Raw genomic sequence first — 57671 nt, forward strand, 5'->3', positions numbered from 1 at the left:
ACCGCCGATGCTGCCAAAGTCCCCATCAGCCATCGCATCAAGAAATGCGCCTGGAACGACGACTATCTCATCAATGCCATCACTCATATGCGATAGCCCTGCCGTGAACGGGGAGAAGGAAGACCCGCCTACTTCGCCGAGCAGAGCTTGTCGCGGCTCGTCGACATTGCCGCCGCCGCCGAGAAGCCGTAAGGCTCGATGATCTTGGCGAACTCGCCGGACTTCTTCAGTTTCGCCAGCTCGACATCATAGGCGTCGCGCAGCGCTTCGTCGCCCTTCTTGAAGGCTGCGCCGTCGCAATAGACCGGCGCACCGACCACCGGCGCGATGACTTCGAGGTTCGGATCATTGGCTTTCTTGACCAGGTCGTTGATCGACAGCACGGGCAGTGAATAAGCATCGATGCGGCCGTCCTGCAGCATCTTCAGGCCGCTCTGGCCGTCCGGCACGACGATGACGCGCTCGCGCGGCACACCTGCGGTGAGCGCCAGCTTTTCCTCGGTGCCGCCACCCGGTGCGCCGATCGTCGCGCTGGTGTCCTTGGCGACGTCCTCGTAGCTCTTGAAGCCCTTCGGGTTGCCCTTCTTCACCAGCATCGCCTCGGCATCGCACAGCACCGGTTCCGAATAGGCGACCGCAGCACAACGTTCCGGCTTCATGAACAGGCCGGCGGTGACGACGTCGAAACGGCCGGCCTGCAGACCCGGGATCATGGCGCCATATTCCGAGATCGAGGCGACGATATCGTTGACGCCAAGACGCTTGAAGATTTCACGGGCAACGTCAGGCGCCGCACCCGAAACCTTGCCGTCGGCAGCGACCGCCGTATAGGGCGGCTCGTTGGCAATGGCGACGCGGGCAAAGCCTTGCGCCTTGAGCTCTTCGAGCTTGCTGTCATCGGCCGAGCCGGCCGTCGAGGCGGCCAGCACCGCCGCCAGCGCAATACCGGCGACGCCGGCCAAAATGGCAAATTTCTTCATTGTTCCCAACTCCTTGTTTGTCTGTCTTCTTGGCTTGCTTGAGGCGTCGCCGCCTCGCATGGCAGTCAGACCCGATGTCCGGCCGCAATGATCTTCTTCAGGAAACCTTGCGTACGCTCCTGTTTGGGATGGCGGAAAATCTCGTCGGGCTTGCCTTCCTCGACTATTCTGCCGCGATCGAAGAACAGCACCCGGTCGGCGAAGTCATGGGCGAAACCCATCTCGTGGGTGACCAGCAGCATGGTCATGTCGGTCTCGGCGGCGAGCTTGCGCATGACGTTGAGGACCTCGTCGACGAGCTCCGGGTCGAGCGCCGAGGTGACCTCGTCGAACAGCATGATCTTCGGCGACAGCGCCAACGCCCGGGCAATCGCGACGCGCTGCTTCTGTCCGCCGGAAAGCTGCGCCGGCATCGCTTTGGCCTTGTCGACCATGCCGACCATGTCGAGCAGTTCCATCGCCCGCTTTTCGGCGGCGGCCCGCGGCACGCCTTTGGTCAGCATCGGTGCCAGCGTCACATTGTCGATGACGCATTTGTGCGGAAACAGATTGAACAGTTGGAAGACCATGCCGATCTTCTGGCGCATCTTTGCCAAATGCCGTTCATCGGCCGTCAGCAGCCGGCCGTTACGCTCCATGTGGTACAGCTGTTCGCCATCGACCTGGATGTGGCCGCTGTCGATGCGCTCAAGCGTCATCAGGATACGCAGGATCGTCGTCTTGCCCGAACCCGATGGGCCGATCAGCGCCAGCTTCTCGCCGGGCATGACTTGCATTGAGAGGCCGTCCAGCACCTTGAAGGTGCCGAAGCTTTTCGAAATGCCGTCGATCTTGATGATGGGCGCCGACAATGAATTTCCCGTGCTGGAGAAGCTATGCCTTTAACGATGCGGATCGCGGCAAATCATGTCAATCAAGAAAATAATATCATGACAATATTTCGAACTCCGCACAATTCCCCGCCATTTGCTGCCTAGATGGCAAGCAGGAGATGCTCGGGATCGCCGAGCAGAAGCTTTGTGACAACGCCGAGACCGGCACGCAGTTCCCCCTCCGTGGTCGAGCCCAGCGAAATCCGGACAGCTGGATGCCAAGGCATCTGCGAAATGCGAAACGACGTGCCGGGCGCAATCGCCACGCCCTGCAGGCGCGCCTGGGACACAAAGCTTTCCTCGCCGCGATCCTCGGGCAGCCGCAGCCAGACGTGAAGCCCGTCGCGATGAGCGCGATAATCCACTCCGGCAAGCACCTCGGCGGCGATGTCCAGACGCCGCCGCAAAGCCAGGCGCTGCCATCGAACGAGTTCCATCGCGGTGCCGTCGGTCACCCATTTGCTGGCGATCTCGGCCACCATCGGGGTCGCCATCCAGTTCGAGACCAGGTGGCGGTTGGCAACCGCGGCGACATAACGATCGGGTGCCGCGAGATAGCCGATGCGCAGGCCGGGCACCACGATCTTGGTGAAGGAGGTGACGTAGAGGGTGCGCTCGGGGGCAAACGCCGCGACCGGCGGCGGCCGGTCCTCGACCAGCGGGCCGAGCACATCGTTCTCGATGATGGCGATGTCGTGCCTGCGCGCCACCGCCGCGATCTGCTCGCGCCGGGCGGCATCCATCAGCGTTGCCGTCGGGTTGATCACCGAGGGCTGCACGAACACGGCGCGGATGTCGGACAGCCGGCAGGCCTCGTCGAGCGCTTCCGGGATCAGCCCATTGTCGTCGATCGGCAGACCCTCGAGATTGAAGCCGAGATAGCGCGCCAGCGGGATTAGCGTGTGATGGCCGATCGCTTCGGTGGCGACGGTCGAACCGGGCGGCGCCACGCTCATCAGCGCTACCGTCATACCGGCGGTGGCGCCGTTGGTCAGGCTGATGTTCTGCGGCGACGCGTCGAGGCCGCAGAGCCGCAGCCACTCGACACCCACCGCGCGGTGGCGCGGGAACACCATGTTCGGCCTGAACGACAGCGCCGAGCTCGACGGCAGGTTTTCCGCGAGCCAGCCCAGTGCCTGCCTCAGCCGCTCCAGATGCATCGGTTCACAGACCGGCTTCAGGATGGAGAGGTCGATGACCTCGCCCAGCCGCTCCGGCAGATAGGGCGGCTCCGGCTCGCGGCGCTGCGTCTGCACGAAGCTGCCGCGGCCGACCTCGCCGGAAACCAGCCCGCGGCGGATCAATTCCTCGTAGGCGCGGCTGACCGTCTGCACGGAAAGTTTCAGATCGTCGGCCAGTTGCCGGTGCGTCGGCAAGCGCGCCCCATTGGCCAGACGCCCGTCATGAATGGCCCGCGCGAACTGGTCGGCGAGCGATTGATATGCCGGCCGCCGGATAAGAGCGGGATCTGGTCGCCAAAATGTCATGACTTATTAGAGATCGAAATCAGTGCAATTGACAATCGAAATAATGCGCCGTCATGTGTCGGGCACTGGAAGTGGGCGATCATGGCTGCAGCGAAACTCGATCCGATCGATCTCAAGATCCTCGACGCCATCCAGCGCGACGGGCGCATCACCAAGCTGGCGCTGGCCGAGAAAGTCGGCCTGTCGCCGACGCCGTGCTGGATGCGGCTGCGCAAGCTGGAAAAGGCCGGCATTGTCTCGGGCTACCATGCCAGGATCGCCATGCGCGCCATCTCGCCGGTCGCTACCGTGCTGATGGAGGTGACGCTGGCTAGCCACCGCCAGGCCGATTTCGACCGTTTCGAGCGCGTCATCCGCGACATCCCCGAGATCGTCGCCTGCTGGTCAGTTGGCGGCGGCGTCGATTACCTGCTGAAGGTGATGGCGCGCGACATCGACGCCTATCAGCGACTGGTCGACACTCTGCTCGATCGCGAGATCGGCATCGACCGCTATTTCACCTACATCGTCACCAAGACAGTAAAGGAGGAGAGCGTGCTGCCAGTGGCGGATCTGTTGCCGGCATCTTCCTGATGCCGGAGAGATCGTCTGGCTGGGCAGGGCAATAGAGACAATCTCTCTACGTGCAGGCACGCAAACAGCCTCTCTGTTTGCGCGGCAGAGATAGTCTTGCGGCATCACCCGAACCGGGAGCCCGATGATGTCCGCACATTTTGCCCGCTCGCACCGCCATGAAGCACTTGATCGCCTCGCCGACCGACGGCTGCTGCGCGAACTCGCCTATGTCGCTGGCCACTGGACCGCGAGCGAGACCGCGGAGAGTTTCGAGGTGACCGATCCGGCCACCGGATCTACCGTCGCTTTTGTTGCCGCGCTCGATGCCCGGCAGACGACATTGGCGATCGATGCGGCATCGCGCGCCTTTCCTGCTTGGCGCGCATTGCTGCCGCAGGAAAGGTCGAAAATCTTGCGAAAATGGTTCGATCTGATCGTCGCCGCCAAGAATGACCTGGCTCTGCTGATGACGCTCGAACAAGGCAAGCCGCTGAAGGAATCGCTCGGCGAGATCGACTATGCCGCCTCTTTTGTCGAATGGTATGCCGAGGAGGCCAAACGTCTCAACGCCGAAAGCGTCACCAGCCATCTGCCTGATACCGAGATGATGGTGCGGCGCGAGCCGCTTGGCGTCGTCGGCGTCGTCACGCCGTGGAATTTTCCAGCGGCCATGCTGACCCGCAAGGCGGCTGCCGCCCTTGCCGCCGGTTGCACCATCGTCGCGCATCCTTCCTCGGAAACGCCGCTGTCGGCACTGGCGCTGGCCGAGCTTGGCGAACGCGCCGGCCTGCCGGCTGGCGTTTTCAACGTCCTCACCGGCAGGGCTTCGACTATCGTTGGGCGGATGTGCGAAGACCCGCGCGTTCGCGCCATGAGCTTCACCGGCTCGACCGAGATCGGCAGGCTGATCGCCGCGCAGACTGCGCCGACGATGAAGCGTCTGGTGATGGAACTCGGCGGTCATGCGCCGCTGATCGTCTTCGCCGACGCCGATCTCGACAAGGCTGTCGCCATTGCGGTCGACGCCAAATTCGCGACCTCCGGCCAGGACTGCCTCGCCGCCAACCGCATCTATGTCCAGCGTCCGCTCTACGATCGGTTCTGCGCTGCTTTCGCCAAACGCGTCGAGGCATTGCGGACCGGCAATGGCCTGGCTGACGACACCGAAATCGGACCCTTGATGCACGAACGCGCCGTCAAGAAGGTCGAGGAGCAGGTGGCCGATGCGCTCGCCAAAGGCGCGCGCTGCCTGACCGGTGGCAAGCGCCATTCCGTCGGGCCGCTGTTCTACCAGGCGACCCTGCTTGCCGACGTGAGAGACGACGCCCTGATCATGCGCGAGGAAACCTTCGGTCCGGTTGCTGCCGTGACGCCCTTCGACAGCGAAGAGGAAGTCATCGCCCGCGCCAATGCCACCGAGTACGGCCTCGTCGCCTATGTCGTCACCGAAAACGGCGGTAGGCAATTGCGCATGGGCCGCGCGCTCGACTATGGCATGGTCGCCATCAACCGCGTCAAGATCACCGGCGCGCCGATCCCTTTCGGCGGCGTCAAGCAGTCCGGCATCGGCCGCGAGGGCTCGCGTCACGGGCTCGAAGCCTTTACCGATCTCAAATATCTCTGCCTCGACGTGGCGTGAGCCGCGCCCGACACTTTCCCTCAGGAGTAGAAAAATGCTCGACCAGTCAAACGAACTCGCCGCCTGGGACCGCGATCACTTCTTCCATCCCTCGACCCATATGGGCACCCACGCGCGTGGCGAGAGCCCGACCCGTGTGATCGCCGGCGGCGAAGGCGTCACCATCTGGGACAACAACGGGCGCAAGAGCATCGATGCCTTCGCCGGACTCTACTGCGTCAATGTCGGTTATGGCCGCCAGAAGATCGCCGACGCCATCGCCGCGCAGGCCAAGAATCTCGCTTATTACCATGCCTATGTCGGGCACGGCACCGAGGCGTCGATCACGCTCTCCAAGATGATCATCGACCGAGCGCCGCAAGGCATGTCGAGGGTCTATTTCGGGCTCTCCGGTTCAGACGCCAATGAAACCAACATCAAGCTGATCTGGTACTACAACAACGTGCTCGGCCGGTCCGAGAAGAAGAAGATCATCTCGCGCTGGCGCGGTTATCACGGCTCCGGCATCATGACCGGATCGCTGACCGGCCTCGACCTGTTCCATAACGCCTTCGACCTGCCGCGTGCGCCGGTCATGCACACCGAGGCGCCCTACTATTTCCGCCGCGCCGACCGCTCGCTGAGTGAAGAGCAGTTTTCGCAATACTGCGCCGACAAGCTCGAGGAGATGATCCTCGCCGAAGGGCCGGAAACGGTCGCCGCCTTCATCGGCGAGCCGATCCTCGGCACCGGCGGCATCGTGCCGCCGCCGGCCGGCTATTGGGAAAAAATCCAGGCGGTGCTGAAGAAATACGACGTGCTGCTGGTCGCCGACGAGGTCGTCACCGGCTTTGGCCGGCTTGGCACCATGTTCGGCTCCGACCACTACGGCATCAAGCCCGACCTGATCACCATCGCCAAGGGCCTGACCTCGGCCTATGCGCCGCTCTCCGGCGTCATCGTCTCCGACAAGGTGTGGCAGGTGCTCGTCCAAGGCTCCGACAAGCTCGGCTCGCTCGGCCATGGCTGGACCTATTCGGCGCATCCGATCTGCGTGGCCGCCGGCATCGCCAACCTGGAACTGATCGACGAGATGGACCTGGTGCGGAACGCCGGCGAGACCGGCGCCTATTTCCGCGCCGAGCTGACGAAAGCCGTCGGCGGCCACAAAAACGTTGGCGAGGTGCGCGGCGACGGCATGCTGGCGGCAATCGAGTTCGTCGCCGACCGGGACGACCGCGTGTTCTTCGACGCCTCGCAAAAGATCGGACCGCAGGTCGCGACCACCCTTGCGGCAAGCGGCGTCATCGGCCGCGCCATGCCGCAGGGCGACATTCTCGGTTTCGCGCCGCCGCTCTGCCTGACACGGCAAGAGGCCGACATCGTCGTCTCCAAGACGGCCGACGCGGTGAAGAGCGTGTTTGCCAGCATCTGAAGAACCGACATGAATGCCATGACCAAAACCCTCCCCACCACCATGGCCGCCGTGCAGCTGATCGGGCACGGCGGGCCGGAAAAGCTCGTCTACCGCACCGACGTCAAAGTGCCCTCGCCCGCTCCGGGCGAGGTGCTGGTCAAGGTCACCGCTTGCGGCATGAACAACACCGATGTCTGGGTGCGCCAGGGCGCCTATGGCACTGAGGAGGATGCAGCCGCCGTCTCGACATGGCGGCGGCAAGGCAACACACTGACCTTCCCGCGCATCCAGGGCACCGACACGGTCGGCAACATCGTTGCCGTCGGCGACGGCGTGTCGCCGGCCCGCATCGGCGAGCGGGTGATGGTCGATTTCTCCATCTACAATCGCGACGACGATTCACTCGCCGACATCGACTATATGGGCCACGGCCGCGACGGCGGCTATGCCGAGTACCAGACAGTGCCGGCCGAGAACGCCCATGTCGTCAGCACCGATCTGAGCGACGTCGAACTTGCCACTTTCTGCTGCGCCTATCTCACCGGCGAGCAGATGCTGGAACGCGCCGCATTGAAAGCCGGCGAGCGCGTGCTGGTCACCGGCGCCTCGGGCGGCGTCGGCTCAGGCATCGTGCAGCTGGCGCGGGCACGCGGCGCCATTCCCTATGCGGTTGCCGGCAAGGGCAAGGAACAGGCCGTGCGTGACATCGGCGCCGAGGCGGTGATCACCCGCGGCGTTGCCGATCTGCCGGCCGCCGTCAACGAGGCGACCGGCGGCCGGCCGATCGACGTGGTGGCCGACCTCGTCGGCGGCGCGATCTTCAACGACCTGCTGCGCATCCTCAGGCCCGAAGGCCGCTACACGACGGCGGGCGCGATTGCCGGCCCGGTCGTGCAGCTCGATCTGCGCACCATGTATCTGAAACAGCTCCAACTGCATGGCTCGAGCCAGGGCACACGGGCGGATTTCCGCCGCATCGTGCGCTACATCGAGGAGAAGAAGATCCGGCCGCTGGTCGGCGGAGTCTACAAGCTCTCCGATTTCCATCGCGCCCAGGCCGATTTCATCGCCAAGGATTTCGTCGGCAAGCTGGTGGTCGTACCGGATGCCATCGGCCGCTGAATAGCCTGATCAGCTTTGTGGTCGCACCTGCTTGGCGGCGGCCTCGAGCGACCGTTCAAACGCGTCGATCACCTGGTCGACCTGCGGCTCGGTGATGATCAGCGGCGGGCAGAAAGCCAGCGCATCGCCCATATTGCGCGAGATGACGCCGTTCTGCTGCATGAAGCCGTTGACGAGCCCGCCCAGTTCACCGGTCTTCCCCCACGGCGCCTTGTTCGCCTTGTCGCCGACCAGTTCGACCGCCGCGATCAGGCCGATGCCACGCACCTCGCCGACAAGCGGGTGCGAAGCGAGCGTGCGCAGCCGCTTCTGCATATGCGCGCCGACCGCACGCGCATTGCCGACAAGGTCGCGCTCCTCGATCAGCTTCAGGTTCTCGAGCGCGACCGCTGCCGCAACAGGATGGCCGCCGCCGGTGAAGCCGTGGCCGAAGGTGCCGATACGATTGCTTTCGTCGGCAATCGGCTCGAACACCTTGTCGTTGATCAGCAGGGCTGAGATCGGCAGATAGGACGAAGAGATCTGCTTCGACAGCACCATGATGTCGGGCCTGATGCCGAAGGTCTGCGAGCCGAACATCTCACCTGTTCTGCCGAAGCCGCAGATCACCTCGTCGGCGACCAGCAGGATGTCGTATCTCGACAGCACCGCCTGTATCTTCTCCCAGTAGCCGGAAGGCGGAACGATGACGCCGCCGGCGCCCATGATCGGTTCGCCGAAAAAGGCGGCGATGGTTTCCGGTCCTTCGGCGAGGATCAGCGTTTCCAGCTCGTCGGCAAGCCGCGTCGAAAACAGCTCTTCGCTTTCACCCGGCAGCGCCTCGCGCCAATGGTGCGGCGTCGAGGTATGCAGCACATTGGCAATCGGCAGGTCAAAGGAGGTGTGGTTGTTGGGCAGTCCGGTCAGGCTTGCCGAGGCGATGGTGACGCCGTGATAGCCCTTCTTGCGGCTGATGATCTTCTTGCGCGCCGCCTGGCCGAGCGCATTCGACCGGTACCAGATCATCTTCATGGCCGTATCGTTGGCCTCGGAACCGGAATTGGTGAAATACGCCTTGCTCATCGGCACCGGCGCCATCTGCACCAGTCTCTCGGCGAGATCGATCAGCGGCGAATGCGATTTGGAGCCGAAATCGTGATAGTAAGGCAGCTTCGACATTTGCCGTACTGCCGCATCGACCAGCCGCTTCTCCGAAAAACCGACCGCGACGCTCCAGAGCCCCGCCATCGCCTCGATATAGCGGTTGCCGGCAAGGTCCTCGACATAGATGCCGTCGCCCTTCTCGATGACGAGCGGCCCCGACTCCTGATGCTTGCGCGCATTCGTATAGCCATGCATGTGAAAGCTTATGTCGCGGGCTTCGGGTGAATTCGGTCGTGCGTCCATGACGGCTCCTGTGCTGCACGCGGAACAGTCCTGCCCCCGGTCCGGCTCGGCAGGTCCCCGTGCGTTATGCCGTTTGATGCATCTTTCTCGAACGGTATAGTGTCAAGCGCTTTCGACAGGGCCAGCGGATGGGTGGACGCATGCAGAACTTCGGCTTGACCTAACCGTGGACCATGTCGACTGCATTGTCGCCGGCGCCGGTGTTGTAGGCCTGGCGATCGCGCGAGAGATGGCGCAGCGCGGCATCGATACGCTGGTCCTGGAAGCCGAGAACGCTATCGGCACCGGGACAAGTTCGCGCAACTCCGAGGTCATCCATGCCGGCCTCCACTATCCGGTTGGATCGCTGAAAGCCCTGTTCTGCGTGGCCGGCCGGGAAAGACTCTATCGCTATTGCGAGGAGCGGGCGATCCCGCACGCGCGCTGCGGCAAGCTCATCGTTGCCACAAATGCCGAACAGGAGCCGGTGCTCGCCTCAATCCGGGCCAATGCACGCGCTTGCGGCGCCGGCGACCTGGTGCCGTTGCGCGAAGCCGAGGCGCATGCGCTGGAGCCCAGCCTTAGGTGTACGGCAGCGTTGCTGTCGCCGGCCACCGGGATCATCGACAGCCATGCCCTGATGCTCGCCTTGCTGGCTGATGCCGAAGCGCACGGGGGGGCACTTAGTCTCAACACGCGCATCGCCTCCGGCCGCATCGAAGCGGGCCGCGTCGTGCTCGAGACGGTGGACGCTGCAGGCGGCGAGCGCTTCGAAATCACCACTCCGCGTTTCGTCAATGCCGCCGGGCTTGGCGCGGCAGCACTTGCAGGTTCGCTAGAAGGGCTCAATCAGCAATTCGTGCCAAAGCTCCATTATGCCAAGGGCAATTATTTTTCGGTGATCGGCCGGGCACCGTTCTCGCGATTGGTCTATCCGGTGCCCGAACCCGGCGGGCTCGGTGTTCATCTGACGGTCGATCTCGACGGCGTCACCCGCTTCGGGCCGGACGTCGAATGGATCGATCAACTCGACTATCGCGTCGACCCGGCTCGTGGCGAGCGCTTCTACAGCGAGATCCGCAAATACTGGCCGGACCTGGCCGATGACAGCCTGCAGCCCGCTTACAGCGGCATCCGGCCAAAACTGTCCGGTCCCGGTGAGGCCAATGCCGACTTCTTCATCCAGGACGTGGCGGTGCACGGCGTGGATAGCCTGGTCAACCTGTTCGGCATCGAAAGCCCCGGCCTGACCTCCTGCCTGGCGATTGCCGACCATGTCGCGCAGTGCCTCGCGCCGAACTTGTAGCGTGCGGCGCCCGCGCAACGATCTGCACTGTATCAAGGCGCATTGCGTGAACTTTCAGGCGCAAGTCGCCTATGAGGCACATCGCGCACTTGCAGCCCGCTCCGCGCTCTGATTCCCTGCATTCTGGGCTGTCCTGATTCGCACTGCCCGGTTCAAAGTTTTCGCAGTGCGCCCGGAACAAGCTTCCAGCGACCACTCGGCGTATCCAGGGAGAACGGCAATGAACACCGCGACGAGGCCGGTAATCTCGGAGATGAGGCCCAAGATCACCGTCGTCGGGGTCGGCGGCGGCGGCGGCAACGCCGTCAACAACATGATCGCCGAAGGCCTGCAGGGCGCGGAGTTCATCGTCGCCAACACCGATGCCCAGGCCCTTGCCATGTCGAAGGCAACGAGGCTGATCCAGTTGGGCGCTCATATCACCGAAGGTCTCGGCGCCGGGTCCCTGCCCGAGGTCGGCCGTGCCGCGGCCGTGGAATCCATCGACGAGATCATGGATCACCTTGCTGGAACGCATATGTGCTTCGTGACCGCCGGCATGGGAGGCGGAACCGGCACCGGTGCCGCGCCTGTCATAGCGCAGGCAGCACGGGCAGCCGGAATACTGACCGTCGCCGTCGTTACCAAGCCATTTGTCTTCGAAGGCAGGCGCCGCATGTACGCTGCCGACGAGGGCATCGAGCGCCTGCGCGAAAGCGCCGATACCGTCATCGTCATCCCCAACCAGAACCTGTTCAGGATCGCCGACGCCAGAACCACGTTCGCCGACGCCTTCGCCATGGCCGACCGGGTTCTTTATGCGGGTGTCGGCTGCATCACCGATCTGATCGTCAAGGAAGGCCTGATCAATCTCGACTTCGCCGATGTAAAGTCGGTGATGCGCGACATGGGCCGCGCCATGATGGGAACCGGAGAAGCCGCAGGAGAAGGCCGCGCCAAGAAGGCGGCGGAAGCGGCAATCGCCAACCCGCTGCTCGACGAAGCTTCGATGATGGGCGCCAAGGGCGTCCTTGTCTCGATATCGGGCGGCATGGACATGACGCTGTTCGAGGTCGACGAAGCCGCTACCCGCATCCGCGAGGAGGTCGACAACGATGCCGACATCATCGTCGGCGCCATCTTCGACAAGGCACTCGCCGGAAAATTCAGGGTATCGGTCGTAGCGACCGGCTTGCGGCGTGGCCTGGAGATTCCGCTGCTGGCCGAACCGGAAGTTCGCATGAACTGAACGCGTATCGCGTGCAACTCGCTCAGCCGACTGCCAGCCTCGCGTCACCAGGGCCGCGCGCCGTCGATGACTTCCTATCAGCCGACGGTTGCTCGCGAGCTGTATCCGATACTCAGGCCGCCCGAACGCTGCGCGCTCCACGCGCCCAGGCCGGCAGCCAATTGCCATGCGCAACCAGCAAATCATCGACCAGCGACCATATCTGGTCGAGGTCGAGCTCGGCCGCCGTGTGCGGGTCCATCATCGCCGCGTGATAGATGTGCTCGCGATTCTCGGTCATCAGCGCCTGGACCGTCAGCTCCTGGACGTTGATATTGGTGCGGATCAGCGCGGTGAGCTGCACCGGTAGGTCGCCGATGAGGGTGGGTTGAATGCCGGAGGCGTCGACGAGGCATGGCACCTCGGCCGCGCAATTATATGGCAATGACGTGATGCAGCCGTTGTTGCGGACGTTGCCGTAGATCACCGACGGCTCGCCGGTCCAGACCGAGTTCATGATCGAGGACGCATATTCCTTCGACTGCTCCACTTCGATCTTGTCAGCCGAGCGATAGGCTTCCGCTTGCCCCTTCCAGCGTTCGATCTGCTCGATGCAGCGCTTCGGGTATTCGTCGAGCGGGATACCGAATTTCTCGATCAGGTCGTCGCGCCCGTCCTTGATGAAATAGGGCGTGTATTCCGCGAAATGTTCGGAGCTCTCGGTGACGAAGTAACCGAGGCGCTTCAGCATCTCGTAGCGCACTCTGTTCGGGCAGCGCGGATTCCATCCCGGCTTCGGCGCCCGCCCTTCGCTGTAGGCGCGCAGCAGATCCGGGTAGAGGTTGCGATAGGAGCCATCCAGCTGGCGGTGCTCGAACTTCAGGTAGAAGGCCATGTGATTGATGCCGGCCGAGCGGTAGCGAATCTCCTCGTAGGGAATGTCGAGGTCATGCGCCAGTTCCATCGCCGTGCCTTGCACCGAATGGCAGAGGCCCACCTGCTTGATGTCAGGGTATTTCTCAGCGATCGCCCAGGTGTTGATCGCCATCGGGTTGACATATTGCAGCATGATCGCCTGCGGGCAGACTGCAAGCATGTCCTCGCAGATCTTCCAGAGATGCGGCACGGTTCTCAAGCCGCGCATGATGCCGCCGACACCGAGCGTATCGGCGATGGTCTGGCGCAGACCGTATTTCTTCGGAACTTCGAAGTCGGTGACGGTGCAGGGCTCGTAGCCGCCGATCTGGAAGGCGACGACGACGAAATCGGCGCCCGCCAGCGCCTTGCGCTGGTCCGAATAGGTTTCGGCTTTGGCCCTCACGCCGAGCGTCGAGATCAGCTTGCCGACCACGATTGCGCTTTCCTCGAGCCGTTGCGGATTGATGTCCATCAGTGCGATCGTCGCGCCGGATAAGGCCGGACGCTGCAATATGTCGCCGACGATGTTCCTCATGAACACCGTCGAGCCAGCTCCGATGAAAGCGACCTTGGGATTTCTTGCCACAACGACCTCCGGCTTAAGCAATCAGGCTACCTCGAAAGCGGCCTTGACCAGCCGTTCGGTGTAAGCGGTTTTGGGATGGGACAGGACTTCGTCGACCGGCCCCTCTTCGACGATCTTGCCGTGCTGCATGACGATGACGCGGTGGCACAGCGCCCGAACGACCTTGAGGTCGTGCGAGATGAAGATGTAGCTCAGGCCCCGTTCGCGCTGCAGCTTGCGCAGCAATTCGATGATCTGCGCCTGGACGGAGAGATCCAGTGCCGATGTCGGCTCGTCGAGTACGATGAATTCCGGTTCGAGCGCGACGGCGCGGGCAATCGCAATACGCTGGCGCTGGCCGCCCGAAAACTCGTGCGGGAAGCGCGACAGGATATCGCCGGGCATGCCGGCGCTGATCAGCGCCTCGCGCACCCGCTCTATCCGATCGTTCCTGGTGGCGCCGATTCGGTTGACGACCAGCCCTTCCTCGATGATCTGGCCGATCGTCATGCGTGGGTTGAGCGACGAGAACGGATCCTGGAAGACGACCTGCATGCGCGACCGCAACGGCCGCATCTGCGAACGTGAACAGCCATGGATCGGCTGGCCATCGAAATAGATCTCGCCGCTGTCCGTGGTGTTGAGCCTGAGCAACGCCTCGCCGAAGGTGGTCTTGCCCGATCCGGATTCGCCGACGAGACCCAGCGTCTCGTGCCGCCGAAGGGGGAGGCTGAGACTGTCGACGGCGACGAGTTCGCGCAGATCCGGCCTCATGAACGTGCCATGCCGCAGCATGAACGAGACGCGCACATCCTTGGCTTCAAGAATGACGTCGGCGCCTTCCGGCAACGGATTTGCCTGGCCGCGCGGCTCGGAGGCAAGCAGGTGACAGGTGTAGGGATGCTGCGGATCGGCAAACAGCCTCTCCGTCACATTGTGCTCGCGCATCTCCCCATGCTGCATGACGTAGACATAGTCGGAGAACTGCCGCACCACGGTCAGGTCGTGCGTGATCAGGATCACCGCCATGCGCAGTTTCTTCTGCAGGTTTCGGATGAGATTGAGGATCTGCGCCTGAACCGTGACGTCGAGCGCCGTCGTCGGCTCATCGGCGATCAGCACATCGGGATCGTTGGCCAGCGCCATCGCGATCATCACACGCTGGCGCTGGCCTCCGGAAAGCTGGTGCGGGTACTGCTTCAGCCGCGCCTGGGGCTCAGGAATCTGTACCTGCTGCAGCAGCTCGAGCGCTCTTGCTTCGGCCTGCCTGCGGCTCATCTTGCGATGCACCCGTATCGCCTCGACGATCTGGCTGCCGATCGTGTAGATCGGGTTGAGCGAACTCATCGGCTCCTGAAAGATCATCGAGATGCGGTCGCCGCGCAGTTTGCGCCGCGCACGCTCGGAAAATTTCAGGATGTTCGCCCCGTTGTATTCGACAGTCGATTTCGGCGACACGACCGCGCGTTTCGACAACAGTCCCATGACGGTGCGCGCCGTCACCGACTTGCCCGATCCTGATTCGCCGACTATGGCGATCGTCTCGCCGCGATAGAGCTGGAAGGAGATGTCCTTGACGGCTTCGACCATGCCGTGCTCGACCTTGAAATCGACGGCGATGTTGCGGGCATCGATGACCGGTTTTTCCGAACGGCCGTCATGGTCGAGCCGGACAGGAGGTGCGAAGGATTTGACGAGCGCGTGTTGCATCATGTCACGCTCAATACGGATCGACCGCATCGCGCAATCCATCGCCAAGCGCGTTGAACGCGAAGACGGTGATAAGCACGAAGCCGACCGGCGAGAGGATCCAGGGATAGGTGCCGATGACCGAATAGGTCGCGGTGTCCTGCAGCATCAGGCCCCAGGAGATCAGCGGCGGTTTCACCGCGAAGCCGAGAAAACCGAGGAAGGATTCGAGCAGGACGACGCTGGGGATCGCCAATGTGACGGCAACGATGACGTGGCTCATCACGTTTGGGAAAATGTGCTGCATGATGATGCGGCCGTCGGTGGCGCCGACCGCCATCGCCGCACGGACGTAGTCGATCCGCGCCAGCGCCAAGGTCTTGCCGCGCACCTCGCGCGACATCTGCGCCCAGCCGAGAGCCGACATGACGACGATCACGAAGGCCAGGAAGACATTCGTCGGCGCCGTCACCGGAACAAGCGACGTCAGCGCCAGATAAAGCGGCAATTGCGGAAATGCGAGCACCAGTTCGACGAAGCGCTGGACCCAGACATCGAATGTGCCGCCGAAATAGCCCGACACCATGCCGACTGTCGTACCGATCACGGTGACGATGAAGACCACCGTCAATGCGATCATCAACGAGATGCGCGAACCATAGATCGCACGAGCCAGCACATCGCGGCCGAATTTGTCGGTGCCAAGGAAATGCACCGGCTGGCCGTCGGTCGAGCCGAAAAAGTGCCGGTTTGCGGGAAGCAGGCCGAGCAGTCTGTACTCCGCTCCCTTGACGAAGAAGCCGAGCAGCCGCGGATGGTCGTAGTCCGGCCCGACGACGGGTTGGAAGGTAACCGGGTCGAGGTCTTCCGAATCCGCCAGGGCATAGACGCGTGGCTGGAAGACGAAGTTGCCATCCTTGTCATGGAAGCTCATCATCTGCGGCGGGGCAAAGCCGACATCGGTCACCTTGGGATCCATCGGTGCGAAGAAGTCGGCAAACACCGCCAGCAGCACCAGAAACGCGACCAGGATGAGCCCGGCCATGCCGGTCCAGGACCGTTTCAGGCGGCGCCAGACGAGCGCGATGTAGCTCTCATTGCCGCGCGGCTTGATCTTGGCCGGTTCCTCGGCAAGTGGCGGCAGCGAGGGCTCGAAGGCAAGCATCTCAGGACCCTGCATATTGGCGCACACGCGGGTCGAGCATAACGAGCAGCATGTCGGCGATGATGTTGCCAACGATCAGCGTCGCCGACAGCACCATCATGAAGGTCGCCGTGACATAGACGTCGCCGACCGCCATCGAGCCGACGATCGCCGGGCCAACGGTCGGCAGGGCAAAGATGATCGCCGTCTCGATCTCGCCGGTCAGCATATAGGGCAGCACCACGCCCTGATACATAACCAGCGGATGCAGCGCATTGGGCACCGCATGGCGCATGACGACCGCACCGCCGCTGAGGCCCTTGGCGCGAGCGGTCTCGACATATTGCGCGTTCAGCGTGTCGAGCAGATTGCCGCGCATCACCCGCATGTTGTAGGCGAGCCCGCCGAAGGTCGCGATGGCGACCACCGGCCAGACATGCCGGACGAGATCGACGAACTTCGCCCAGGACCACGGCGCCCCGCCAAATTGCGGCGAAAAGAAGCTGCCGATCTCGGAGACGTTAAACTGGAAGACCAGCAGATAGACGATGATCAGCGCCATCAGGAAGCGCGGTACCGTCATTCCGAGGAAGGAAATCGCTGACAGCGTACTGTCGATCCAGCTGTACTGCCTGGTCGCCGCCCAGATGCCGAAGCCGATGCCCAGCACCGATGCCAACAGGTGGCAGACAAGCGCAAGCAGCAGCGTGCGCGGCAGCCGCTCGCCAACCACGTCGGCGACGGGCTTGTTGTAATACAGGCTGTGGCCGAAATCGCCGCGGGTGATGATGCCGCCGATCCAGTTCAGGTATTGGAGCGGAACCGGCTTATCGAGGCCGTGCTCCACGCTGTAAGCCTTCGCCTGAGCATCGGCCTCGGCAAAGGAGGCTCCACCCTGGTTGATGAGCTGCAAGCGGATATAGTCGGCATAGTTACCCGGCGGTGCCTGGATGATCGCGAAGGTAACCACGCTCAAAATGGCGAGAACCGGTATTGCGCATGCTATGCGCATAAGCAGAAATCGCAGCATCGACCGTTTTGCTCCTCGCTCAGATTCTCAGTTATCCCTCACCGCTGGCTTTGTCCCGGCCGCGCCAGCAGCGCGGCCGGGAATTTTCAAGTCAGGGGAGGAAACTCAGTTCGTCGGACCCTTGTCCCCGGGCTTTCCGGGAAGCTGTTCGGGAAACAGCTCATATTTCTGCTGCTTGTCGGCGGCCACCCAGACCCGCTCGCGGACGATCGAGTCCTCGGCCCAGTTGAACATGAAGATTGGCGTTCCCTGCGGGATATTGGAGAAACGTTTGTTGATGATCAGCGCGCCGGGATATTCGGTGAGCCCGACGGTATAGACGTGTTCCGTCGAGATCTTCTGGAACTGCTTCATCAGGCTGGCCCTCTGGTCATTGTCCTGCGCCGAGACAAACTTGTTGACGATATCGACAAGGTCCTTCTCGAAGGGCATCAGATCTACCTGGCCGTTTTCCGGAGCGCGGTGGTTCCAGCTGGTGCGTGGGCCGACCGGCGCCAGTTGCTCGGTGTTCTGCACGACCGAGGTGAGTTCCGTTTCGTTGCGCCTTATCAGCCAGTCGAAGCGACCGGAGTAATTGGCCTGATCGCGCTGGGTACCGTTCAACCCGTTCAGGACAACGCGAATACCTAACTTCTCCATCTGACCGACGACGCCCTCCGCGAGGCTCTTGTCGGTGGTGTAATCGTTGTTGACGAGCATCACGATCTCGACATTCTTGCCGCCGGCGGTGCCGGCAGGAAAATTGACGAAGCCGTCGCCGTCCGTGTCCTTTAGGCCTGCCTTGGCGAGTTCCGCCTTGGCGCCTTCGAGATCGAAGGGGTAGTAGACCGTCGACTTCCGGTCGTAGAAGCTCGTGCCCGAGGAGAAGCCGCCGGGATAGATGGCAGTGAACGGACCCTTGACCAGCGAGTCGCCGAGCGCCTTGCGGTCGAGCGCCATGGTGACGCCCTTGCGGAAATCCTCGTTGCGGTTCAGCTCGCGTATCGCCTGTCCGCGCTCGTCGGGGTTACCCCAGCCATTGGCTGAGAAATTCATGCGCAGATTATAGCCGATCAGCCGCGGACCGAACGCAAGCCGTGCCGGCGCGTCCTTTTGTGCCGCGCGCTTCAGCGAGGCGACGAAGTTCTCCGGCTGCTCCAGATTGGAGAAGTCTCCCGCCCCCGATACCGCCTGAACGTCGCGGTCGGCCCAGGTCGACAATTTGTAGTGCAACTCGTTGAGATACGGCAGCTGGTTGCCCTTCTCGTCGACCTTCCAATAGTACGGATTGCGACGCATGACGATGATGTCGTCGGGGCGGTATGCCACCGGCACCCAGGCACCCATCACCGGCATGTTCATATATTCCGGCGGGAAGGCGTTCTTGAACTGCTCGTAGGTGTTCTTCGAATATTTCGGATGCTGCGGCTTGAGGATATGCGACGGGCCCGGACAGAAGGTGCCGTAAGCCATGGCGTAAAGGTATTGTTTCGGAAAGGCGTCCTTGAACGTCCACTCGACGGTGTAGTCGTCGATTTTCTTCAGCGTCGTGCCGGCGCCGAAGGTCTCCTGCGTGGCACCGTTCAGCGGCGACACATTAGGGTCGATCACCTCGTCGTCCCAGTAGAACATCACATCGTCGGCGTTGAACGGAACGCCGTCCGACCATTTCGCGCCCTCGACCAGATGCATCGTCAGCGTGTGGCCGTCCTTGGACCAGTCCCAGCTCCTGGCGAGGTTCGGCAGCGGCTCCGTGTCCTTGGCCTCGACCTGGAACAGCGGCGCGGTGCGCGTCAGGCATTCGGAAAGGCCGATGTCGATGCCGCCCCAGCCCTGCGTCTGGCCGGCACCATAGTTCCAGCCCTCCGGCCGGCCGCCGATGACATGACGCATCGTATCACCGTAGACACCGACGCCGTCCGGCATATTGCCGGTCTTGAAGACCAGCGGCTCCTTCGGTAACCGGTCCTTGACCGGCGGCAGCTTGCCTGCCTTGACGTATTTGTCGGTGACCCAATCGGGTTCGTGGTATTCCGGAAGTGCCTTGAACTCCAGGATGGAGTCGCGCGCGACGTACTTGATCTTTCCCTCGGCCGGAAATTGCGCGGGCACCGGCGGCACGGTCGGCTCGGATGCATACGCGTTCAGGGCCGAGGCCGAGACGCTAAGCGCCAGCCCGGCGAGAATGCCAATGTTTCGGAAATTCCTCATCGTCTCTCCTCTCTGTTGTTCAGGAGCGCGTTGACGCCGCTCCATTTCTCCTCGAACGAATGTACTTCCGGGTGCGGTGCCGAAAATTCCTCCCGAAAGCTTGCCGCGATCCGTCCTGGCGAAATTCAGACGGCCTGCTTGAGAGCTGTTTTTTCCGCACGTAGTTCCTCGATCGAACGGACGTCGCGCCGTGCCGCTCCGGCCCATTCACGGGTCTTGATCCTGGATTTGGAAAGCCGCTCCTTCGCGGCCGGCACCGCATCGGCATATTGAGGCAGCCAGCGGGCCTGGGCGACGACCATTTCGTCCACCATCTGCCAAACCTCTTCCGGCGTCGAAACCGCGCCGACCAGCGGATCGTGCAGGACGGCGAGCTTCAGCAGGTCGATATCGCCTGAGATCGCCGCATGAACCGACATGCGCTGGACGTTGATCGAGGAAGTGCAAGTGGCGGCGCAGGCCTCCGGCAGCGTGATGCCTGCAGCCATGTTGATGCCGAAGCGATCGACGAAGCCGGGCGACTCGATGATGGCGTCCTGCGGCAGGTTGGTGACGATGCCGTTGTTCTTGACGTTGAAATGGCCGCGATAAACGCGGTTCGTCTCCAGCGCCTCGAGAATGTGGCTGGCATGCTCGTTGGAGCGCTTGGCGGGGTCTATCGGCCTGGCGGCGGATTCCAGAAATTGCGGGAACTCCGTTTCGAACCAGTTGCGTGTTTCGGTCGAATAACGAAGGTAGCCGCCGGTCTCGCCGTGGATCCAGTCGGACATGTCTATCCAGCGGGTGATTTCGTCCGGCCGCTTGCGATACCAGGGCAGGTATTCGGAAAGATGGCCGTTGCTTTCGGTCGAATAGACGCCGAAGCGCTTCAGGACATCGATGCGCAGCTTTTCCTGCTGCGAATAGACCGGATGCGCCTCGAAGGCGGCAACCAGTTCGTCCTTACCGATCTTGCGGCCGTTGAGACGCAGGTCGATGAACCAGGTCTGATGATTGATGCCGGAGCAGATGTAGTCGAGCTCGGTGCGCGACTTGGCGCCGAGCACTTCGGCGATCTGGTCGGCGCCATGCTGGACGCCGTGGCAAAGGCCGACGGTATCGACCTTGCCATATTCGATCGCCGCCCAGGTGTTCATGGCCATCGGATTGGCGTAGTTTAGGAATTTCGCCCCAGGCTCGGCGACTTCGAGGATATCCTTGCAGAAATCGAGGATTACCGGAATGTTGCGCTGGCCATAGAGGATGCCGCCGGCGCAGATCGTGTCGCCGACGCACTGGTCGATGCCATACTTCAAGGGAATGCGGATGTCGTCCGCATAGGCTTCGAGACCGCCGACGCGAACGCAGCTGATAATGTAGCGGGCACCCTCGAGGGCGGCACGGCGGTCGGTCGTTGCCGTAACCTTGGTCGGCAGCCTGTTGAATTCGACGACCCTGTCGAGGATCGACCTGATCATCTGGAGGTTGCGTTCGCTGAGATCGGTCAGTGCGAATTCGACATCCCTGAATTCAGGAACGCACAAAATGTCGGTGAAGAGCTTCTTGGTGAACCCGACGCTTCCCGCACCGATAATAGCGATCTTGAAACTCATCAGCCTCACCTCGACCTGATCGAACGCTAGGGCAAAGGCGGCGAAAAGAGGCCTGGCCCGCCTGCCACATTATGCAGGCTGGAATCCGGCACTTCCTCCCATCCGCTCGTTGACCGCGGTTTCTTTTGCTTTTCTCGAGGGATTATGCGCCTAATTCGGCACGCGACCAGAGAAGGATTATGCTTTTAGGGGTAATTTTGTGCTGCGGAACTTGATCGACATCGGGCCGGCGGGCAGGACGGTATCGCTGCCGCGCGGGCGCCAGCGCCTACACACCATGCCGACAAGCACCGGCTATGAAGTGCGCGAGAACGAGGTCTACGACTGGGATGGGCGCAAGCGCGGCCAGACGCCGTTTACCGTGCTCCAGCATACGATCAGCGGCACCGGCCGATTGCGCTACGAGAACCGGAACTACCGTCTGCAAAAGGGCGATACGTTGCTGGTTCTCGTGCCGCACAACCACCGTTACTGGCTGGCCAAGGGCGAACGCTGGGAGTTCTTCTGGATATCGATGAACGGCGAGGAGGCACTGCGCATCCACAAGTCGATCCTTGCCGCCGTCGGTCCGGTGCTGCGGCTGCAGCCCTCGACGATCGATCATCTCGCGGATTGCAGCGTACGCCTGATCACGGGCGCGGTCTCGCCGGGAGCCGCCTCGGCCGTCGCCTATGAAGCCGCCATGGCGCTCTACGACGATGTCTTCGGCTCGCATGCCGTCACCGACGACAAGAGCGCCATGCAGCCGGTCATCGACCACGTCAGGGCCAATCTCGACGGGCCGCTCCGCGTTGCCGATCTCGCCGAGATCAGCGGCCTGAGCCGCGCGCATTTCTCGCGCTGCTTCGCCGAGAGCGAGGGACTTCCGCCCGCCGAATTCGTGCTGCAGCAGCGACTGCAGCGCGCGGCGAAGTTGCTGACCAAGGCCGATTTCCTGCCGGTCAAGGAGGTCGCCATCATGTGCGGCTTCGAGGATGCCAATTATTTTTCCAAGGTCTTCCGCCGCCTCTACGGCATCAACCCGACGCAATTCCGCACCAACGGAATGTATGCCAGCCTGGGAACCGCCCGATAGATTGGCCCCGCTTGGCACCAGGTGAGGGAACGCTTTTGCTTCCCCTCGGTTTAGGACAAGAGAGCCCGCTCGCCGCGGCCGCACTCCGCTCTGGCGGAGATCAGGCCACAGATGTCAGGGGAGTGATCGATGAACAACCCCGATCCGAATAACCCGAATCCACTGCCGGACAATCCCAATCCGGAGCCGGCCCGGCCGCCTGCCCCGCCGGAGACTCCGCCGGGAGAACCTCCAGGCGTACCCCCGCCCTCGCCGGATCCAATTCCGACGCCGGACCAGGAGCCACTTGGAGTTCCTCCTGGCACGCCTTCCGAAATTCCTTCGGAGCCGACCTTTCCCGGGCCGACCGCCTGAAGGCGGTCGGAGTGGGGGATGGCAAGGGTGATTTGGCGGAGCGCTCGAAACGGGTCTTGCCATGGAACGTTTTGCGCTGGCGCTCATTCACCCTTCCATCACGCAATTCGGCGGCGGGCCCTGCAACCAACGGAGGTTAAGGCAACTGCATGACAAAGGACGTCGAGATCGCCAGTCCGCAGCAAACCCTGCGCGATGCGGCAGAAATGATGGGTCGCCTCGACGCCGGCGCGATGCCGGTGGGCGAGAACGATCGGCTTGTCGGCATGGTAACCGATCGCGACATCGCAATCCGCGGCGTCGCCCAAGGCAAGACACCTGACGCCAAGGTACGGGAAGTGATGAGCACCGAGGTCAGGTATTGCTTCGAAGACGAAGACGCGGAGGATGTTCTGCGCAACATGGCTGACCTGAAAGTGCGCCGCTTGCCAGTGCTAAACCGTGACAAGCGCCTGGTCGGCATCGTTTCGCTGGGCGACCTCGCCACCAACAGCGAGACCGCGACAGCAGGTGAAGCGCTGAGCGGCATCTCGCAACCCGGCGGCGAGCATTCGCAAACGATACACTGACGGCGCGCCACCGGCCGGCCTTTGCCACGACCGAACCGCCGGCTTGATAGACGCCGGCCTGCCGGCGAAACAGTTCAGAGGCGAATTGGACTCAACCCGACGAGGAGCAAGCCATGATTACTATGAAGGCCGTCCGTATCCACGATTTTGGTGGACCGGAGGTTCTTTCGCTGGACGCGGTTCCGTTGCCTCAGCCCCATGACGACGAGGTCACGCTCAAGGTCTACGCGGCAAGCGTCAATCCCGTCGACTACAAGGTTCGCAAGGGCTCTTCGGGCGCGGATCTGCCCGTCACGCTCGGCCGCGACGTGTCCGGCGTGGTGGAACTGTGCGGCACGCGGGCCCATACGCTGAAGAAGGGCGATCCGCTATATGCCATGCTGGGCAACGACCGCGGCGGCAACGCCGAATATGTCGTCGTCAAGGCAACGGAGGCGGCGGCGAAGCCGCAACGCTTAAGCCACGCCGAAGCCGCCGCGGTGCCACTTGCGGGCCTTACCGCGTGGCAAGGCCTTTTCGATCACGGCGGCCTCAAATCCGGGCAGCGGGTCCTTATCCATGGCGGCGCCGGCGGCGTCGGTCACCTGGCGGTGCAGTTCGCAAAGGCCGCGGGCGCGTTTGTCGCGACGACCGTGTCCGCGCAGGATTTTGATTTCGTCCGCGCGCTTGGCGCCGACCAGGCGGTCGACTACAAGAACCAGCGCTTCGAGGAGGTTGTCGAGGACGTCGACCTCGTCTTCGACTTGGTAGCGGGTGAAACACAGGACCGCTCGTGGGACGTGCTCAAGCCCGACGGGACGCTCGTCTCAACGCTTTCCGAACCGTCGGCGGAGAAGGCCCGCCTGCATCGGGCTCGCGGCGTTTCCTATTTTACCAAGCCTAACGCGGCGCAGCTTGCCGAGATCAGCCGCCTCATCGACGCCGGGAAGGTCAGGCCATTCGTGCAGGCAATCTATCCTCTTGAGGAAGTCGCCAGGGCAGAGGAACAGCTCGAGAAGCAGCACACGCGCGGCAAGATTGTGCTTCAGGTAGCTGCCTGAGCACTCGCCGAACAACAGGCCGCAGGCCAGTTTGCGGAGCGCTCGGACACAGGCCGTTTTCTGCTGTCCAGAAGCCCGGCGGCCGAGAGTTTGACACAGGACGGCCCGCCGGGCCTGGCCGGCTTAGGTAGATGCCGGCTGAAGCAGCATGCGCCGGGTTTGCCGGGATGCGCAAATCAAACAAATCAAGGAGATGCAACGGATTGTGAGGCACGTCGCGACGACACCGTCGCACGGCCGCCGTCAGTGAACTGCGAAGCGAAGGGCACAGCGTTTACCGACAGGCGGGCTAGGTTCCTACCGGCCGCAAGCCGCAAAAAACCGCTTCAAACTGTCGGAAACCGGCGATAGGTTCGAACCATGTCTCAACCCGCCAATCCGATCTCCATTGCCCGTCGCGATCAGATGTTTCCAGCGCTGGCTGAGGCGGACCTGGACCGCATCGGCCGTTTCGGCGAAGCCGTGTCCTATGCCGCAGGCGAACAGATCGTTAAAGCCGGCGAGCTGGCGCCCGGTCTGATCGTGGTCCTGTCCGGCAAGGTGGATATCATCCAGGGGGGCAGCTTCGGCCGGCGCGAAACAATCGTCACGCACGGTGCAGGCAATTTCGTTGGCGAGTTGGCGCAGCTTTCAGCCCGGCCCTCACTGGTGGATGTGGAGGCGATCGAGCCGGTCGAGGCGCTCGTCATCCCCTCGCAAAGGCTGAGGGACCTGATGGTGCAGGAAGCAAACCTCGGCGAGCGCATCATGCGGGCGCTGATCCTGCGCCGTATCGGCCTGCTCGAGAGCGGCACAGCCGGCCCGATCATTGTCGGACCGGTCGACAGCGGCGACGTATTGCGGCTGCAAGGTTTTCTGGCTCGCAGCGGTCAGCCGCATCGCGTTCTCGATTCGGCTGCCGATCCCTGCGCCAGGACCCTGATCGAACGCTTCCATGTCGATATCCACCATTTGCCGATCGTGCTTTGTCCAAACGGCAAGCTGCTGCTCAACCCCGGAGAGAACGAGCTTGCCCGCTGCATCGGCCTGGTGAGGCCGATCGACGCCGGCAAGCTGTACGACGTGGCCATTGTCGGCGCCGGACCGGCCGGCCTCGCTGCGGCCGTCTACGCGGCTTCCGAAGGGTTGTCGACGATCGTGCTCGATTGCCGTGCCTTCGGCGGACAGGCGGGTGCCTCCTCGCGCATCGAGAACTACCTCGGTTTTCCGACCGGCATTTCGGGAATGGCGCTGATGGCGCGCGCTTACAACCAGGCGCAGAAATTCGGCGTCGAGATGGTGATACCGGACGAGGCGAAGCTGCTGGGCAGCGCAAGCGACACGTCCGGTGCCCACTACACGCTCGCCGTCGGCGGCGGGGAGACCGTGCGGGCACGGTCAGTGGTGATCGCCAGCGGAGCGCGCTATCGCCGCCTCGACATGGCAAACCTGGCGCAATTCGAGGGAACCTCCGTGCATTACTGGGCTTCGCCGATCGAAGCGCGGCTTTGCGCCGGGCAAGAGGTAGCCCTGGTCGGCGCCGGCAATTCGGCTGGACAGGCTGCTGTCTATTTGGCGGCGCATGTGAAGAAGGTATGGCTGCTGGCGCGCGGCAGCAGCCTCGATGCGAGCATGTCGCGCTATCTGGTGGAGCGCGTCAGGGCACAGCCGAACATCGAAGTGCTGGCTGAGACGCAGATTGCGGCACTGGAAGGCGACGACGGCAATCTTGGCAAAGTGCGCTGGCGCAACCGCGACACCGAGACAGCACGTCCGATCCGCCACCTCTTCCTGTTCATCGGCGCCGATCCGAACACCGACTGGCTGGCGCAATGCGGCGTGGCGTTGGACGCGAAGGGCTTCGTTCGCACCGGGCCTGACATTGGCCAGGAACGTGGTGCGCTGGAGACGAACCGCGGCGGGGTGTTCGCCATCGGCGACGTGCGCTCCGGCTCGATCAAGCGCGTCGCCGCTGCCGTCGGCGAAGGCGCCCAGGTGGTTGCAGCGCTGCATGCATATCTCGCGCGAAACGGCAGTCTCGCCGTGGCGCAACAACTGGTCAGGAGCGTATGATGGCAGACGAATGCAGGCACGCCGGGAACATTCGCGACGTGACACCGAGCGCGCTCGGCTGCGAGGAATGCCTGAAGAGCGGTTCGCAGTGGGTGCATCTGCGGCTCTGCCGCACATGCGGCCATGTCGGCTGCTGCGACGACTCACCCAACCGTCATGCCACCAAGCATTTTCGGGCAACCGGCCATCCTGTCATCGAAGGCTACGATCCGCCGGAAGGTTGGGGATGGTGCTACATCGACGAAATCTTCCTCGACCTCGGCGACCGCACCACGCCGCAAAACGGTCCGATACCGCGCTTCATTTGAGCTTTTTGCGAGCGGGCCGCTACAGCAATTCCAGAAAAAGTGTGAACGGTTTTCGTCCGGAATTGCGTCAAAACAAAAGATGGAGCTGTTCGGCGATTCCGTGAAACGATGAACCCTTTTAAAGCATGTCGCGCAAAAGTGTGCAGCGGTTTTGCGATAACGACATGCATACAACGAGAATCTAAAGCGCGTTGCATGAGGCCGATCGAACGCGACGCGCTTTAGTCCAAGGCTGCTTCGGCTTGAGCGGGCGCATCGCGTCCCTCTGGTGGTGCCGATGACCGCTCGCGCATATGCCTGACCGTCTGGAGGACACGATCGGCAAGAAATGCAAGCGCGCCCTGTGCCGTGCGCGTCCCGATGACGGATTCCAGCGTAACCGCCTGCGTTGAGAATTTGTGTTTGAACGACTCTGCGCCACAGAGGAAATCGACCATGCTCAAACCGTGATCGATCGACCACTGCACGTAATCCATCAACAGGATCACACCCGGCGACGCCCGGCCGAAATCCGGATCGAACGTCGTCACGAAGGCCATCATCACGTCGTGCTGGACGAAATTGATCGACACCGCGACCATCACGCCATTGCATTCGAGGACGAAGATATGCAGCACGCCGGCGCGCGCCAACGCATCGACGAGCGCGGCGAGTACCGGCACGCCCTCTTCGAACAGATCTGATTCACGCATGCGCTCGGTCAGCCATTTCCGCTTCAAGGCCGCGAGGCGCTCCAGTACCGGTTGCAGCGGCTCGTCGGGGGCAAGCAGGCGAAATCTCACCTCTCCGGTTTCTTCCAGCGCTTTGATGCCGCGCCGATAGTTCTGGCGCGTCTTTTTCGACTGGTCCGCGAACCATGCCGCTCCGCTTTCCCATTGTCCGGCAACGCGATAGCTGACTTCCGTTCGGTGAAAGTGACGAAGCCTGATGCCGCCGAAAGCTCCCGGCGTGAAAATTTTGCGGGCCGCCGCATCCGGCGAGAGACGACTGATCAAGGCAAGATCGAAGCCACCTGCATCGCAGAGTTGCGTCCATAGCTCCTGCAGCGCCGATAACGAGCATTCCGGAGCAACGAGAATATCCCCATAGTCGGTATAGCTGCCGGCCGCCCATTCGAGAAACCGCAGCCCCCTGCGCCTGCCGATCGCCAGCGGAACGACAGCAACGAGTTTCTCGCCCTTCCAGACCAGGCCGATCCGCAACGCGCGCTGGTCACGGCGTTGTACGGTACTCCACCATGCCGAAATCCAGGCATGGCTTTGAAAGATCAGCCCGTCGGTACGATGCCAAAGGTCCATCCAAGCGGCTTCGACCGCAGCCAGACGATCCGCCGAACGGACGATTTCCAGGCGCTCCGCGCCTAGGACGTCGATGGAAACAACAGTGTTCATGAAGGAGAACTGTCCTGTGGCTGCGCGACTACATTGGGCCGCCTGTGAAACAGTCGCATGACATGCCTTGCCATCTTCTTGAGCGGCAGGATGTAGAGCCCAAAGAGCGACTGATAATCGCGCACATCGCGATCGATCAGGCCAAATTTCAGGTCTTCATCCGGTTCCGGGACAAATTGCGTTCCGAACAGACGATCCCAGAACGAAAAAAGCAGGCCGAAATTCTTGTCATAATGACGAGGGTCGATGCTGTGATGCACCTGGTGCCAGTGCGGACACAGGATGATGTTGTTCAACGGGCCGAACGAGATCTTGAGATGCGTATGACGAACAAAGTCCATCATCAGGATGTTACGGATGACGTAGACGTTGATGCCGAAGATAGCGACCTCTACCGGATCGAGTGCGATCAGGCTCCAGATACCGAAGCAGATGCCCGGAATGACGCCATCCCACATGCGGTTCATCAGATCGTCCAGCGGATGAACCCGGTCCTTGGTGATCCCCACCATCACTTCGGCCGAATGATGTACCTTGTGCAATTCCCACAGGAACGGGAAACGGTGCTGGGCGACGTGGTAGAGGTAGTATGAGATATCATAGGCGACCAGCATGGTTGCGGTGAAGATGACGATCGTCACTGGTCCCGCCGGGCCGCCGAGAAGCGGCGCGTGGATGTTAAGGAGCCAGCCAATTGCCTCGCGTGTGCCATAGCCCACCGCGACGACGAAGGTGACGCCGGCGGGAATAAGCAGGAAAGGCATCATCGCCCGTTTCGTGATCCAGAACAGGGCGTCAGCTCGCGCCGACGGGTGCAGGATGACTTCCTGGGGGAAGGCGAAGTCGAAAAAATCCCTGAGGGACTTATGTTCGGCAGTTCGCCAGTAGGCGATCACCGCGCTGCCCAGTGCGGTGAGGAGAAGCAGGCCGAGCGTGGTCAGATTGACGTTCGAAAGCTTTTCCACAATCGCTCTGGCAAATTCGGAAAACATCGTTGCAGCGGCTCCTGGTCGTAAGAAGGCAGTCTGGGGTCGTACGAAGGCGATCTGGCGAATAGCAAAGCACAAAATTCCCGGCAAACCCGCTACGCCGCCTGCAACCAGTGGCTGTTGCGGACGCAGCGGGCAAAGCAGGCTGGATGGTGCGAGACTAGCAGATCAACGGTAACGAAACCGCTAAATGTCCAAACGTAATTAATGTCGAATACGGCTGGAACTCGCCCGGCAACTCTACGTTGGCGCTTTTTTTTGCCGTTGTGGCGGGTGAATTGGGGCAAGATGGATATGGATTCCGGCTTCACCCACTTCACCGTGCCAGGCGAGGCGTTCGGCTTGCTGCCTGGTGCCAAAGCGCAGTGAAACCCAACCGCCCTGCCCAGGCATGTCACCGCCAGCGCCGACGTCGAGCGCAGCGTCAGGAAAGCGGATGGCCAACAGCGCCTCGTCGCCGCGCAATACCGTGACCGTATCTTCGTGCCGGTCGGCATGGAGGCCGGCGGCCAGTTGGAAGACGATCTCGGACTGACGCCCGCCGCCGAGCAGTTGGTCGGTGATGAGGATGCCATCGGCCTGGCGCGCCAAAGTGCGCTGATGCACGACGCCGAAGCGGCTTCTATAGCCATCATGCCGGGCGCTCAGCCTCCAGTGCGGTCCCGGCTCGCTCTCCACCAGCGCTGCGACTGCCTTGTGCGACCAGTTGAAATTTCCAGCGATGGTACTTTGGCTCTTGCCCTCGATGTTCAGCGTGTTGTGCGCCGGTGTGGAGCGGAGCCAGTCGCGCCATGCGCCTCCCGAGCCGTAGAGCCAGGTGCCTGGATCGACCAGCACCGGCTCACCGTCGATGCACAGGGTGAGCGACAGCGCGTCGGCATGGCCGTGCGCCGCTATCGAGAGATATCCGAGCGGTCCATGGTCGAACGTCAGTTCGACATTGCGGCCATTCATTGCTCCGCGCCAGACTGAGAGCCCGCCTTGCGGGAATGTCTGCAAGCCCTGCACCGCGGGCGCCGGACCCGACGGCGCACCAAAGAAAAGCGAACGAAAGTCGTCGGGCTCCGGCGCGTTGCCCGGCGTCCCCAGTAAGCCTTGGATGGCGGACGCGACGGATCGGATATAGTTCGGCTCATCCCCCAGCTTCAGCACGTGGCCCTCATCGTCGTCGCCGAAGCGGGCGGCTTTCTGTGGCAGCCAGCCGACGAAATTAGCGAAGGCGCCCAGACGCGCTTCGACAGCCGAGGGAAACGGCGTTCCCGCCTGGCGTGCCGCGGCGGCGCAGAGCAAGATGAGTTCGGCGCTGAAGGCTGCATAGGTCGGTGTTTGCTCGGCACCTGCGCCATCGGCAAGTATCTGCTTGTGCGTCTCATTCAGGAGGGCGCCGCGGGCGATTTCGGATCCGGCCCCGAGCGCCAGGCCGACCAGATATTCGCCGGCCAACTCTGCGACCAGATGGTTGTTGGCGGAGGAATATCGCGACGGAAACCGCGGCAGCCAATAGGCGCTTGCCGCTAGTATCTCACCAGCTTTCCGCAGCGTCGCTGGGTCAAGCTGGTCGCCGACGAGGTCCAGGGTGACGATCAGACTGATGGCCCGCAGCGCTACTTCGATGCCGGACGCCCAGCCGATGCCTCGGAACGGTGGATTGGCGGAGTGCCAACTACCGATTGCCGCCTCGATGGCACTCCGGGATCGATCGTCCTCGCCGAGGAGCAGGTGTGCAGCCAGTGGCGGCAATTGCTGCAGCCGGTTGATCTCCCAGACATATTTTATATCGCCAAGGTCGCCGCCGTGGCGAAAATCGATGTCGAAAGTATGAGCCTCGGGGCCAGGCCAAAGCCTGCCGGTCACTGGATCAAGACGCCAAAGCTCGGCAGGAAACAACAGTTCGGGCTCACGCTTTGGCCATGTCCGCCCGAGTGCAGAAAACCGGCCCTGAAGCATCTCTTGCGCGGCCGCCGCTATGGCTTGCCGTTGGGCGTCGGTCGCTGCCAGCGCAGCATGGCGAAATCCGGGCAGCACTGGGTGCAACCGCGGCGATGGATAGCGCTCCCACCCATCATCGCGGCGGCGCGACGCGATCCTTCGACGTTGCTCGCCCAGCCGGTGCAGCACCTCGGCCGGTCCCATGCTGCGCAATCGGTTGATGTACCAGCCGATTCTCATGCACGCCCCGTCAACGTTTCGGTCGTTGTATACCATGCCGTCGAAAAGCTGCGCGCCGGCAATCTTCTTTCCCGTTCGTTGCGGTTAATATCTCCGGCGACCATACGGAGAGAGCGATGCGAAAAGCGGCGTGTGTTGTTGCCTGGGTGCTCGCCTTGCTTGTGGCTGCCGACGCAGCGCCCATCGCTCTCAAGCGCGGCGTTGGCGTGCATCAGTGGCTCAACTGGTCGCCGGTGGAAAAAGACGGAACCTACGTTTGGCCGCCCTATCGCCGCGAAAAGGAGTGGCTTGCGGAAAGCAGGCCGCTCACCGACTGGCCGTCCGGGGAGGTGTTCGCCCACATCCGATCGATGGGCTTCGACTTCGTCCGGCTGAGCGTCGATCCCGGCCCGCTGCTTGCCAGCGAGGGCGCCAAGCGGCAACAGGCGCTGGACATACTTGCCGCCGCCGTCGAGCGGATCACGTCGACCGGCCTCAAGGTGGTTTTCGACCTGCATGGCGTCACTCAGGTTCCCGACTACAGCATGGAGATGATCTATGGCGGCGCCGACAGCGAGGGCGTTGCCCGCTATCGTCAAATGGTTGTGGCGGTCGCCGCCATGCTGGTCAAGATAGGCACCGACAAAGTCGCCCTCGAACCTTACAACGAGCCCGCATACTACCCTTGCGATGCGAGCGGCAGCGATGACTGGCAGCGGATCATGGCAGGGACCGTCCACGACATTCGAGCGGTCAGCAGTGAACTTACCATCGTTGCAACCGGCGCCTGCGGCGGCAGCATTGCCGGATTGGTCAACCTCAGCCCCGGCTTTGATGACCCAAACCTCTATTACAGCTTCCATATGTATGAGCCGCACAGCTTCACCCACCAGCGGCCCGATGACACAATCAGCTTTGCTTCGGGACTTCCCTGGCCGGCCGACAGCAGTACACCCGAAGTGGTGACCGAAACCCTTAGAGCGCGGATGGAGGCTGCCGGCTTGAGCAGGGTCGAGCAGGTCATGAACATGGCCACCGCGCGCCAAGCAATCGCGAGGTATTTCGAGCAGAACTGGGGCCAGAGCCAACTGGAGGCGAGCTTTCGCCAGGCTGTCGACTGGGCTGAAGGCCATGGCATCCCCAGTCGGCGGCTCTTCATGGGCGAATTCGGCGCTATCCTCATGTCCGCGGACGGCCGCATGGGCGCCTTTGAGGCCGACTGTTCGCGCTATCTTAAGGCAGTGCGCGGAGAGGCCGAACGCTTTGCGATCCCATGGTCTGTCTGGGAGTTCTCCAATCCCTATGGGATGAGCCTCATCCTGCCCGATGGCCCCCCGGTACCCGACCCGGAGATGCTGCAGGCATTGGGCCTGCCATAGGTGCCGTCACTCGCCCTCACCAGCGAACAACCGGTGGCAACCCCTGACCGCCAGGCTCCATCGAGGATGGCCCGTGGCAGCTTTCTCCCGGTCGGGTTGTGTCGGCACGAAGTGTTTAACACATTTGTTGTACTGAAGTGAGGAATGCGCGCGCCTAGGGGGAACAATGTGTGGAATTGCCGGATGGATCGGTCGAAGGGCTAAAAATCCACAAGAGCGGGCCGCCAGAATGTCAAACGCATTGCGGCATCGCGGTCCCGATGCCGAAGGCACCGAGATATTGGACCTGAATACCGGCGAGCAACAATTGGCATTGGTCCATCGCCGCCTGGCGATCATTGACTTGGCGCCTGAGTCAAATCAGCCGATGCAGATTGAGGACGGCCGTCTCAAAATAATTTTCAACGGAGAGATATATAACTACATCGAGTTGCGCCAGGAACTGATCGGCCTTGGCCATCAATTTCGAACGCGCTCCGATACCGAGGTGCTGCTCCGAGCCTACGATCAGTGGCGCTTGTCAATGTTCGACCGGCTGAGCGGCATGTTCGCCTTTGCACTCTGGGATGCTCAGAGGCAGGAATTGATCCTCGCCCGGGATCCCTTCGGGGAAAAGCCGCTTTACCTCATGCAAAGCGAAAAATTGCTGCTGTTTGCCTCGGAGATCAACGCATTGCTGTCATCGCAGCAAGATGCTCAGGAACTGGATCTGGATGCCGTGCACGAGTATCTGAACTGGCGTTATGTGCCCGGACCGCGCACGCTTTTCAAACAGATCCGCAAGCTCAATCCCGGAAGCTATGCTGTCTGGTCGCAAGGGGTAGTCAAGGAAACGCGCTACTATACGCCTCCGGACCAGGCGGCCCTGACCGAGCGGATCGACGGAAAAACCGCCAAGCGGCGATTTCTGGAACTGCTCGACCATTCCGTCGAGATCAGGATGCGCAGCGATGCACCTTTTGGGGCCTTTCTCTCCGGAGGGCTCGACTCCTCGGCTATCGTCGCGCTGATGGCCAGGCACAGCGCCACGCCCATTCGCACATTTTCTGTCGGGTTCGACGACGCAGCCTATAGCGAATTTGCATTCGCCCGGCGCGTTGCCGATCATTTCAAGACCGATCATTGCGAACTTGTAATCCAGCCAGGCGATCTGATGGATCACCTGCCGGCGATGGTTCGCCAACGCGGGGCACCTGTTTCGCAAAGCAGCGATATTCCAATTTACCTGATGTCGGAGCGAGCCTCGCAAGACGTCAAGATGGTGCTCACCGGCGAAGGAGCCGACGAGATTCTCGGCGGCTATCCCAAGCATCGCGCGGAATCACTGGCCGGGATCTACCAGTCGCTTGTCCCAGCCTCGCTGCACGATAACGTCCTTTCCCCTGTGGTACGCGCGATGCCGGGCGCGTCGGCCAAGGTCGATACGTTTGCCCGCACCGCGGGCGAAAGGGACTTTGCCGCCCGGATGGTCTCCTGGTTTGGAGCCGTTTCCGCGCAGCAGCGCGCTTGCCTGATCGGTGCATCCGCAAGTCGCCGTTATGAGCACAATGAGTTTCCGTTCTCGTCAAGCGCTGCGGCCTCCCATCTTCGCCGCGTGCTGTTTTTTGATCAGACGTCGTGGCTGCCTGACAATCTCCTGGAACGAGGCGACCACATGATGATGGCCGGTTCAATCGAAGGAAGAATGCCGTTCCTCGATCGCGACCTGGTTTCATTCGTCAGCAAATTGCCCGATCGCTACAGGCTGGGTTGGTTGCATAGCAAGCAGATCCTGCGCGACAGCATGGCCAATATCCTCCCGGAGGAAATTCTCAGCCGCCGCAAGGTCGGGTTCAAGGTACCGGTCGCCGAATGGTTTCGCGGATCGATGAGGAACTACGTGCATGACCATCTTTGCTCGCCTCACTCCGTCATTCGCAGCTATCTGAGTCCGAAACAGCTTGATCAAATCGTCTCCGAACACACCACGCGTGCCGCCGACCACGAAAAGCTGATATGGGCGCTGTTGAATTTGGAGATATTCCACCGCGAATTCAGGCTCGAAGCACCGCCGCGATCGTCGGCCTCAGCCCTTGACCGGTTGACGGCTTGACGCGGCCGACCGCCAGACGTCGCAGATTGCGCCGACAAACGGGGCGAGCTCAAGCCGTTCCCGATGCACGGCCATGGCACCGGCACCAAGCCTTGCCCTCAGTGCCGGGTCCTCCACGAGGCAGCTCAACGCGTCGGTCAACGCTGTAACATCGCCTGGCGGCACCAGCAGCCCGGATTGCCCGTCGGTGATTATGTCTTCGACCGCGCCAACCGGGGTCGCCACCACCGCCAAACCGGCTGCCATGCCTTCGATCACGGACATCGGCAGATTTTCGGCGAAGGAGGGAAGAACCAGAATATCGGCCGAAGAAATCAGCGATGCGACATCGTCAGGTCCCACCCAACCTGGAAAGGCGATCCGGTCTGCAATCCGCAGCGCGGCTGACTTTGTCCGTGCCGCCTCGACTTCGCCATCGCCGGCAATCGTGGCGCGCCAATTCTTGACAGGGCTCATGCGGTGCAGTGCCTCCAGCAATTGCGGTACGCCCTTGCGGTCGCCGATGCGGCCCAGGAACAGGATATGCACATGGTCGCCGCCGCCGACATGCGCCAGCGGCGGGACTTCGGTCGCATTGGGCACGATCACGATATTACCGGCTGCGCCCGGCGCCCGGCTGGCGACGAAATCGCGCCAAAGCCGACCCAAAACGATCACCCGATCGGCATGCTCGAACAAAGCTTTGATACGGCGGCTTATGAAACCGCGGTCGGCTTTCCAGAATGTCTGATACTGCGCCCCGTGCAAATGCAGGACATAGGGTATCGACAGCAGCCGTGCCCAGGCGGCGATCACCATCTTTCGGTAGGTGCTGCCGGAAACTGAGATATTGATGTGAATGACATCGGCACGTCCAGCCACACGCGCTTTAAGCATCCGTAAGCAAAAGCCGAGCATATAGAAGATCGAAAGTCCGACATGCCCCGGGCCACGGCTGGCAAGGAAGCACACATCGATGTCGGCGATTTCTTGCCGTTCGAACTCCTGCTTCAGCGCCCCCATGATGCGGTCGATGCCGCCCTGCCCCGAAACGCCCGACGGCGTCGCGACCAGGACATGTATTTTTCGATCGGATATGAGGCGCTGCAACATGATGGTACCCTAAATAACACAGACTGGGTAACTGCAAAGCAAACGTTCCCAATAAGGTTTACGGCAAATCTTTTAGTTCAAACTGAATCTGTTCACCCTTCGCCGTCATCGCGCTGGATTTTCCGCCAGTCGGCGGCTAGTCGAAGGTGAGTTTTCCAGGGACACGCCCTTGCTGCTCCGTTCCACGCTCATTTATGCTCCGGCGATCCTGCTGACGCGAATTTCGGCGCTGCTCCTGCTGGTCGTCGTGACGCGTTTGATCGACCAGACCGAGTATGGCCTGCTCACTCTGGTGGTGACCGTCGGTGAAATGACCGACATTGCCGTCACCAACTGGCTGCGCATCGCCTTGCTCAGGCTTGGCGGCAAGGGCGAGGTCAGCCGCGGCAGCCTGATGCTGGCGGGGCAGGTGTTGCTTGCGACCACGGCCCTGGCGCTGGTCATATCGGTAGGCGCGTCGGCGGTGATCGTGCCTGAACGCTGGGTCGAGTTCGCGATCGCGGTCTGCGGCTATCTGGTCGCTGGGTCCATCAGCCGCTTCGCCTTGACGGTGCTGCAGATGCAGCAGCGCCATTCGGTCTATTCGATGCTAGAAGCCCTGCGTGCCTTGCTGCAACTCGCGTTACCGATCGGCGCTATCCTTGTCTTTCAGGACAGCTTTCTGACGGTGTCGCTCGGTTCGAGCCTCGGCGCCTTGATTGCCGGCATCGTAGCGGGGATCATGGCATCCCGACGCGTCGTTACCGGTCCGCCGCGTTTCACCCACAGAGACTTCTTTGCGCTCGGTGTGCCGCTGATCATCATGGCGCTGGTTGGGTTCGGGCTCAACAGCGCGGAGCGTCTGTTCCTCAAGTTCTATTACGATGCCAGCGCCGTGGCGATTTTCGCCGCGGCCTATGCGCTGGCCCGCCAACCGATCGATATGGTCGCCAACGCCATCAACATGGGCGCCTTTCCCGAGGTGGTTAGCCGCTTCGACGAGGACGGGCCCGCGGCATCGGGTCGGTTGCTGTCGCAGTTGATGGCCTTGATGATGCGGCTTTGCCTGCCTATTGCAGCGATGCTGGTCGCGCTCAGCGGCAATATCACCGAGCTCATGCTGCCCTCGCAATATCACGGCCGCTTCGGCCTGCTGTTTCCAATCATTGCCTTCAGCGTGCTGTGCGCCAACCTCACCAGCTTCGTCTATGGCGTCGTGGTGCACGCGCACAAGCGGCCGTGGCTGCTGATCATCGCCAACCTCTTCGGCTCGGTGGCAACAATCGCATTGTCCCTGCTGTTGATCCCCCCGATGGCCGAGATCGGCGCGGCTTTGGCGCTTGCGGGCGGCTCGGTAGTGGGCTCCATAACCTGCATTGTCATCAGCGAGCGGCTCACGCCGGTGCCGGTGCCGTGGCGCGACATCGGTGTCTCGGTAATCATCTCGCTCAGCACGGGGGTGGCCGCCAAGCTTGCCAGCATGGTGGCCGGCGACGTGCCGGCGATCTTCTCGCTTGTCGCCGGCGGCACCGCCGGCGCTGCGGTCTTCTTCGGGCTGACCTCGTTGTTCCATCCTGTAGCAGCGACGCAATTCGTCGCCCAGCTGCGGGCGCGGCTGCGGATCGCGTAAGGGGAAGTCCAGGGCCGAGGCCTGTTTGTGAGGGAACGCGAATCTATAAACCGGCGTTTCGGCGCCAGCGACGCTCCCAGAACTCCCGGCAGAGCAGCCCGGCATAGGCAGTGTTGGTATCGTAGTAGCGGCGCCACAAGCGTCGCGGCTCCTGGACGACGCGGAACAGCCACTCCAGGCCGGCCGCTTGTATCAGCCTCGGCGCACGGGCAACCTTGCCGCCATAGACGTCGAAACTGCCGCCCACGCCCATCACGAAGCTTGGGGCGAGTTCATCGCGGTAGCGTTTGAGAAAGCGTTCCTTCCGCGGTGTCGGCATGGCCACCAACAGGCAGTCGGCATCCGAGGCGTTGATCGCCGCGACGATCCCGGCCTCGTCCTCCGGCTTGAAATAGCCGTTGCGCGTTCCCGCTATGCTGAGGCTCGGATGGTCATTGGCAAGTCTCGCTACGACCGCATCGAGAACGTGCTGTTCGGCCCCCAGCAGATACGGCCTGAATCCACGCATCGCGCAGAGGCTCAGCAGATTGATCATGATGTCGACGCCCGCCACCCGCTCGGGCAACGCGACGCCGCACAAACGCGCTCCCCAAAGCACGCCGATGCCATCGACATTGACCACGTCCGCCCCGGCCACGTCGTCGCGCAGTTCGGCATTCTGGCGCATGGTCACCAGCTTGGCGACGTTCACCACCACATGATGCAGCGGCCGCCGCAGGGTCATCGCCTCTTCGGCGATGGCCAGCGTCTCTGCCATGGTCAGCGCATGGATAGGTGCGCCAAGGAACTCCCGGCGCCGTGATGCCAAAAGGGAATGCTGCGCCCATGCCGGGGCGTGCGCGTTCATGCGGCCTGCTCCCTTGCAAGCGGCACTTGTGCGATCTCTGGTTTCTTGCCTTCGATGCGGGCGTCCGGCTTGCGCGCCTTGCGCCACGTCCACAGGCCCCTCGTATCGACGAGCTTCTTGTCCTTGAGCGCTTCGGGGTCGACCAGATTGAATTGCCGATGGTCGACCAGGAGGACGACGATATCGGATTTGTCGATGGCCGAAAGTGCATCGGTGAACACGATGCCCCTGCCCTCGAGCTCGTGCGGCAGCGCATTTGTGTTAGGTTCAGCCGCAATGATCTTCACATTGGGGATATCGGACAGAAGCTTCACCACTTCGACGGCCGGGCTCTCGCGCAAATCGTCGATGTTGGCTTTGAAGCTGAGGCCAAGACAGGCGATCGTCTGTTTGCGGGAGGGATCGAGCAAGGCCTCGATATCCCTGACCACCGACATGGGCCGCTCGGAATTGATCCGGCGTGCCGAAGCCATCAGCCGCGTGCTGTTGGGTGCGGCATCGATGATAAAATATGGATCGACCGCAATGCAGTGACCGCCAACGCCCGGGCTCGGCTGGAGGATGTTCACGCGAGGGTGCCGATTGGCGAGATCGATCACTTCCCATACATTGAGCGACAGATCCTGACACACTGCGGCAAGCTCGTTGGCAAAGGCGATGTTGACGTCGCGGAATGCGTTCTCCGTCAGTTTCACCAGCTCAGCACTTTCGGCCGTTGTCATGAACAGGTCGCCGGTGACGAAGGTCGAATAGAGTGCCGCGGTCCGTTCCGACGATTTGCGGGACAATCCACCGATCGAGCGATCATTGTTGATAAGCTCGGTCAGCACCTTTCCCGGCAGCACGCGCTCGGGCGAATAGGCGACCAGCACATCGGCGTCTTCGCCATGCTGGACAGGAAATTTGAGATCGGGCCGCAATTCGGCAAGCAGCCCGGTCATGATCCGCGTGGTTCCGACCGGCGATGTCGACTCCAATACCACAAGGTCTCCCCGCTTCAGCACTGGGGCGATGCTTCGTGCCGCCGCGAGCACGTAGGTCACGTCCGGCTTATGGTCGTGGGTCATCGGGGTCGGCACAGCGATGATATAGGCGTCCGCCGGCTGCGGCGTGCTGTAGGCCATGAGCTTGCCGTTCGCCACGACCTTCTGGATCAGACCGTCAAGGTCTGGCTCGACGATGTGGATTTCGCCGCGGTTGACCTTCTCGACCACCGCTCCGTTGACATCGACGCCAATGACGTTGAGCCCGCGGCTGGCGAAAATGGCGCAGGTCGGCAGGCCGATATAGCCCATGCCGATTACGGAAACGGTTTTGATTTCAGCCATGATGCAGCAGTTCCTCAACAATCCGGTTACTGGCCCGGCCATCGCCATATGGGTTGTGTCGTTCCGCCATGCCGCGATAGGCAGCCTGATCGTCGAGCAGGCGATTGGCGTTGAACAGGATTTTCTCGACATCGGTGCCGACAAGACGGGCGGTGCCGGCCACGATCCCCTCGGGTCGCTCGGTATTTTCGCGCATTACCAGCACCGGCTTGCCGAGTGAAGGCGCTTCTTCCTGCACGCCACCGCTATCGGTAAGCACCAGATAGCTCTGCTTCTGCAGGTACAGGAACGGCAGATAGTCCTGCGGCTCGACCAGGTGGATGTTCGGCACGCCTTCCAGCTCTGCGTTGACCACTGAGCGCACATTGGGGTTTGGATGGACAGGGTAGACGATCTGCACGTCTCCGCGCGCCGCCAATCCCTTCAACGCCGTACAGATGCGCTGGATGCCGCCGTCGAAATTCTCGCGGCGATGGCCGGTGACGAGGATCATCTTCTTGGAAGGGTCGAGGAAAGGGAAGCGGGCAGCGAGCTTCGCGTTCATCAGCCTGTCGGCATCGATCGCGCTTGAAAAATGCAACAGTGTATCGATCACCGTGTTACCGGTCACAAAGATGGTGCTTTCGGCTTTTCCTTCGGCGATGAGGTTGTCGCGCGCCTGAACGGTCGGCGCAAAATGCCAGGTGGCGATGTCGCCGGCAATCTTGCGGTTCAGTTCTTCAGGAAACGGCGAGTTGACGTTGTGGCTGCGCAATCCTGCTTCGACATGAGCGACCGGGATACGCTTGTAGAAGGCAGCCAGAGCCGCGGCCATCGCCGTGGTGGTGTCGCCCTGCACCATGACGATATCGGGCTTGGCCTTGTCCAGCACCTCGGCCATGCCAAGGAGCACGCGCGAGGTCACGTCGAACAGCGACTGGCCGGGTTGCATGATGTTGAGATCGTGATGCACAGGCAGGCCGGTCAGCTCGACAACCTGGTCGACCATTTCGCGATGCTGGGCGGTTATGCATATTTCGGTGATGAAGCCTGGATGAGCAAGGGCGGCGCGCGCCACTGGAAAGCATTTGAGTGCCTCCGGCCTCGTGCCGAACACGATCAGCAGTTTCTGCCTCGATGGCAGTTTTGGACGTGAAAGGACGTTCATCGCTGATCCTGGTCGCCTGCAGCCTTCGGGACATGCCGACTATTGCCCGCACGAGCTATAATAGCGTCGAGAAGCGCCTTCGTGATCTCAATTCTTAATATATGATTAACAACCAAGGCCGCGTTCTCCCGGCTTAACTCTTGTGAAAGGTTGGGCTGACAAGTAGTCTACGGTAGTAGTCTTGAAAAAGAATATATTGGATTGACTAATATTTTAATCATCGGCCACGCCGACGCATCCCGGCGCTGGGAAAATGAGCTTCTGGCGCGGTTGAGTGCGGCTGGACATGCGGTTTCGAGTAGCCGCGCGCCGACGCCTGAACCCAATGCGCGCGGAATGGATAATGTGCTGGCGCTCGAGGGCCGGCGCTTCGGCCCCTCATTGGCAAGCCGTTCCGAGCCGTTGCGATCCGGCGATACCGGCCCAGTCGATCTTGTAGTCGATCTTACCGCTATCGCCGCCCGACGGGGCACGCCTGTCCTGACGCTCGAATTTTGCGGCCACAGCAGCTTTGCCGCGGGCATGACCGAGATGCTGGCGAGCGGGCGGTTGCCCGAACTCACCGCGCGCCTCGACGGCGTTGCCGTCGCCAGGGCGCGGCCGATGATCAGCGATCGGCTATGGCTCTCCCGGACCAGCAACGACCTGCTCGCCGGCGCCATCTCCCTGATCGCCCAATGTGTCGCCCGCTTTTCCGCGGGCAAACTTGCGCCGATTATTGAGAGCCCGGCGCCGCCCCTGCAGAAAGGCGGATTTATCAGGCACTATCTGCCCTTTTTCGGCAGGGGAATGGTCGACCGCGCGGTGCAAAAACTGCGACGTGGTCGGCGCCCCTTCTATTGGCAGGTTGCTTACCGGCTGATCGACGGTCCAGGCGTCGCCGAGACCGGACGACTCGACGGTAAGCCGTTCACCGTGCTTGCCGATGACGGGCAGCGCTTCTACGCCGATCCGTTCGTTCTCGAGCGCGACGGCCGCCATTTTCTGTTTGTCGAGGAATTTCCCTATGCCACGGGCCGCGGCGTGATTTCGGTAGCCGAACTCGACACCGACGGCACTTTCGGCGTGCCGAAGGTGGTGCTGGAGGAAGCACACCACCTGTCATATCCGCAGGTGTTCGCTCGCTCCGGCGAGATTTTCATGATCCCGGAAAGCGCTACGGCGCGCGAACTGGTGCTCTACCGTGCCGTGCAGTTTCCGGATCGCTGGGTACGCGATACGGTGCTGATGACGAACAGGGATTTCAACGACGCCACGCTGCTCGAATCCGACGGCCGCTTCTGGCTGTTGGGGACTGAGCGGTTCGGTCACGGTAGCGCGTCTGACACGATGGCGGTCTATTCCGCCCCGGCGCTGCGTGGGCCGTGGGCTGCGCACGCGCTCAATCCCGTCGCGGTCGACCACTCCGCCACTCGGCCGGGCGGCGCCTTTATCCGCCAGGAGGGCTCGCTGCTGCTGCCGGTGCAAAACGGCTCAAGAGCCTATGGTGGCGGCCTGGGGTTAATGCGACTGGATCGGCTTGATGATTTCGATATCCGTTTCGAACTGCCCCGCCCAATCGATCCGGGGCCGGCATGGGCCCGCGCGGGCATTCACACGCTCAACCGCGCGGGACGTGTCGAGGTCGTGGACAGCGCCGGCTGACCGGATTTGAGGCCCGTGCTTAACGAGATCCAGCCGGCTTCAATGCCGCGACCGAAGACTGGTCCCTGTAGGCAAGCAGCAACACCACGATGATCGTCATGTCCGGCGTTTTTGACGAAAGCGCGTTGTTCGACAGCGCAGCAAGCAAGAACGTTATGGTGCCGATCCATGCCGGCAGCGGCGCCCCTCGCAGCAGCCGGAAGACAAACCAGAATATCAGCGCTGTAAACAGCAGGGCTATGGGCAGGCCGAAGAGCAAGATGATTACCACAGGCGCGCTTTCGATGTAGGGCAGATGCAGCTTCTGCCTGACGATCGCCAGCAGGTCGTCAACGTTCATGCCGAACAGGATGTCGTTCCAGCTGACTAGTCCGAACACCTGGTAAATGGTCACCCGGGCCATGAAGTTTTCGTCGAAGATGGTGTTGCTGAACCGATTCAGCAGACCGCCCGCAAACAGTACAGCTACGAGCACCGCACCACCGGCGACGGTGAACATCAGTACGACAAATTTGGCCTGCCGCTCGTATTTGAGCGATAGGCCCGGCCAGGGCACGAACAGCAGCAGAATGAGGATTTCCGCCGTCGCGAGCATCAGCGCAGCGCGAGCGCCTGACGCAGCGCAACCGATGAATAACAGCAAGATCGCCATCACCCGCGCCCAAATGCGCCAGTGCGTCAGCGGCACAAATCCGATGGTCGTGGCGCAGAGCGCGCCCAGTGCCAGCGGATGAGCCGACAGGCCAGTTGGCCTGAATTGCAGTTCGTTCAAGCCATAGGGCAACAACCGATGTTGAGTCACCGCCTCGATGGTGCCGATGACAGCGCTCAGGACCGCCATTCCAAGCACGACGTCTCCCAACGCCCGCCGCACCTCTGCATTCAATGCCAGCATCAGCAGGCCTGTGGCGCCGGCCACCAGATAGGTATCGATGATGAAGCCGGAGGAGCCCGCACGGCCGGTAACGAACAAATAAGGCACCAGCGCGAACATCAGCACCGAATAGCGGATCAACGCCTTGAATATTCCAATTTCATCGCCGTGCAGCAAAAACGGCCGGCTGAAAAGAACGATAGGAAGCAGTAGGATGATCGCATAGGTGCCGAAATGCAGCTTTTCGTAGAACGAGCCTCCCTGGGCCGTATAGTCGACGACCATGTTCATCACTTGCGGCGACACCGTAAAGCGAAGCAGGAGCGCGAACGCTGCACATAGGAAAAACAGCAGCGACAGCGCGTTCTGACGGCGCGCTCGACTGGACAACACTCGTTCCGAAGTGGCAGCGGGATAGCTCATGGCCCATCCAAATGGCGATATTCGAACGGCATTCTGGGCAACGAATCCCTTCAGCGTCCGCCAAGCGGACCGTGTGAACGGCAAAATGGGCCAACTTGGAAAATAAGATGTTAACGATGTTTCTGTAGAGCAGGCCAAGCGTAATGATTTAACAAGGGTTGTCACCATGCCTGCCGGTTCCGGCACACCCCCTATCTCCGCGACGGCTTCCAATAACAGTGCATTCGAGCGTATTGCCAATGCACGGCGCAGGGCATTGCTGCAACAGCATGGCCCAGTCGCGGCGCTAAGCTCCGCACCGGTGACGCCGCAACCTCCGGAGCCTGTCGCCACGGTGACCCTGGACAAGATCGGCGATTTTCTCGAGCTCGATTTTCGACGCCTGTTCGTCTGGCTGCGGGCCGGCCTCGCCCTGGCGTTCATGCTGGCGGTAATCGGCGGCATTGTCGGCGGCGCCTATGCATTGCTGAGCAAGCAGCGTTACACCGTCACGACGGAGGTCCTCATCAACCCTTCCAATTTGCAGGTTGTGGAAAACGACCTCTACTCGCAACCGGGCCAGGTCGATAGCCAGCTGCTCAGCACACGCAGCAAGCAGCGTATCCTGACCTCGGGCAACGTGCTTTCCCGTGTGGTGGACGAACTGAATCTGACTCACGATCCGGAATTCTTCGATCCGGACCGGAGCACATCCTCGTCCGGCGCTGTGGCGAAGCCCGACCCGAGGCTCATCGCCTTGAAGAACCTGGCGGACCGGGTAGACGCCATCGCGGATCCGACCTCGTTTGTCACAACCCTCTCGGTATCTGCGGAAACCACCGCCAAGGCGATCCTGATCTCGCAGGCCATAGTCAAAAACTTCCAGGAAGAACTGGCTAAGGCGGAAGCTGCCGGCGCCAGCCGTGCCGCGGCTGCCCTTGACAGCCGGCTTGGCCAACTCAAGAGCGACGTGCAGGCAGCCGAAGAGAAGGTCGAGAGCTACAGGCGCAGCCACAACCTGTCGTCCAGCAATGGGCAGCTCGTCAGTTCGCAGACGCTGACGCAGCTCAATGGCGAAATCGTCGATGCGCAATCGCGTGTCATCGCCGCGCAGGCAAGCTACGACGCCCTGGTTGCCTCCGGTATCAACGGGGCCAATCCCGACCCCACGGTTTCGGAAGCGCTCGCGGCGCTGCGCGACAGGTCAAACAGCCTGCGGCAGCAGATCGATTCACAGTCGATGACCTTCGGTCCGCGCCACCCGACGATTGTCAGGCTCAGGACGGAACTCGAGACCGTCAACTCGCAACTCCGGGCCGAGTTCTCCCGCACCATCGGCACGGCAAAGGCCAGCCTGGACAAGGCCAAGGCCTCGTTGGCTTCTCTCAACGCGAGGATGAACGATCTGAAGAGCAATGTATTCACCGACAGCGAATCCGAAGTCGCCCTGCGTGAACTTGAACGCGATGCCGCCTCGAAGAGAGCGGTCTATGAGAGCTTCCTGTCACGTGCGCGCCAAATCAGCGAGCGCGAGCAGATCGACACCACAAACGTACAGGTGATTTCGACCGCGGTGCCCCCGCCAGCGCGCTCATGGCCCCCGCGCACTGCCCTGGTGGCAGGCGCAGGAGCGTTCGCAGGCTTTGCCCTGGGCATGCTGCTGGCCATCGGCATGGGCATCATCCGCGACATGCGCCGGCCGCCGAACCGATCAGGCCTTGCCGCCAGCCGAGCCTGAAGCAAGGCATGGCGAAGCGCATCGTTTTCCACATCGCCAGCCTGAGGGGCGGCGGCGCCGAACGTGTTTTCGTCCTGATGGCAAATGAACTGGCGTCGCGTGGCCACGAGGTCACGCTTTTTACCTGGAACGCGGAAGGCCCTAACGCCGCGCTGCGTTCCGCTGCCGTGCATCTGGTCGACTTCGGCCTTCTCTTGCGCGGCGAGGGTTACGCCAAGTCGGCGACGCTGAAAGGCATCGTGCGAAGCGCAAATTTGTTCCGCCGCCTTGATCCTGATGCGGTCTATAGCGCCCCGGAATTCGCCAATCTGGTGATGGCGCTGTCACTCATGTTGGCCAGAAGCCGGGCAAAATTCTTTCCAAGTTTCCATGCCGCCGCCTCGCTGCCTGCCAGCGGCCTCGGCGCGAGGCTGGCGATCTGGCTTTCCGCGCTGGTTGCAGCGCGTGCAACCAAAGCCATCGCCGTTTCAGCGGGTGTCGGCCGTGACATCATCGCCCGCGGCTTTCCCGAATCCAAGGTCGTCGTCATTAACAACCCGCTGCCGCCGGCTGAAGCACCGCAGGGGAATTCTTATGCCTGGCAGGCAGCATTGGCGGCGATGGGCGATGGCCCGGTCATCGCCACCGCCGGACGCCTGGTGCCGGTCAAGGACCACCGGACTTTGCTGCGGGCCTTCGCTGCCCTGCGCGCCGGCCGCCCTGCCCGGCTTGTCATCTTCGGCGAAGGTCCGCTGGCTGCCGAATTGCACGCCTATGCCGAAGAGACCGGCATCGGCGCGCACGTGCTCTTTGCCGGCTACGTCAACGACCCCGCAGCTTGCTATGCCGCAGCCGATCTGTTCGTCCTTACATCCACGAGCGAAGGCTTTGGCAACGTGTTGGTCGAGGCCATGGCTGCAGGTGTCCCCGTAATTTCTACCGATGCTCCGCATGGCCCGCGCGAAATACTCGGTGACGGCCGCTTCGGCACCTTGGTACCGGTCGGTGATGCCGCAGCCCTGGCAAAGGCGATGGCCGAAATGCTGGATCACCCCATCCCTGCTGCCGTGCTGAGAAACAGGGCGCTGGATTTCACAGTCGACAAGATCGGCGATCGCTACGAAGCGTTGCTCTAGTTGTCGCGCACGGCCAGCAGATCGCTGTTGGATGCGATCGACGCGGTCGGGTTTTGATTGCCGTAATCTCTTCACAAGCTGAAGCGCAACGATTCATGGTGAGGCGTCCCGTCGTTCCTTGAGTTGCTGGGCGAGGAAGTCCTTGACGGAATCGAGAACCGCGTCCCGTTCATGAGATACGCCTGGCAGCAAATCGAAACGCACGCGCGCACCCGCCTCCTCGAACGATCGACACAATGCCCTGAGGCGTTCCGGCCGTGTTCGCCCGGCATCGTTGGCGCCTGGCATCCAATGGGTGCTGCCTTGGACATGAGTGATTTCCCAAGTCTCCAGGTCAGCGTCGCCGATGATCATCTGGAAAGGCACTTTTGCCAGCGCTGCGGCATCGACGGTGATGCCGAACTTCTCCGGCAGATCGCGAATGCCCACCCACCAGTCATGCGTCGGATCGAGTAAGGTCACCGAGCCTGGCGCGCCGATTGAGGCCGCCCAGAGCCTGTCGGGATGCAGGATAGCAAAACGATGCGTGAAATGCCCGCCGCCGGAAAATCCGAACATGGCAAAGCGGCTCCAATCCTGACTGTATTTGGCGCTGACCTCCTCAATCATGGCGAGCAGCACCTGATCGTAGCGTATGTTGCCCTCGAGCATATATTTGTACCCGCTGCGGGCATCGTCCCCGAGAACGCCGATCGGAAACAGCGGACACAACACGGCGCAGCCGTTCCAGCGTCCGAACTCGGAAAACGCGTCGCGGAATCCAAGAAAAGAGGTGCGGCCGGTGCCATGGACAGCAACCATCAGGTCGACTTTGGCCCCTTCTCCAACCGCGGGAGGCACATACAGGCAATAGTGAAAGCGCGGGTCTGATTTGGAAGCAAAGATGGCGGTCGCGCCAAGGTCATAGGTAACGCGACCGCGATCTGCGACAGACCCCCTGGCAACGCTTGTCAAACCGATAACTCCTTAATAAGCCCGGCGTTCACGGCAATCTTATACCGGTCGGCCGACCTCGTGAACTGGATGCGCCTCCAGGCAGCCGCGAGGAGGACCTCGTCGTGCACCGGAAGCAGGGCGCCGGCGGGACGATCGGAGGCAAAAAGAATGCCTCCGCCAAGGCCTCGAGAAGCCGCCATTAACTTTTCGTTAACCATGCCGGGCTAGCCTTAACCAATCAGTAAGGACTCGCCTCTGTGACCTGCGTCGCTCCCATCCAAAACAAGTCCATACGCTTTCGAGCGCGCTCGTTTGTAGCCTTCACCCTCACCCCTGAGGCCCCGCTAGGGGAATGGCTGCAAAGCCTCGATCACTGGACCGAAAACTCTCCCGGCTTCTTTGCCGGCCGCCCGGTTGTGCTCGATCTGACTATGTTCAAGCCCGAGGTGGGCGAGATGCGGGATCTGGTCTCACAACTCGCGGAGCGCGGGATTCGCATTTACGCGATCGAGGCCGATGGCAATGTTGCTCTTGATGCCGATCTGCCGCCGCTCCTCGTTGGCACCAAGGAGGCCACCGCTGATACGCTTTACGCGCAGCCGAACCCGAAGGCCGCCGCTGAGGCCAAGACGGAAGAGCCGCAGGCGCCGAACTCATTGATGATCAAGGCACCGATCCGCTCCGGCCAGTCGATCTTTCACCCCGATGGCGACGTGGTCATTGTCGGCTCCGTCAGTTCCGGATCCGAGATCATCGCCGGAGGATCGATCCACGTCTACGGCACGTTGCGTGGACGTGCCTTCGCCGGCGCCACGGGAAATTCCGCAGCTCGCATCTTTTGCCGGAAAAATGAAGCCGAACTTCTGGCGGTAGACGGCTGGTACCGCACCGCCGAGGAGATGGACGCCTCCTCGCGAGGAAGGCCGGTACAGGCCTTTCTCGAGGACGGCGCACTTTGCGTCGCACCGCTCAACTAACAACATTGGAGGCACAAATATGGGCAAGGTAGTGGTTGTCACATCCGGCAAAGGGGGTGTCGGCAAGACGACCTCGACGGCCGCTCTCGGCGCCGCGGTCGCGAAAACCGGCAAGCGGGTGGCCCTCGTCGACTTCGATGTCGGCCTGCGCAACCTCGATCTGATCATGGGCGCCGAGCGGCGCGTTGTTTTCGATATCGTCAACGTCATTCAGGGAACCGCCAAGCTCTCGCAGGCGCTGATCCGTGACAAGCGGCTCGAAACGCTGTTCCTGCTGCCGGCCTCGCAAACGCGCGACAAGGATGCTCTCACCGAGGAAGGCGTCGCCGACGTCATCGACAAGCTGCGCTCGGTTTTCGACTACGTCTTCTGCGACAGCCCGGCCGGCATAGAGCGGGGCGCGCGACTTGCCATGCGCTTTGCCGACGAGGCGGTAATCGTCACCAACCCCGAAGTGAGCTCGGTCCGCGATTCCGATCGCATCATCGGCCTGCTCGACTCCAGGACGATGAAAGCAGAGCAAGGTGAATCGATTGCCAAACACGTCCTCGTCACGCGCTACGACGCTGCCCGCGCTGCCCGCGGCGAGATGCTCAGCATTGATGACGTTCTCGAGATCCTGTCCACGCCTCTGCTGGGAATAATTCCCGAGAGCCAGGACGTGCTGCGCGCATCCAATGTGGGCGCGCCGGTTACGCTCAGCGAAAACACCAACCCCGCCGCACGCGCCTATATCGACGCGGCAAGAAGACTCGAGGGCGAGGACCTGCCGGTCATTCTGCCTTTCGAACGGAGGGGCCTCCTCGACCGGCTGTTGGGAAGGAGGGCAGCATGAACCTGCTCGATATCTTCAAGCGCCGCGGCAGCGCGCCCGTGGCGCGCGAGCGCTTGCAACTGCTGTTGGCTTACGAGCGTCGAAGCCGCAACCAGCCCGATCTCGTCTCCGTGTTGCGCGAGGAGATCATGGCGGTGATCGCCCGGCATGTTCAGGTCGACCAGGATTTCCTGCAGGTAAGCATGGATCACGGCGAAACGACGTCGAGATTGGAGATCGACATCCAGATCCCCAACAAAGTCGCAATGCCCATGGCCGCGGCGTTCTAACGAAACCCTCCGGTCAGGGCTTGCGTCGGCTGCTGCCGAAATTGCGGCGCCGTGGTTGGTGTGCTTGAGCCGATCGCCACCGGCAAGTTCTCGCAATTCGAGGACAATAACCACTCCCTCACCAAAACCCCGCGGCCGTTTCCAGCCGCGGGGCGCCTTGGGAGGGCCTTTCGAAACCCGTGGTCAAATGTTGGCGAGCAATTCGTTGACGCGGCTTTCCATGTCGGCAAGGGCGGTGTCGACGTCCTTCTGGCCACTGATTGCTGCACTCATCTCTTCGCCGATAATGTCCTGGATCGCAAACTGACGCTGTACGGCGGACGGCAGCGGCTTGCCGAGATCAGCGACCGCAGAGATCGTGTTGCGATGCGGCAGTGCCTTGAAGGCGTCCGAAGTGATGACGGCCTTATAGGCCGGCAAGTGGCCGGTGCGCGACCATTCGAAGTCGTTGTCGGCGAAGAACTTCAGGAATTTACCGATAGCCGCGATCTGTTCAGGCGTGCGGTCTTTCTGCGAAACGGCCCAGGTGTGGCCGTCGGCATATTGCGCATGGGCGCCGCCAAACAGCTGCGGATACGGATAGACCGCATATCCGCCCTTGTTGAGGGCCGTCCCCTTGGTCTCGGACTGGGCGTTGTAATCGCCGACCACCCACGTACCGTTGAGATGGACGCCACCCTCGCCGGCAAGGAAGGCGTTGATCGAGCCGCCATAGTCGAGATCCTTGGTGGTGTAGCCCTTCTCGAAGATCGCCTTGTACATCTCGACGACCTTCTTGGCTTCCGGCGTATTCAATTTCACATGCTTCGGATCGGCAAAGAAATCGGAATCCTGCTGGAAAAGATAGGTGTAGAGGTTGCGTGTGTAGAGTGCAGTCTCATTGGCCAGGTTCTGGACGAAATAAGGCTTGCCCGTCTTCTGCTTGAACTGTTCGGCCTGGGCGAGCAGTTCCTCGGGCGACTTTGGAAAAATCGGCGTGCCGTCGGCATTGACGAGGCCGGCTTGTTTGAAAAGATCCATGTTGACGTGATAGAGCATCGTCCAGCTGTCGATCGGCAGGCCATAGATCTTGCCGTCTTTGGTGGCGCCATTGCGTGCCGCGTCGGTGAAGGCGTCGGGTGTCACGCCGACCGACTTCAAGAGATCGTCGAGCGGCATCAACAGGCCCTTCGACTGATAATCCGACAGTACGGATTCATGGATCGTGACGATGTCCGGAGCGTCGCCTGAAGCGAACTGGGCGGTCAGCTGATCATAGCCGGGCCATTCCACGGTGGTGACGTTGACGTGGACATCGGGATTGTCGGCGTTGAACTTGTTGATCAGCGAGGTAATGATGCCGCATTCGCCAACGGCCTTGGTGGCATCGGTGTTGGTGCCGAAATCAGCATCGCAGGCGCCGAAAAAGCGCTGCACGCTCAGTTCCGTGGCCGCGAAGCTTGGAGCTGCGAGCAGCATTGCGCCCGCAGAGACTGCGGCAAACAGTATTTTCTTCAGTTTCATATCAGTTCCTCCTACTGAGTTTCCGCCGCTCCACCCTGGATTGGCTTTCGTGCTTCAATCGCTGCCCATTCCCCCGGCCGTCAGGCTATCTTCGTTATCTCACCGCAGCGCCGGAGACCGCCGTGACGATGTATTTCTGGAAGAACAGGTAGACGATCAGGATCGGGGCACCGGCGAACACCGCCTGCGCCATCAGGAAGCCGATGCCTTCGGACTGGGCGAAATTGGTCTGGGTCGAGGCCATGCCGACCGTCAGCGTGAACATGTCCTTCCTCGTCGCCGAAATCAGCGGCCAGAAGTAGTCGTTCCACGCGCCGAGAAAGGTGAAGATGCCGAGCGTCGCCTGCGCAGGCAGCGTGAGCGGCAGAAGCACCTTCCAGAAAATCCTGAGCCGGCTGGCGTTATCAAGCATGGCGGCTTCGTCCAGCTCCTTGGGGATGGCCTTGAAATACTGGGTCATCAGGAAGACGCCGAACGGAGCCGAAAGGCCCGGCAGGATGAGCCCTTGATAGGTGTTGTGGAACTTCAGCATGCTGAAAATCTGGTGACGGGCGACCAGCACGGCCTGTTCCGGGACCGCCAGGCCGAACAGCACGATCACGAACAGCACGTCTCGGCCGGGGAAATTCAGCCGCGCAAAGCCGTAGCCGGCGAGCGACGACAGGATCAACGTGCCGAACGTCAACCCGCCTGAGACGATGATGCTGTTGCGCACCCAGATGAACACCGACGAGGTGCCGACGGTGTTGATGTAGTTCTTCAGCGTATAGGGCGCGTGAAACACCGAGTTCGGATCGGCCATCAGCTCCGTATTGTCCTTGAGCGACAGGCCGATGACCCACAGAACCGGCGCGATCATGACGATCGAAAGCAGGATGACGAGGGCCAGCAACACATGGTCGCCAAATGCCCGTCCCTTGATGGAAGCGGCCGGAGCGCTCATGCCTGGTCTCCCCTGCTGCGCGTCACCAGGTACTGGGCCATGGCCGCGACCAGGATGAGGATGAACAGGATTTCCGATGCCGCGGCGCCCAGGCCGAGATCCCAGCGACGGAATGCGGTATCGTAGATGTAGAGCACGATCGGCTTGGTCAGGTTGTTCGGACCGCCCCGCGTCATCAGCCAGGCCTGGCCGAACAGCTGGAATTGCAGCACGATCTGGATGATGATCACCAGGATGAAGGTCCGCTTGATCGACGGCAGCGTGATCGAGCGTAGCGTCTGCCAGCGATTGGCATTGTCCAGCGCTGCCGCCTCGTAAATATCCTGTGGAATCTGCTGGAGCGCCGAGAGAAAGAGCATCATCGGCAGGCCGATGCACCACCAGACGGTGGCAATGGCGATGCCGATCATCGCAAGGCTGGGATCGGAAATGAAGGCCGGTGCGGTTGCGCCGAACCATCCGTAGATCGTCGACAACAGGCCGACATTCGGAATGAAGACGATGCGCCAGATCAGCGTGACGATGGTGACCGACAGCACCGACGAGGAAAAGAACAGCGTCCGCAAAACCGCGGCAGTGCGCGTGCGGCGGTTGAGGCAAAGCGCCAGGAAAAGGCCGATCAGCGCCAGCGTCGGCACGGTCAGAAGCACGAAGTAGAAGGTGTTCCAGATCGATTGCAGGAAGACCTTGTCGTGATACAGCCTGGCGTAATTGCCGAGACCGACAAAATTTCCGGACGAAAACGTGTCGGCCTTGTGGAAACTCAGCCACATCCCCCAGAGCAGCGGGAAGAGCAGCAGCGTGGTGAAGAAGAACAAGAATGGCGCAACGAAAATGAAGTTTCGCCATTGCGGCGCATAGATGTCGGCGGTAGGGGCTCTGACGCCGACAGCAAGCGTCGCGGTCGGGGACGTCGCCAGCCGGTCAACCATCTCAGGCCTCCCTCGCATGCCAGGCGCGGCCGGTCTCGTTGAACAGATGCGATTTCTGGCCGTCGAAGGCGAGCCCGATTCTGTCGCCGACGGCGACGCGGCTGTTGCCGGCATCGGAGCCGACGATCTGCTGGCCATCGCCCAGCCGCGCGTAGATCAGGGTGCGTTCGCCGAGCCGCTCGAGCACATCGACGACGCCGTCGGCATTGCCCTGTCCGGCGGCAACGATGCGCACGTCTTCCGAACGGATGCCGAAAGTGTAGTTGCCATCGGTCAATTGGCTGGAGGCGATCTCGGTCTGCACCGAGATGCCGTCCGCAAATCTGGCCGTGGCGTTCTTGCCCGATCTGTCGAGTGTCGCATCGACGAAGTTCATCGCCGGCGCGCCGACGAAACCCGCGACGAATTTGGTCGCCGGGCGTTCGTAGATCTCCATAGGGGTACCGATCTGGTCGATCTTGCGATTGTTCATGACGACAATGCGGTCGGCCAGCGTCATTGCTTCGACCTGGTCGTGGGTGACGAAGATCATCGTCGATTGCAGCCGCTGGTGAAGCTGGGCAAGCTCGATGCGGGTTCGGGTGCGCAGCGCCGCATCGAGATTGGAGAGCGGCTCGTCGAACAGGAAGGCCTTCGGCTCCTTGACGATCGCACGGCCGATCGCGACGCGCTGCCGCTGACCGCCGGAGAGCTGGCCCGGCTTGCGATCGAGCAGATGCGCCATTTCGAGGATGCGGGCGGCTTCGTTGATGCGCGCCTCGATGACCTTGCCTGGTACGCCGATATTCGCAAGGCCGAAGGCCATGTTGTCGCGCACCGTCATATGCGGATAAAGCGCATAGGACTGGAACACCATCGCAATGCCGCGCTTGCCCGGCGGCAGATGATCGATGCGCTCGTTGTTGATGGCAATCTCGCCGCTATCGACAGCTTCAAGACCGGCGATCATCCGAAGAAGCGTCGATTTTCCGCAGCCGGACGGCCCCAGGAACACGATGAATTCGCGTGCCCTTATGGAGAGCGACAGATGATCCAGCACCGTCATGGCACCGAACTGCTTGCTCACGTTCCTGATCTCGATATCGGCCGTCACGTCGACGCTCCTCCTCAGCGTTTGCGCTTTCTCGATGATCCGCCCGAACTCAGAGCCTCAGGCGTATGAACTGGTAGGAATACGCCGGCAGCGACAGGTTTAGTTTGCCGCCGGCGACTTCGGCGCCCTCACCCTTCCTGGGGCTGACATTGCCAGGGTTTTCGGCCGAATTGACGGCTTTCAGATCGGCGTGTGCCATCACCTGGTGATCGACGATCTCCGCCGCCCCGAAGCCGGAGAGGTCGACCACTGTTTCGATTACCTCGCTCGAATGGCGGTTGACGGCGAAGAAGGTGACGTGGCCGGTTTGCCTGTCGTGCACGCCGGCAACATCGACATAGGCGACGTCGCCCGCAACGCTGGATCTGTAGGTCGGGCTTTCCACCTTGAGATCCAGCGCATTGCCGCGGCCATAGTTGGAAGCAAACAGATAGGGATAAAAAATCGTCTGCCGCCATGCCGGACCATTCGGAACGGTCATGATCGGCGCGATGACATTGACCAGTTGTGCCAGGCACGCGATCTTGACGACGTCGGAACGGCGGATGAAGGTGTTGAGGATCAGGCCGACCTGCAGCACATCCTCGAAATTATAGATGTCTTCGAGCAACGGCGGGGCGAACGGCCAACCGTCGCTGCCGCCGAGTATCTTCTTGTCCTGCTCCTTGGAATGGTACCAGACGTTCCATTCGTCAAACGAGATGTAAACCTGCTTGTTGGAGCGCTTCTTGGCCTTGATATAGTCGATGACGCCGGCGACCGAGACAATGTAGGCGTCGAGCTTTTCGCTCATGGCGAGATAGTTCGGAGCGTCGTTGGCTTCGTTGTCGAAATACATGTGCAGCGAGATGTAGTCGACCTCGTTGTAGGTATGGTCGAGAACCGTCGCTTCCCATTCAGGGTAGGTGGGCATCTTGGCGTTCGAAGAGCCGCAGACCACCAGTTCGAGTGACTTGGAGAAGGCGCGCATGGCCTTGGCCGTCTCATGCGCCAAGCGGCCATACTCGTCCGCGGTCTTGTGGCCGATCTGCCAGGGGCCATCCATTTCATTGCCGAGGCACCAGAGCTTGACGTCGAAGGGCTCCTTGCGGCCGTTGGCGATGCGCTTGTCGCTCCATTTGCTGCCGCCGGGATGGTTAGCGTACTCCAGCAGGTTGCGGGCTTCGTCGAGGCCGCGCGAGCCGAGATTGACGGCAAGCATCATCTCGGTGTTGGCGCAGGTGCACCAATCGGCAAATTCATGCAGGCCGACTTCGTTGCTTTCCGACGTATGCCAGGCGAGGTCGAGCCGCACCGGGCGCTCTTCCTTGGGGCCAATGCCGTCTTCCCAATTGTAGGCTGAGACGAAATTGCCGCCGGGATAGCGGACGATCGGAACATTGAGTTCCCTGACGAGATCGATGACGTCCTGACGCATGCCGTTGGCATCCGCTGTCGGATGGCCGGGCTCATAGATGCCGGTGTAAACTGCCCGCCCGAGATGCTCGATGAAGGATCCGTAGAGTCTCGGATCGATCTCCGAGACAACAAAATGCGGATGTGCCGTAACGGCTGCCTTCATGCATTCCTCCCATCGATATCACAAATGATGATTTAAATCACCTTGCCCGATATCAAAGAGGAACTGGCAACCCTTCGTCAAGTCAAAAATGCCCAAATGTAGGACAATTAGACCAACGCTTTGGCACAGCAGAAAGCCAAACAGTTGAAGTTGCTGCGTTATCTTCAGAACCCGATTTCATGATATCAACCAGTTTTGATCCTGAGCAGAATGTCCTGATCGTAGTTTCCAAAGCCCTTGCCGAAAATGTTGATCCCGCCGGGGCGCTCGGCGTCGTCCTTGACGCCGATACGGACGCGGATTGAATGATGGCTCTTCAGATCGAGAGCGGCGAGGCCGGTTTCGGAAATCCTGAGACCGTCGACATAGGTGCCGTCATTGGCAATTCGCCAGTTCTTCAGCTTGCCGTATTGCGAGCCCTTGAGCTTCCACCAGGAGGGCGTGAAGACGCCGCGCTTGTCGCCGAAATCCCCCGGCGACGTCCAGGTGCCGACATCGACACCATTGATCGTCAGCGTGATGTCCGAGGGCCAATCGGCGCTGGTGCCCGGCACTTCCGAAGACAGCTCTATCGCCACTTCGAGTCCGGTGATCTCGGCATTGGCGAGCTTGGCATTGTTGGGGAACTGGTATTCGACAAAACCGCGCGTGAACCACAGCAAACCGGCTTTCATGCGATCCGGATCAAGGAAAGTGTTCGGCACATCGAGCAAGCCGATGATGCCGTCCGGCGAACAAAGGCCGCAGGGCGCGGTAACCTCAAAGCCGGTGTAAAGCCCGATCGGCATCGACACTTCGATCGCATCGTTCTTGACCGCACGGTATTCGCTCTTGAACACGACAAGCACTTCTTCGGCCGTCGGATAACAGATTTTCTGACTGCCTTTCTTCGCTTTCAGGTTCTCGGTTCGGATCAGCCCCGCATCCTCCAGCACCTGGATGTTGGTTGAGACGGTCGACTGCGGCAGCGACAGCACGGCGGCGATTTCGTTGATATTCATCGGCCCCTTTTCATGCAGCAGTTTCAGCATCGAGATCCGCGCCGAGGAGGCAAGCCCTTTGAGCACGGCAATGCCTTCCTCAGGTTCAATCACCAGAAAATTGCGACTCATGAAATTGCCCGGCCCACGCGAAATCCATATTCGAAATTTACCCTGTATATCGAGATAGCTGATTTAATCAATGCGCAGGCGGAACGCCGGGCAATTTGTTGAATCCGGCAGGGCGAGGGTCAACCGGTGGCCCTGCACAGAGTTTGTGCTGGAGTCACATGCAGAGTGGACACCTGAACGCCGATCGCCCAATCTAGTCCCGAGCCGAGCCCCGGTGATGGCGGCTTGCACATAAATTGGTGTGGACGGGTCGTGACCAAAGGGTGGAAATTATACGATCAGCGACTGGCCTGGGTCCTCGTCGCGCCTGTGCTTATACTGCTTACCCTGCTTCTGCTGCTGCCGATCGCGATGATGACGGTCTACACGTTTTTCACCTTCGTCACCGCCGGAGTTGAGTCGGCGGTGCTGACCTTCGATAACTGGAAGGAATTCCTCACCGACAGCTACTATCACGGCTTTCTTTGGAAGACCGTTCGCGTCGGCGCCATCACCGCGGTGATCTGCGCGATCCTTGGCTATTTCCCCGCCTATTTCATCTGGGCCACGACCTTCAGGCACAAATGGCTGCTGTTGCTGCTGCTCATCGTGCCGTTCTGGATCAGCTTCACCATCCGGACGTTCTCGTGGATCCACATCCTCGGCGAACAGGGGCTGATCAACGTGGCGCTCATCAGGCTGGGCGTCATCAACGAGCCGTTGCCGATGCTCTACACCGAGGGCGCCGTCATCATGGGGCTGTTGCATTTTCTGCTGCCCTACATGATCCTGAACGTCTATGTCAGCCTGGAAAGCATCGACCGCACGCTGATCGCCGCCGCGCGCTCGATGGGCTGTACCAGCGCGCAGGCGTTCCGCGAAGTGACCTTGCCACTATCGATGCCGGGGCTGGGCGCTGGGCTGCTGCTCTGCTTCGTGCTGGCGGCCGGTTCCTATGTGACGCCGCAGTTGCTCGGCGGTAGCCGCGATGCGCTGTTCGGCAACCTGATTTACGATACCATTATGGGGCAGCTCAATTGGCCGATGGGGGCAACGCTTTCCATCGTCCTGTTCGTCCTGCTCGGCGCCGCCGCGGCCGCCTACAGCCGCTATATGGGCCTGTCGCAGATCATGAAGGGCCTCAGCGCATGAGAGCGGATCATCCCGATCGCGAAGGCAGATGGGCCTGGCGGCTGACCGGCGCGATCACGGTGTGCGTCTACATCTTCATGTTTGCGCCGATCCTCGCCACGGTCGTGCTTTCCTTCAACGCCTCGATGT

47 protein-coding genes (1 of these 47 running past the window's edge) are annotated in these 57671 nt (G+C 61.6%); 22 read left to right on the top strand and 25 right to left on the bottom strand.

The features are described 5' to 3' along the window. Positions 1-128: 128 nt before the first annotated feature. The 3 genes from ehuB to ehuR all read right to left on the bottom strand — a co-directional run bounded on the left by ehuB (position 129) and on the right by ehuR (position 3339). Positions 129-980, bottom strand: a complete 852-nt coding sequence (ehuB, locus tag NKJ84_RS15615) for an ectoine/hydroxyectoine ABC transporter substrate-binding protein EhuB (protein ID WP_254819482.1) — start codon at positions 978-980, stop codon at positions 129-131. 65 nt (positions 981-1045) lie between these two features. Next, entirely contained in the window at positions 1046-1831 is a 786-nt protein-coding gene (ehuA, locus tag NKJ84_RS15620) for an ectoine/hydroxyectoine ABC transporter ATP-binding protein EhuA (protein ID WP_023677199.1), read from the bottom strand. A 122-nt stretch (positions 1832-1953) separates the two neighbouring features. Beyond that, entirely contained in the window at positions 1954-3339 is a 1386-nt protein-coding gene (ehuR, locus tag NKJ84_RS15625) for a MocR-like ectoine utilization transcription factor EhuR (protein ID WP_352507181.1), read from the bottom strand. A gap of 81 nt (positions 3340-3420) precedes the next feature. Here ehuR and NKJ84_RS15630 point away from each other — a divergent pair, with 81 nt between their 5' ends. The 4 genes from NKJ84_RS15630 (at position 3421) to NKJ84_RS15645 (ending at position 8051) form a co-directional block, all read left to right on the top strand. Then, the gene (locus NKJ84_RS15630) at positions 3421-3912 is read left to right on the top strand and encodes an Lrp/AsnC family transcriptional regulator (RefSeq protein ID WP_352507182.1); all 492 of its coding nucleotides are present in this window, start codon (positions 3421-3423) and stop codon (positions 3910-3912) included. Positions 3913-4039: 127 nt separating this feature from the next. Beyond that, entirely contained in the window at positions 4040-5533 is a 1494-nt protein-coding gene (locus tag NKJ84_RS15635) for an NAD-dependent succinate-semialdehyde dehydrogenase (RefSeq protein WP_352507183.1), read from the top strand. Between the two features lie 34 nt (positions 5534-5567). Further along, a complete protein-coding gene (locus NKJ84_RS15640; RefSeq protein WP_352507184.1) occupies positions 5568-6947 on the top strand; it encodes an aspartate aminotransferase family protein in 1380 nt (459 codons plus the stop codon). 9 nt (positions 6948-6956) lie between these two features. After that, a complete protein-coding gene (locus NKJ84_RS15645; RefSeq protein WP_352507185.1) occupies positions 6957-8051 on the top strand; it encodes an alcohol dehydrogenase family protein in 1095 nt (364 codons plus the stop codon). A gap of 9 nt (positions 8052-8060) precedes the next feature. Here the strand turns inward: NKJ84_RS15645 and NKJ84_RS15650 are convergent, their stop codons facing one another. After that, on the bottom strand, positions 8061-9437 hold the full coding sequence (locus tag NKJ84_RS15650; protein ID WP_352507186.1) for an aspartate aminotransferase family protein: 1377 nt from the start codon (positions 9435-9437) through the stop codon (positions 8061-8063). A gap of 166 nt (positions 9438-9603) precedes the next feature. On the opposite strand from NKJ84_RS15650, the gene NKJ84_RS15655 reads away from it, so the two are divergent. Together NKJ84_RS15655 and ftsZ are read left to right on the top strand one after the other, a co-directional pair. Then, positions 9604-10722, top strand: coding sequence for an NAD(P)/FAD-dependent oxidoreductase (locus NKJ84_RS15655; RefSeq protein WP_352507187.1), 1119 nt, complete (start codon positions 9604-9606; stop codon positions 10720-10722). 220 nt (positions 10723-10942) lie between these two features. Then, positions 10943-11950 carry a cell division protein FtsZ gene (gene ftsZ, locus NKJ84_RS15660; RefSeq protein ID WP_023677189.1) on the top strand — a complete coding sequence of 336 codons (1008 nt, stop codon included), beginning with the start codon at positions 10943-10945 and terminating at the stop codon, positions 11948-11950. Between the two features lie 112 nt (positions 11951-12062). Here the strand turns inward: ftsZ and NKJ84_RS15665 are convergent, their stop codons facing one another. The 6 genes from NKJ84_RS15665 to NKJ84_RS15690 all read right to left on the bottom strand — a co-directional run bounded on the left by NKJ84_RS15665 (position 12063) and on the right by NKJ84_RS15690 (position 21057). Then, the gene (locus tag NKJ84_RS15665) at positions 12063-13433 is read right to left on the bottom strand and encodes an alpha-glucosidase/alpha-galactosidase (RefSeq protein WP_352507188.1); all 1371 of its coding nucleotides are present in this window, start codon (positions 13431-13433) and stop codon (positions 12063-12065) included. Positions 13434-13454: 21 nt separating this feature from the next. After that, positions 13455-15122: an ABC transporter ATP-binding protein gene (locus tag NKJ84_RS15670; protein WP_352507248.1), complete on the bottom strand. Its 1668-nt coding sequence runs from the start codon at positions 15120-15122 to the stop codon at positions 13455-13457. Between the two features lie 10 nt (positions 15123-15132). Then, the gene (locus NKJ84_RS15675; RefSeq protein WP_352507189.1) at positions 15133-16266 is read right to left on the bottom strand and encodes an ABC transporter permease; all 1134 of its coding nucleotides are present in this window, start codon (positions 16264-16266) and stop codon (positions 15133-15135) included. Between the two features lies 1 nt (position 16267). Beyond that, positions 16268-17275: an ABC transporter permease gene (locus NKJ84_RS15680; RefSeq protein ID WP_352507190.1), complete on the bottom strand. Its 1008-nt coding sequence runs from the start codon at positions 17273-17275 to the stop codon at positions 16268-16270. A 105-nt stretch (positions 17276-17380) separates the two neighbouring features. Further along, positions 17381-19465 (bottom strand): ABC transporter substrate-binding protein, encoded by a 2085-nt coding sequence (locus NKJ84_RS15685; protein WP_352507191.1) that lies wholly within the window; start codon positions 19463-19465, stop codon positions 17381-17383. Between the two features lie 125 nt (positions 19466-19590). After that, complete coding sequence (locus NKJ84_RS15690; RefSeq protein WP_352507192.1) at positions 19591-21057, bottom strand: alpha-glucosidase/alpha-galactosidase; 1467 nt, start codon at positions 21055-21057, stop codon at positions 19591-19593. Positions 21058-21334: 277 nt separating this feature from the next. On the opposite strand from NKJ84_RS15690, the gene NKJ84_RS15695 reads away from it, so the two are divergent. The 5 genes from NKJ84_RS15695 to NKJ84_RS15715 all read left to right on the top strand — a co-directional run bounded on the left by NKJ84_RS15695 (position 21335) and on the right by NKJ84_RS15715 (position 26455). Then, positions 21335-22132 carry an AraC family transcriptional regulator gene (locus NKJ84_RS15695; protein WP_352507249.1) on the top strand — a complete coding sequence of 266 codons (798 nt, stop codon included), beginning with the start codon at positions 21335-21337 and terminating at the stop codon, positions 22130-22132. Positions 22133-22635: 503 nt separating this feature from the next. Continuing rightward, the gene (locus NKJ84_RS15700; RefSeq protein ID WP_023677172.1) at positions 22636-23055 is read left to right on the top strand and encodes a CBS domain-containing protein; all 420 of its coding nucleotides are present in this window, start codon (positions 22636-22638) and stop codon (positions 23053-23055) included. Between the two features lie 113 nt (positions 23056-23168). Continuing rightward, positions 23169-24095: an NADP-dependent oxidoreductase gene (locus NKJ84_RS15705; protein ID WP_352507193.1), complete on the top strand. Its 927-nt coding sequence runs from the start codon at positions 23169-23171 to the stop codon at positions 24093-24095. A 360-nt stretch (positions 24096-24455) separates the two neighbouring features. Next, the gene (locus NKJ84_RS15710; protein ID WP_352507194.1) at positions 24456-26147 is read left to right on the top strand and encodes an FAD-dependent oxidoreductase; all 1692 of its coding nucleotides are present in this window, start codon (positions 24456-24458) and stop codon (positions 26145-26147) included. After that, the gene (locus NKJ84_RS15715) at positions 26144-26455 is read left to right on the top strand and encodes a UBP-type zinc finger domain-containing protein (RefSeq protein ID WP_352507195.1); all 312 of its coding nucleotides are present in this window, start codon (positions 26144-26146) and stop codon (positions 26453-26455) included. The genes NKJ84_RS15710 and NKJ84_RS15715 overlap by 4 nt, the downstream gene beginning before the upstream one ends. 221 nt (positions 26456-26676) lie before the next feature. On the opposite strand, the gene NKJ84_RS15720 is transcribed toward NKJ84_RS15715, so the two are convergent. From NKJ84_RS15720 to NKJ84_RS15730, 3 genes are all read right to left on the bottom strand, one after another. After that, positions 26677-27846 (bottom strand): GNAT family N-acetyltransferase, encoded by a 1170-nt coding sequence (locus tag NKJ84_RS15720; RefSeq protein ID WP_352507196.1) that lies wholly within the window; start codon positions 27844-27846, stop codon positions 26677-26679. Continuing rightward, complete coding sequence (locus NKJ84_RS15725) at positions 27843-28838, bottom strand: sterol desaturase family protein (protein ID WP_352507198.1); 996 nt, start codon at positions 28836-28838, stop codon at positions 27843-27845. Before NKJ84_RS15725 ends, NKJ84_RS15720 begins: the two co-directional genes overlap by 4 nt. A gap of 237 nt (positions 28839-29075) precedes the next feature. Then, a complete protein-coding gene (locus tag NKJ84_RS15730) occupies positions 29076-31004 on the bottom strand; it encodes a heparinase II/III family protein (RefSeq protein ID WP_352507199.1) in 1929 nt (642 codons plus the stop codon). 116 nt (positions 31005-31120) lie between these two features. Here NKJ84_RS15730 and NKJ84_RS15735 point away from each other — a divergent pair, with 116 nt between their 5' ends. Both NKJ84_RS15735 and asnB read left to right on the top strand, forming a co-directional pair. Next, positions 31121-32362, top strand: a complete 1242-nt coding sequence (locus tag NKJ84_RS15735; RefSeq protein WP_352507200.1) for a glycoside hydrolase family 5 protein — start codon at positions 31121-31123, stop codon at positions 32360-32362. A gap of 166 nt (positions 32363-32528) precedes the next feature. Further along, positions 32529-34454 (top strand): asparagine synthase (glutamine-hydrolyzing), encoded by a 1926-nt coding sequence (gene asnB, locus NKJ84_RS15740; protein ID WP_352507201.1) that lies wholly within the window; start codon positions 32529-32531, stop codon positions 34452-34454. Here asnB and NKJ84_RS15745 read toward each other — a convergent pair. Then, positions 34428-35546 (bottom strand): glycosyltransferase family 4 protein, encoded by a 1119-nt coding sequence (locus NKJ84_RS15745; protein ID WP_352507202.1) that lies wholly within the window; start codon positions 35544-35546, stop codon positions 34428-34430. The two genes, asnB and NKJ84_RS15745, sit on opposite strands and share 27 nt — an antisense overlap. 169 nt (positions 35547-35715) lie before the next feature. Here NKJ84_RS15745 and NKJ84_RS15750 point away from each other — a divergent pair, with 169 nt between their 5' ends. Continuing rightward, entirely contained in the window at positions 35716-37155 is a 1440-nt protein-coding gene (locus NKJ84_RS15750) for a lipopolysaccharide biosynthesis protein (protein ID WP_352507203.1), read from the top strand. Positions 37156-37198: 43 nt separating this feature from the next. Here NKJ84_RS15750 and NKJ84_RS15755 read toward each other — a convergent pair whose 3' ends face one another. From NKJ84_RS15755 to wecB, 3 genes are read right to left on the bottom strand one after another with little or no spacing between them, the layout of a single operon-like run. Further along, positions 37199-38002: a WecB/TagA/CpsF family glycosyltransferase gene (locus NKJ84_RS15755; RefSeq protein WP_352507204.1), complete on the bottom strand. Its 804-nt coding sequence runs from the start codon at positions 38000-38002 to the stop codon at positions 37199-37201. Continuing rightward, positions 37999-39330 (bottom strand): UDP-N-acetyl-D-mannosamine dehydrogenase, encoded by a 1332-nt coding sequence (gene wecC, locus NKJ84_RS15760; RefSeq protein WP_352507205.1) that lies wholly within the window; start codon positions 39328-39330, stop codon positions 37999-38001. The genes NKJ84_RS15755 and wecC overlap by 4 nt, the downstream gene beginning before the upstream one ends. Next, positions 39323-40477, bottom strand: coding sequence for a non-hydrolyzing UDP-N-acetylglucosamine 2-epimerase (gene wecB / locus NKJ84_RS15765; protein WP_352507206.1), 1155 nt, complete (start codon positions 40475-40477; stop codon positions 39323-39325). The genes wecC and wecB overlap by 8 nt, the downstream gene beginning before the upstream one ends. 522 nt (positions 40478-40999) lie before the next feature. On the opposite strand from wecB, the gene NKJ84_RS15770 reads away from it, so the two are divergent. Next, positions 41000-42121, top strand: coding sequence for a glucosamine inositolphosphorylceramide transferase family protein (locus tag NKJ84_RS15770; RefSeq protein ID WP_352507207.1), 1122 nt, complete (start codon positions 41000-41002; stop codon positions 42119-42121). Between the two features lie 19 nt (positions 42122-42140). Here the strand turns inward: NKJ84_RS15770 and NKJ84_RS15775 are convergent, their stop codons facing one another. Next, positions 42141-43586: a VpsF family polysaccharide biosynthesis protein gene (locus NKJ84_RS15775; protein ID WP_352507208.1), complete on the bottom strand. Its 1446-nt coding sequence runs from the start codon at positions 43584-43586 to the stop codon at positions 42141-42143. On the opposite strand from NKJ84_RS15775, the gene NKJ84_RS15780 reads away from it, so the two are divergent. Together NKJ84_RS15780 and NKJ84_RS15785 are read left to right on the top strand one after the other, a co-directional pair. Next, the gene (locus tag NKJ84_RS15780; RefSeq protein WP_352507209.1) at positions 43585-45135 is read left to right on the top strand and encodes a GumC family protein; all 1551 of its coding nucleotides are present in this window, start codon (positions 43585-43587) and stop codon (positions 45133-45135) included. The genes NKJ84_RS15775 and NKJ84_RS15780 overlap by 2 nt on opposite strands. An 8-nt stretch (positions 45136-45143) precedes the next feature. Beyond that, positions 45144-46250 carry a glycosyltransferase gene (locus NKJ84_RS15785; protein WP_352507210.1) on the top strand — a complete coding sequence of 369 codons (1107 nt, stop codon included), beginning with the start codon at positions 45144-45146 and terminating at the stop codon, positions 46248-46250. Positions 46251-46343: 93 nt separating this feature from the next. Here the strand turns inward: NKJ84_RS15785 and NKJ84_RS15790 are convergent, their stop codons facing one another. Next, positions 46344-47204, bottom strand: a complete 861-nt coding sequence (locus NKJ84_RS15790; protein WP_352507211.1) for an alpha/beta hydrolase — start codon at positions 47202-47204, stop codon at positions 46344-46346. A gap of 239 nt (positions 47205-47443) precedes the next feature. On the opposite strand from NKJ84_RS15790, the gene minC reads away from it, so the two are divergent. The 3 genes from minC to minE are packed head-to-tail and all read left to right on the top strand — an operon-like array spanning position 47444 to position 49267. Beyond that, the gene (gene minC, locus NKJ84_RS15795) at positions 47444-48163 is read left to right on the top strand and encodes a septum site-determining protein MinC (protein WP_352507212.1); all 720 of its coding nucleotides are present in this window, start codon (positions 47444-47446) and stop codon (positions 48161-48163) included. A gap of 19 nt (positions 48164-48182) precedes the next feature. Further along, entirely contained in the window at positions 48183-48998 is an 816-nt protein-coding gene (gene minD, locus NKJ84_RS15800; RefSeq protein WP_352507213.1) for a septum site-determining protein MinD, read from the top strand. Next, positions 48995-49267, top strand: a complete 273-nt coding sequence (gene minE / locus NKJ84_RS15805; protein ID WP_023677151.1) for a cell division topological specificity factor MinE — start codon at positions 48995-48997, stop codon at positions 49265-49267. The genes minD and minE overlap by 4 nt, the downstream gene beginning before the upstream one ends. Positions 49268-49450: 183 nt before the next feature. On the opposite strand, the gene NKJ84_RS15810 is transcribed toward minE, so the two are convergent. The 6 genes from NKJ84_RS15810 to NKJ84_RS15835 form a co-directional block, all read right to left on the bottom strand. Next, a complete protein-coding gene (locus tag NKJ84_RS15810; RefSeq protein ID WP_352475706.1) occupies positions 49451-50770 on the bottom strand; it encodes an ABC transporter substrate-binding protein in 1320 nt (439 codons plus the stop codon). Positions 50771-50864: 94 nt separating this feature from the next. Beyond that, positions 50865-51713 carry a carbohydrate ABC transporter permease gene (locus tag NKJ84_RS15815; RefSeq protein WP_352507214.1) on the bottom strand — a complete coding sequence of 283 codons (849 nt, stop codon included), beginning with the start codon at positions 51711-51713 and terminating at the stop codon, positions 50865-50867. Beyond that, a complete protein-coding gene (locus NKJ84_RS15820) occupies positions 51710-52645 on the bottom strand; it encodes a carbohydrate ABC transporter permease (protein ID WP_352507215.1) in 936 nt (311 codons plus the stop codon). The genes NKJ84_RS15815 and NKJ84_RS15820 overlap by 4 nt, the downstream gene beginning before the upstream one ends. Before the next feature lies 1 nt (position 52646). Continuing rightward, positions 52647-53738 (bottom strand): ABC transporter ATP-binding protein, encoded by a 1092-nt coding sequence (locus tag NKJ84_RS15825; protein ID WP_352507216.1) that lies wholly within the window; start codon positions 53736-53738, stop codon positions 52647-52649. A gap of 49 nt (positions 53739-53787) precedes the next feature. Next, positions 53788-55299, bottom strand: coding sequence for an arabinosylfuranosidase ArfA (gene arfA, locus NKJ84_RS15830; RefSeq protein WP_352507217.1), 1512 nt, complete (start codon positions 55297-55299; stop codon positions 53788-53790). Between the two features lie 185 nt (positions 55300-55484). Continuing rightward, positions 55485-56411 carry an ArsR/SmtB family transcription factor gene (locus tag NKJ84_RS15835; RefSeq protein WP_352507219.1) on the bottom strand — a complete coding sequence of 309 codons (927 nt, stop codon included), beginning with the start codon at positions 56409-56411 and terminating at the stop codon, positions 55485-55487. Between the two features lie 252 nt (positions 56412-56663). Between NKJ84_RS15835 and NKJ84_RS15840 the strand changes: the two genes are divergently transcribed. Both NKJ84_RS15840 and NKJ84_RS15845 read left to right on the top strand, forming a co-directional pair. Further along, positions 56664-57542 (top strand): ABC transporter permease, encoded by an 879-nt coding sequence (locus NKJ84_RS15840; protein ID WP_254819522.1) that lies wholly within the window; start codon positions 56664-56666, stop codon positions 57540-57542. Continuing rightward, on the top strand, positions 57539-57671 hold the 5' portion of the coding sequence (locus NKJ84_RS15845) for an ABC transporter permease (RefSeq protein ID WP_352507220.1). Its footprint extends 689 nt past the window's final position; the window shows 133 of its 822 coding nt (coding positions 1-133); it begins with the start codon at positions 57539-57541; the stop codon falls past the right edge of the window. Before NKJ84_RS15840 ends, NKJ84_RS15845 begins: the two co-directional genes overlap by 4 nt.

This window comes from Mesorhizobium sp. M0048 (assembly GCF_040323405.1).
In the GTDB taxonomy this organism is placed as follows: Bacteria; Pseudomonadota; Alphaproteobacteria; order Rhizobiales; family Rhizobiaceae; genus Mesorhizobium.

Excerpts from the sequence above, each read along its gene's own strand:
- ehuB (WP_254819482.1), bottom strand. The coding sequence starts at position 980 with ATGAAGAAATTTGCCATTTTGGCCGGCGTCGCCGGTATTGCGCTGGCG.
- ehuR (WP_352507181.1), bottom strand. The coding sequence starts at position 3,339 with ATGACATTTTGGCGACCAGATCCCGCTCTTATCCGGCGGCCGGCATAT.
- NKJ84_RS15630 (WP_352507182.1), top strand. The coding sequence starts at position 3,421 with ATGGCTGCAGCGAAACTCGATCCGATCGATCTCAAGATCCTCGACGCC.
- NKJ84_RS15635 (WP_352507183.1), top strand. The coding sequence starts at position 4,040 with ATGTCCGCACATTTTGCCCGCTCGCACCGCCATGAAGCACTTGATCGC.
- NKJ84_RS15640 (WP_352507184.1), top strand. The coding sequence starts at position 5,568 with ATGCTCGACCAGTCAAACGAACTCGCCGCCTGGGACCGCGATCACTTC.
- NKJ84_RS15645 (WP_352507185.1), top strand. The coding sequence starts at position 6,957 with ATGAATGCCATGACCAAAACCCTCCCCACCACCATGGCCGCCGTGCAG.
- NKJ84_RS15650 (WP_352507186.1), bottom strand. The coding sequence starts at position 9,437 with ATGGACGCACGACCGAATTCACCCGAAGCCCGCGACATAAGCTTTCAC.
- ftsZ (WP_023677189.1), top strand. The coding sequence starts at position 10,943 with ATGAACACCGCGACGAGGCCGGTAATCTCGGAGATGAGGCCCAAGATC.
- NKJ84_RS15670 (WP_352507248.1), bottom strand. The coding sequence starts at position 15,122 with ATGCAACACGCGCTCGTCAAATCCTTCGCACCTCCTGTCCGGCTCGAC.
- NKJ84_RS15675 (WP_352507189.1), bottom strand. The coding sequence starts at position 16,266 with ATGCTTGCCTTCGAGCCCTCGCTGCCGCCACTTGCCGAGGAACCGGCC.
- NKJ84_RS15680 (WP_352507190.1), bottom strand. The coding sequence starts at position 17,275 with ATGCTGCGATTTCTGCTTATGCGCATAGCATGCGCAATACCGGTTCTC.
- NKJ84_RS15685 (WP_352507191.1), bottom strand. The coding sequence starts at position 19,465 with ATGAGGAATTTCCGAAACATTGGCATTCTCGCCGGGCTGGCGCTTAGC.
- NKJ84_RS15690 (WP_352507192.1), bottom strand. The coding sequence starts at position 21,057 with ATGAGTTTCAAGATCGCTATTATCGGTGCGGGAAGCGTCGGGTTCACC.
- NKJ84_RS15695 (WP_352507249.1), top strand. The coding sequence starts at position 21,335 with ATGCCGACAAGCACCGGCTATGAAGTGCGCGAGAACGAGGTCTACGAC.
- NKJ84_RS15700 (WP_023677172.1), top strand. The coding sequence starts at position 22,636 with ATGACAAAGGACGTCGAGATCGCCAGTCCGCAGCAAACCCTGCGCGAT.
- NKJ84_RS15705 (WP_352507193.1), top strand. The coding sequence starts at position 23,169 with ATGATTACTATGAAGGCCGTCCGTATCCACGATTTTGGTGGACCGGAG.
- NKJ84_RS15710 (WP_352507194.1), top strand. The coding sequence starts at position 24,456 with ATGTCTCAACCCGCCAATCCGATCTCCATTGCCCGTCGCGATCAGATG.
- NKJ84_RS15715 (WP_352507195.1), top strand. The coding sequence starts at position 26,144 with ATGATGGCAGACGAATGCAGGCACGCCGGGAACATTCGCGACGTGACA.
- NKJ84_RS15720 (WP_352507196.1), bottom strand. The coding sequence starts at position 27,846 with ATGAACACTGTTGTTTCCATCGACGTCCTAGGCGCGGAGCGCCTGGAA.
- NKJ84_RS15725 (WP_352507198.1), bottom strand. The coding sequence starts at position 28,838 with ATGTTTTCCGAATTTGCCAGAGCGATTGTGGAAAAGCTTTCGAACGTC.
- NKJ84_RS15730 (WP_352507199.1), bottom strand. The coding sequence starts at position 31,004 with ATGAGAATCGGCTGGTACATCAACCGATTGCGCAGCATGGGACCGGCC.
- NKJ84_RS15735 (WP_352507200.1), top strand. The coding sequence starts at position 31,121 with ATGCGAAAAGCGGCGTGTGTTGTTGCCTGGGTGCTCGCCTTGCTTGTG.
- asnB (WP_352507201.1), top strand. The coding sequence starts at position 32,529 with ATGTGTGGAATTGCCGGATGGATCGGTCGAAGGGCTAAAAATCCACAA.
- NKJ84_RS15745 (WP_352507202.1), bottom strand. The coding sequence starts at position 35,546 with ATGTTGCAGCGCCTCATATCCGATCGAAAAATACATGTCCTGGTCGCG.
- NKJ84_RS15755 (WP_352507204.1), bottom strand. The coding sequence starts at position 38,002 with ATGAACGCGCACGCCCCGGCATGGGCGCAGCATTCCCTTTTGGCATCA.
- wecC (WP_352507205.1), bottom strand. The coding sequence starts at position 39,330 with ATGGCTGAAATCAAAACCGTTTCCGTAATCGGCATGGGCTATATCGGC.
- wecB (WP_352507206.1), bottom strand. The coding sequence starts at position 40,477 with ATGAACGTCCTTTCACGTCCAAAACTGCCATCGAGGCAGAAACTGCTG.
- NKJ84_RS15770 (WP_352507207.1), top strand. The coding sequence starts at position 41,000 with ATGACCGAGATGCTGGCGAGCGGGCGGTTGCCCGAACTCACCGCGCGC.
- NKJ84_RS15780 (WP_352507209.1), top strand. The coding sequence starts at position 43,585 with ATGCCTGCCGGTTCCGGCACACCCCCTATCTCCGCGACGGCTTCCAAT.
- NKJ84_RS15775 (WP_352507208.1), bottom strand. The coding sequence starts at position 43,586 with ATGGTGACAACCCTTGTTAAATCATTACGCTTGGCCTGCTCTACAGAA.
- NKJ84_RS15785 (WP_352507210.1), top strand. The coding sequence starts at position 45,144 with ATGGCGAAGCGCATCGTTTTCCACATCGCCAGCCTGAGGGGCGGCGGC.
- minD (WP_352507213.1), top strand. The coding sequence starts at position 48,183 with ATGGGCAAGGTAGTGGTTGTCACATCCGGCAAAGGGGGTGTCGGCAAG.
- minE (WP_023677151.1), top strand. The coding sequence starts at position 48,995 with ATGAACCTGCTCGATATCTTCAAGCGCCGCGGCAGCGCGCCCGTGGCG.
- NKJ84_RS15810 (WP_352475706.1), bottom strand. The coding sequence starts at position 50,770 with ATGAAACTGAAGAAAATACTGTTTGCCGCAGTCTCTGCGGGCGCAATG.
- NKJ84_RS15815 (WP_352507214.1), bottom strand. The coding sequence starts at position 51,713 with ATGAGCGCTCCGGCCGCTTCCATCAAGGGACGGGCATTTGGCGACCAT.
- NKJ84_RS15820 (WP_352507215.1), bottom strand. The coding sequence starts at position 52,645 with ATGGTTGACCGGCTGGCGACGTCCCCGACCGCGACGCTTGCTGTCGGC.
- arfA (WP_352507217.1), bottom strand. The coding sequence starts at position 55,299 with ATGAAGGCAGCCGTTACGGCACATCCGCATTTTGTTGTCTCGGAGATC.
- NKJ84_RS15835 (WP_352507219.1), bottom strand. The coding sequence starts at position 56,411 with ATGAGTCGCAATTTTCTGGTGATTGAACCTGAGGAAGGCATTGCCGTG.